The sequence below is a fragment of the Actinoallomurus purpureus genome (assembly GCF_024055795.1).
GTDB lineage: Bacteria > Actinomycetota > Actinomycetes > Streptosporangiales > Streptosporangiaceae > Actinoallomurus > Actinoallomurus purpureus.
Genome location: NZ_JAMXMY010000008.1, coordinates 227,677 through 284,815 on the forward strand (window position 1 = coordinate 227,677; position 57,139 = coordinate 284,815).

The 57,139-nt window shown below is 67.9% G+C and carries 57 protein-coding genes (2 of these 57 running past the window's edge); 18 read left to right on the forward strand and 39 right to left on the reverse strand.

The window, feature by feature from the left end:
• A protein-coding gene (locus tag NE236_RS17310; protein WP_252843025.1) for an O-antigen ligase family protein crosses the window boundary here: on the reverse strand, positions 1–420 show its beginning. Its footprint begins 1,032 nt before the window's first position; only the first 420 of its 1,452 coding nucleotides appear in the window; it begins with the start codon at positions 418–420; the stop codon falls past the left edge of the window.
• Between the two features lie 194 nt (positions 421–614).
• On the opposite strand from NE236_RS17310, the gene NE236_RS17315 reads away from it, so the two are divergent.
• Entirely contained in the window at positions 615–1,688 is a 1,074-nt protein-coding gene (locus NE236_RS17315; RefSeq protein WP_252843026.1) for a hypothetical protein, read from the forward strand.
• Positions 1,689–1,792: 104 nt separating this feature from the next.
• Positions 1,793–3,733, forward strand: a complete 1,941-nt coding sequence (locus tag NE236_RS17320) for a Wzz/FepE/Etk N-terminal domain-containing protein (RefSeq protein ID WP_289850508.1) — start codon at positions 1,793–1,795, stop codon at positions 3,731–3,733.
• 47 nt (positions 3,734–3,780) lie between these two features.
• On the opposite strand, the gene NE236_RS17325 is transcribed toward NE236_RS17320, so the two are convergent.
• A complete protein-coding gene (locus tag NE236_RS17325; RefSeq protein WP_252843028.1) occupies positions 3,781–4,677 on the reverse strand; it encodes a glycosyltransferase family 2 protein in 897 nt (298 codons plus the stop codon).
• A 52-nt stretch (positions 4,678–4,729) separates the two neighbouring features.
• On the opposite strand from NE236_RS17325, the gene NE236_RS17330 reads away from it, so the two are divergent.
• Positions 4,730–5,194, forward strand: coding sequence for a PPOX class F420-dependent oxidoreductase (locus tag NE236_RS17330; RefSeq protein WP_252843029.1), 465 nt, complete (start codon positions 4,730–4,732; stop codon positions 5,192–5,194).
• A 42-nt stretch (positions 5,195–5,236) separates the two neighbouring features.
• Here NE236_RS17330 and cysN read toward each other — a convergent pair whose 3' ends face one another.
• From cysN to glmU, 8 genes are all read right to left on the reverse strand, one after another.
• Positions 5,237–6,505, reverse strand: coding sequence for a sulfate adenylyltransferase subunit CysN (cysN, locus tag NE236_RS17335; protein WP_252843030.1), 1,269 nt, complete (start codon positions 6,503–6,505; stop codon positions 5,237–5,239).
• Positions 6,506–6,596: 91 nt separating this feature from the next.
• Positions 6,597–7,526, reverse strand: coding sequence for a sulfate adenylyltransferase subunit CysD (cysD, locus tag NE236_RS17340; protein ID WP_252843031.1), 930 nt, complete (start codon positions 7,524–7,526; stop codon positions 6,597–6,599).
• A 22-nt stretch (positions 7,527–7,548) separates the two neighbouring features.
• Positions 7,549–8,319 (reverse strand): 3'(2'),5'-bisphosphate nucleotidase CysQ, encoded by a 771-nt coding sequence (locus NE236_RS17345; protein ID WP_252843032.1) that lies wholly within the window; start codon positions 8,317–8,319, stop codon positions 7,549–7,551.
• A gap of 17 nt (positions 8,320–8,336) precedes the next feature.
• Positions 8,337–9,818: a sugar transferase gene (locus tag NE236_RS17350; protein ID WP_252843033.1), complete on the reverse strand. Its 1,482-nt coding sequence runs from the start codon at positions 9,816–9,818 to the stop codon at positions 8,337–8,339.
• Positions 9,819–10,083: 265 nt separating this feature from the next.
• Positions 10,084–10,671 carry an aminoacyl-tRNA hydrolase gene (gene pth / locus NE236_RS17355; RefSeq protein WP_252843034.1) on the reverse strand — a complete coding sequence of 196 codons (588 nt, stop codon included), beginning with the start codon at positions 10,669–10,671 and terminating at the stop codon, positions 10,084–10,086.
• 203 nt (positions 10,672–10,874) lie between these two features.
• Positions 10,875–11,501, reverse strand: coding sequence for a 50S ribosomal protein L25/general stress protein Ctc (locus NE236_RS17360; RefSeq protein WP_252843035.1), 627 nt, complete (start codon positions 11,499–11,501; stop codon positions 10,875–10,877).
• A gap of 182 nt (positions 11,502–11,683) precedes the next feature.
• The gene (locus tag NE236_RS17365) at positions 11,684–12,664 is read right to left on the reverse strand and encodes a ribose-phosphate diphosphokinase (RefSeq protein ID WP_308209111.1); all 981 of its coding nucleotides are present in this window, start codon (positions 12,662–12,664) and stop codon (positions 11,684–11,686) included.
• A gap of 13 nt (positions 12,665–12,677) precedes the next feature.
• A complete protein-coding gene (glmU, locus tag NE236_RS17370) occupies positions 12,678–14,126 on the reverse strand; it encodes a bifunctional UDP-N-acetylglucosamine diphosphorylase/glucosamine-1-phosphate N-acetyltransferase GlmU (RefSeq protein ID WP_252843036.1) in 1,449 nt (482 codons plus the stop codon).
• 644 nt (positions 14,127–14,770) lie between these two features.
• Here glmU and NE236_RS17375 point away from each other — a divergent pair.
• The 3 genes from NE236_RS17375 (at position 14,771) to NE236_RS17385 (ending at position 17,005) form a co-directional block, all read left to right on the forward strand.
• Positions 14,771–15,712, forward strand: coding sequence for an acyl-CoA desaturase (locus NE236_RS17375; RefSeq protein ID WP_252843037.1), 942 nt, complete (start codon positions 14,771–14,773; stop codon positions 15,710–15,712).
• 105 nt (positions 15,713–15,817) lie between these two features.
• Complete coding sequence (locus NE236_RS17380) at positions 15,818–16,561, forward strand: TetR/AcrR family transcriptional regulator (RefSeq protein ID WP_252843128.1); 744 nt, start codon at positions 15,818–15,820, stop codon at positions 16,559–16,561.
• A gap of 135 nt (positions 16,562–16,696) precedes the next feature.
• The gene (locus NE236_RS17385) at positions 16,697–17,005 is read left to right on the forward strand and encodes a hypothetical protein (RefSeq protein ID WP_252843038.1); all 309 of its coding nucleotides are present in this window, start codon (positions 16,697–16,699) and stop codon (positions 17,003–17,005) included.
• A 61-nt stretch (positions 17,006–17,066) separates the two neighbouring features.
• On the opposite strand, the gene NE236_RS17390 is transcribed toward NE236_RS17385, so the two are convergent.
• Positions 17,067–17,441 carry a VOC family protein gene (locus tag NE236_RS17390; RefSeq protein ID WP_252843039.1) on the reverse strand — a complete coding sequence of 125 codons (375 nt, stop codon included), beginning with the start codon at positions 17,439–17,441 and terminating at the stop codon, positions 17,067–17,069.
• Positions 17,442–17,561: 120 nt separating this feature from the next.
• Here NE236_RS17390 and NE236_RS17395 point away from each other — a divergent pair, with 120 nt between their 5' ends.
• Positions 17,562–18,062 (forward strand): MarR family winged helix-turn-helix transcriptional regulator, encoded by a 501-nt coding sequence (locus NE236_RS17395; RefSeq protein WP_252843040.1) that lies wholly within the window; start codon positions 17,562–17,564, stop codon positions 18,060–18,062.
• Between the two features lie 190 nt (positions 18,063–18,252).
• Positions 18,253–19,419 carry an RNA-guided endonuclease InsQ/TnpB family protein gene (locus NE236_RS17400; RefSeq protein ID WP_252843041.1) on the forward strand — a complete coding sequence of 389 codons (1,167 nt, stop codon included), beginning with the start codon at positions 18,253–18,255 and terminating at the stop codon, positions 19,417–19,419.
• Between the two features lie 93 nt (positions 19,420–19,512).
• Here the strand turns inward: NE236_RS17400 and NE236_RS17405 are convergent, their stop codons facing one another.
• The 3 genes from NE236_RS17405 to NE236_RS17415 form a co-directional block, all read right to left on the reverse strand.
• On the reverse strand, positions 19,513–20,058 hold the full coding sequence (locus tag NE236_RS17405) for a DUF488 domain-containing protein (RefSeq protein ID WP_252843042.1): 546 nt from the start codon (positions 20,056–20,058) through the stop codon (positions 19,513–19,515).
• Entirely contained in the window at positions 20,058–21,173 is a 1,116-nt protein-coding gene (locus tag NE236_RS17410; RefSeq protein ID WP_252843043.1) for an amidase, read from the reverse strand. Before NE236_RS17410 ends, NE236_RS17405 begins: the two co-directional genes overlap by 1 nt.
• 147 nt (positions 21,174–21,320) lie before the next feature.
• Positions 21,321–23,054 (reverse strand): ABC-F family ATP-binding cassette domain-containing protein, encoded by a 1,734-nt coding sequence (locus tag NE236_RS17415; RefSeq protein ID WP_252843044.1) that lies wholly within the window; start codon positions 23,052–23,054, stop codon positions 21,321–21,323.
• Between the two features lie 95 nt (positions 23,055–23,149).
• Here NE236_RS17415 and NE236_RS17420 point away from each other — a divergent pair, with 95 nt between their 5' ends.
• Both NE236_RS17420 and NE236_RS17425 read left to right on the forward strand, forming a co-directional pair.
• A complete protein-coding gene (locus tag NE236_RS17420; RefSeq protein ID WP_252843045.1) occupies positions 23,150–23,410 on the forward strand; it encodes a hypothetical protein in 261 nt (86 codons plus the stop codon).
• Positions 23,407–23,805, forward strand: coding sequence for a type II toxin-antitoxin system VapC family toxin (locus NE236_RS17425; protein WP_252843046.1), 399 nt, complete (start codon positions 23,407–23,409; stop codon positions 23,803–23,805). Before NE236_RS17420 ends, NE236_RS17425 begins: the two co-directional genes overlap by 4 nt.
• A 71-nt stretch (positions 23,806–23,876) precedes the next feature.
• Here the strand turns inward: NE236_RS17425 and NE236_RS17430 are convergent, their stop codons facing one another.
• From NE236_RS17430 to NE236_RS17440, 3 genes are all read right to left on the reverse strand, one after another.
• Positions 23,877–24,815, reverse strand: coding sequence for a WD40 repeat domain-containing protein (locus NE236_RS17430; RefSeq protein WP_252843047.1), 939 nt, complete (start codon positions 24,813–24,815; stop codon positions 23,877–23,879).
• Between the two features lie 417 nt (positions 24,816–25,232).
• Entirely contained in the window at positions 25,233–25,679 is a 447-nt protein-coding gene (locus NE236_RS17435; protein ID WP_252843048.1) for an ATP-binding protein, read from the reverse strand.
• Between the two features lie 59 nt (positions 25,680–25,738).
• Positions 25,739–26,044: a hypothetical protein gene (locus NE236_RS17440; protein WP_252843049.1), complete on the reverse strand. Its 306-nt coding sequence runs from the start codon at positions 26,042–26,044 to the stop codon at positions 25,739–25,741.
• 301 nt (positions 26,045–26,345) lie between these two features.
• Here NE236_RS17440 and NE236_RS17445 point away from each other — a divergent pair, with 301 nt between their 5' ends.
• Both NE236_RS17445 and NE236_RS45070 read left to right on the forward strand, forming a co-directional pair.
• Positions 26,346–27,200, forward strand: coding sequence for a helix-turn-helix domain-containing protein (locus NE236_RS17445; RefSeq protein ID WP_252843050.1), 855 nt, complete (start codon positions 26,346–26,348; stop codon positions 27,198–27,200).
• Between the two features lie 5 nt (positions 27,201–27,205).
• Positions 27,206–27,343, forward strand: a complete 138-nt coding sequence (locus tag NE236_RS45070; RefSeq protein ID WP_372494368.1) for a DUF397 domain-containing protein — start codon at positions 27,206–27,208, stop codon at positions 27,341–27,343.
• A gap of 1,989 nt (positions 27,344–29,332) precedes the next feature.
• Here the strand turns inward: NE236_RS45070 and NE236_RS17450 are convergent.
• From NE236_RS17450 to NE236_RS17500, 13 genes are all read right to left on the reverse strand, one after another.
• Entirely contained in the window at positions 29,333–30,202 is an 870-nt protein-coding gene (locus NE236_RS17450; protein ID WP_252843051.1) for a hypothetical protein, read from the reverse strand.
• A gap of 32 nt (positions 30,203–30,234) precedes the next feature.
• Positions 30,235–30,561, reverse strand: coding sequence for a DUF6317 family protein (locus NE236_RS17455; protein WP_252843052.1), 327 nt, complete (start codon positions 30,559–30,561; stop codon positions 30,235–30,237).
• Positions 30,562–30,727: 166 nt separating this feature from the next.
• Positions 30,728–30,874 carry a DUF6317 family protein gene (locus tag NE236_RS45535; RefSeq protein ID WP_504915080.1) on the reverse strand — a complete coding sequence of 49 codons (147 nt, stop codon included), beginning with the start codon at positions 30,872–30,874 and terminating at the stop codon, positions 30,728–30,730.
• Entirely contained in the window at positions 30,871–31,230 is a 360-nt protein-coding gene (locus NE236_RS17460; RefSeq protein ID WP_252843053.1) for a hypothetical protein, read from the reverse strand. Before NE236_RS17460 ends, NE236_RS45535 begins: the two co-directional genes overlap by 4 nt.
• Before the next feature lie 79 nt (positions 31,231–31,309).
• Positions 31,310–32,497: a S8 family serine peptidase gene (locus NE236_RS45075; protein ID WP_372494374.1), complete on the reverse strand. Its 1,188-nt coding sequence runs from the start codon at positions 32,495–32,497 to the stop codon at positions 31,310–31,312.
• Between the two features lie 50 nt (positions 32,498–32,547).
• Entirely contained in the window at positions 32,548–33,888 is a 1,341-nt protein-coding gene (locus NE236_RS17465) for a bZIP transcription factor (protein ID WP_252843054.1), read from the reverse strand.
• A gap of 1 nt (position 33,889) precedes the next feature.
• Positions 33,890–34,360 (reverse strand): hypothetical protein, encoded by a 471-nt coding sequence (locus NE236_RS17470; RefSeq protein ID WP_252843055.1) that lies wholly within the window; start codon positions 34,358–34,360, stop codon positions 33,890–33,892.
• Positions 34,361–34,606: 246 nt separating this feature from the next.
• Positions 34,607–35,494: a 4-(cytidine 5'-diphospho)-2-C-methyl-D-erythritol kinase gene (locus NE236_RS17475; protein ID WP_252843129.1), complete on the reverse strand. Its 888-nt coding sequence runs from the start codon at positions 35,492–35,494 to the stop codon at positions 34,607–34,609.
• An 11-nt stretch (positions 35,495–35,505) separates the two neighbouring features.
• Positions 35,506–36,369, reverse strand: a complete 864-nt coding sequence (gene rsmA / locus NE236_RS17480) for a 16S rRNA (adenine(1518)-N(6)/adenine(1519)-N(6))-dimethyltransferase RsmA (RefSeq protein WP_372494370.1) — start codon at positions 36,367–36,369, stop codon at positions 35,506–35,508.
• Between the two features lie 243 nt (positions 36,370–36,612).
• A complete protein-coding gene (locus tag NE236_RS17485) occupies positions 36,613–36,918 on the reverse strand; it encodes a plasmid mobilization protein (protein WP_252843057.1) in 306 nt (101 codons plus the stop codon).
• 44 nt (positions 36,919–36,962) lie between these two features.
• Positions 36,963–37,784: a TatD family hydrolase gene (locus tag NE236_RS17490; protein ID WP_252843058.1), complete on the reverse strand. Its 822-nt coding sequence runs from the start codon at positions 37,782–37,784 to the stop codon at positions 36,963–36,965.
• A 61-nt stretch (positions 37,785–37,845) separates the two neighbouring features.
• On the reverse strand, positions 37,846–39,636 hold the full coding sequence (metG, locus tag NE236_RS17495) for a methionine--tRNA ligase (RefSeq protein WP_252843059.1): 1,791 nt from the start codon (positions 39,634–39,636) through the stop codon (positions 37,846–37,848).
• Positions 39,637–39,765: 129 nt separating this feature from the next.
• Positions 39,766–40,107, reverse strand: coding sequence for a hypothetical protein (locus NE236_RS17500; RefSeq protein ID WP_252843060.1), 342 nt, complete (start codon positions 40,105–40,107; stop codon positions 39,766–39,768).
• Positions 40,108–40,268: 161 nt separating this feature from the next.
• Between NE236_RS17500 and NE236_RS17505 the strand changes: the two genes are divergently transcribed.
• The gene (locus tag NE236_RS17505) at positions 40,269–41,843 is read left to right on the forward strand and encodes an ArnT family glycosyltransferase (protein WP_252843061.1); all 1,575 of its coding nucleotides are present in this window, start codon (positions 40,269–40,271) and stop codon (positions 41,841–41,843) included.
• Here NE236_RS17505 and NE236_RS17510 read toward each other — a convergent pair.
• From NE236_RS17510 to NE236_RS17520, 3 genes are read right to left on the reverse strand one after another with little or no spacing between them, the layout of a single operon-like run.
• On the reverse strand, positions 41,766–43,250 hold the full coding sequence (locus tag NE236_RS17510; protein ID WP_252843062.1) for a hypothetical protein: 1,485 nt from the start codon (positions 43,248–43,250) through the stop codon (positions 41,766–41,768). The genes NE236_RS17505 and NE236_RS17510 overlap by 78 nt on opposite strands.
• Positions 43,247–44,500 carry a glycosyltransferase family 87 protein gene (locus NE236_RS17515; protein ID WP_252843063.1) on the reverse strand — a complete coding sequence of 418 codons (1,254 nt, stop codon included), beginning with the start codon at positions 44,498–44,500 and terminating at the stop codon, positions 43,247–43,249. Before NE236_RS17515 ends, NE236_RS17510 begins: the two co-directional genes overlap by 4 nt.
• Positions 44,501–44,538: 38 nt before the next feature.
• Complete coding sequence (locus tag NE236_RS17520; RefSeq protein WP_252843064.1) at positions 44,539–45,819, reverse strand: glycosyltransferase family 2 protein; 1,281 nt, start codon at positions 45,817–45,819, stop codon at positions 44,539–44,541.
• 344 nt (positions 45,820–46,163) lie between these two features.
• On the opposite strand from NE236_RS17520, the gene NE236_RS17525 reads away from it, so the two are divergent.
• A complete protein-coding gene (locus NE236_RS17525; protein WP_252843065.1) occupies positions 46,164–47,570 on the forward strand; it encodes a hypothetical protein in 1,407 nt (468 codons plus the stop codon).
• A 38-nt stretch (positions 47,571–47,608) separates the two neighbouring features.
• A complete protein-coding gene (locus NE236_RS17530) occupies positions 47,609–49,036 on the forward strand; it encodes a hypothetical protein (RefSeq protein WP_252843066.1) in 1,428 nt (475 codons plus the stop codon).
• A gap of 58 nt (positions 49,037–49,094) precedes the next feature.
• Here the strand turns inward: NE236_RS17530 and NE236_RS17535 are convergent, their stop codons facing one another.
• Both NE236_RS17535 and rsmI read right to left on the reverse strand, forming a co-directional pair.
• The gene (locus tag NE236_RS17535) at positions 49,095–49,394 is read right to left on the reverse strand and encodes a hypothetical protein (protein WP_252843067.1); all 300 of its coding nucleotides are present in this window, start codon (positions 49,392–49,394) and stop codon (positions 49,095–49,097) included.
• A gap of 117 nt (positions 49,395–49,511) precedes the next feature.
• Positions 49,512–50,378, reverse strand: a complete 867-nt coding sequence (gene rsmI, locus NE236_RS17540) for a 16S rRNA (cytidine(1402)-2'-O)-methyltransferase (protein ID WP_252843068.1) — start codon at positions 50,376–50,378, stop codon at positions 49,512–49,514.
• Positions 50,379–50,590: 212 nt separating this feature from the next.
• On the opposite strand from rsmI, the gene NE236_RS17545 reads away from it, so the two are divergent.
• Complete coding sequence (locus tag NE236_RS17545) at positions 50,591–52,153, forward strand: dolichyl-phosphate-mannose--protein mannosyltransferase (protein WP_252843069.1); 1,563 nt, start codon at positions 50,591–50,593, stop codon at positions 52,151–52,153.
• Positions 52,144–53,124 (forward strand): magnesium transporter CorA family protein, encoded by a 981-nt coding sequence (locus NE236_RS17550; protein WP_252843070.1) that lies wholly within the window; start codon positions 52,144–52,146, stop codon positions 53,122–53,124. Before NE236_RS17545 ends, NE236_RS17550 begins: the two co-directional genes overlap by 10 nt.
• A 7-nt stretch (positions 53,125–53,131) precedes the next feature.
• Here NE236_RS17550 and NE236_RS17555 read toward each other — a convergent pair whose 3' ends face one another.
• The gene (locus NE236_RS17555; protein ID WP_252843071.1) at positions 53,132–53,713 is read right to left on the reverse strand and encodes a Uma2 family endonuclease; all 582 of its coding nucleotides are present in this window, start codon (positions 53,711–53,713) and stop codon (positions 53,132–53,134) included.
• A gap of 18 nt (positions 53,714–53,731) precedes the next feature.
• Positions 53,732–54,673, reverse strand: a complete 942-nt coding sequence (locus tag NE236_RS17560; protein WP_252843072.1) for a threonine/serine dehydratase — start codon at positions 54,671–54,673, stop codon at positions 53,732–53,734.
• A gap of 199 nt (positions 54,674–54,872) precedes the next feature.
• Here NE236_RS17560 and NE236_RS17565 point away from each other — a divergent pair, with 199 nt between their 5' ends.
• Positions 54,873–55,292, forward strand: a complete 420-nt coding sequence (locus NE236_RS17565; protein ID WP_252843073.1) for a luciferase domain-containing protein — start codon at positions 54,873–54,875, stop codon at positions 55,290–55,292.
• Here the strand turns inward: NE236_RS17565 and NE236_RS17570 are convergent.
• Positions 55,283–56,377, reverse strand: a complete 1,095-nt coding sequence (locus NE236_RS17570) for a glycosyltransferase (RefSeq protein ID WP_252843074.1) — start codon at positions 56,375–56,377, stop codon at positions 55,283–55,285. The two genes, NE236_RS17565 and NE236_RS17570, sit on opposite strands and share 10 nt — an antisense overlap.
• Positions 56,374–57,139, reverse strand: the 3' portion of a protein-coding gene (locus NE236_RS17575) for a bifunctional glycosyltransferase/CDP-glycerol:glycerophosphate glycerophosphotransferase (protein WP_252843075.1). Its footprint extends 2,045 nt past the window's final position; only the last 766 of its 2,811 coding nucleotides appear in the window; its start codon lies off the right edge, out of view; its stop codon occupies positions 56,374–56,376. The genes NE236_RS17570 and NE236_RS17575 overlap by 4 nt, the downstream gene beginning before the upstream one ends.

Here is a 57,139-nt window from a genome sequence, read left to right on the forward strand (position 1 = left end):
CATCAGCCCGATGACCCGGGAGAGCGGCAGCGCGCGGCGCGAGGAGTTGTAGACGTAGACGAAGAAGATGGTGGCCGCGGCGTAGTTCATGAACCGGAAGACGAATCCGATCATGCGGCCGGCGGTGTCCAGCTGGGTGGCCGAGAACGTCATCCAGAGGAGGAAGAGCAGCCACAGCCCGAACCCCGGCGGGACACGGAGGCCGCGCCGCAGCAGCAGGAGGCCGAGCATCGGCAGCGCCGCCAGGCTGGCGGCGAACCCGCCGAGCCCCAGCACCCACAGCACCGGGTAGCCCGCGAAGAAGAAGGTGAGCGGCCAGCCGGGCAGCACCTGTCCCCACGCCGGCTCGTCGATGGGCGGAGGCGCGTCGGAGCCGCGCCGGGACGCCGGCCGCGCGCTCATGAGGCTGAAGGCGGCCACGAGACGATCAGACCCGCCGGCCGGGAGGCGCGATCGGCGGAACCTGATTGATCACCGGAACCGCCCCTTCGTACCCGTTCGCCACCGACAGCTCCCTAGACTGCTTCTCCCGCCGCCACGCCGGCAGGAGTTTACCGGGGACGGCCCCGGGCCTTACCTTCTCAGAGACTCAGTGGGGAGATCCGGGGATCAGCATGCCCATCCGCCTGTATCGCGCGCCGTCGGCGGTGCTGGCCGCGCTCTGCGCCTTCTGGCCGACCGCCGCCACCGCCCGCGTGGGCGGGGATCCGGGGCCGATCGACGCGCAGGTCGTCGACGTCGTCACCGACCCGCGCATCACCCAGGCGAGCGGGCTGGCGGCCGGTGAGAACGGCCGGATCCTCTACAGCCATGAGGACTCGGGCCGCTCCACGGACGTGTACGCGCTCGGCGCCAAGGGAAAAGTTCAGTTCACGGTGCGGCTGCCCGCCGGTTCCAACCAGGACTGGGAGGACATGGCCGCGGTCCGGCTCCGGGGCGGCAGGAGAGCGATCTATCTGGGGGACATCGGGGACGCCCTGGTCGCCCGGAAGACGTCGCACAAGTCCGGGCGACGCGAGTTTCGGGTGCTGAAGTTCGCCGAGCCGGCCACCGACTCGACCGGCGAGGTCACCCCGACCGGCCTGGAGACCTACCGTCTGCGGTACGCCGACGGCGCCGTCGGACGCAACGCCGAAACGCTGCTGGTCCAGCCCGGCACCGGCCGCGTCTTCGTGGTGAACAAGACCGAGAACGCCCAGCAGCGCGCCTCGCTGTGGGAGGCGCCGTCGAGCCTGAACCCGCAGGGCGTGAACCTCCTGCGCAACGCTTTCCCGGACCTGCCGGTCACCCGGGCGTCCGGTGGGGCGTTCTCGCCCACCGGCGACCGCGTCGTGATCCGCGACGACGACACCGCGTACGTCTGGTGGATCAACGACAACGACGTGGCCAAGTCCCTCGCCGAGAAACCGGAGGAGGTGCTCCTCCCCCAGCAGAAACAGGGCGAAGGGGTGACCTTCACGCCGGACGGCCACGCCCTGCTGGTCAACTCCGAGGGCTCCGGGCAGCCCATCTGGCGCGTGCCGCTGCCCAGCTCGGTCAATGCCGTTCGCACACCCCTCCCCGCTCGGCAGAGCACGGGCGGCACCGGAAACGGCCAGGACACCACCCTCATCGCGCTGGCCGTCGGCGGGGTCGCCGTGCTCCTCGCGGCCGGGCTCATCGGTTACCACGTACGCCGGCGCTCATAGTCGCTCACGGCCTGTGGTTCCGTGCGAGCACACGGATCGGCCAAGCCCGGCAAGGTATGTTATGGCGGTCTCATAGACCTTCGGCGAAGGGGCCACGCAGTCAGATGGACGCCACGGCCACGGGGGGCTCACGAGAGCTCGCGGATTATCTGGCAATGCTCAAACGCCGCTGGTGGGTGGTCGTCGCCGCGGCGGCGCTCGGCGTCGCGCTGGCGGCGTTGCTCGTCGTGGTCATGCCCAAGACGTACTCCGCGTTCACGGTCGTGAACGTCACGGCCACGAAGCTGGACAGCAGCACCCAGTCCGGCAAGCAGCAGGACATCAACCTGCAGACCGAGGCGCAGCGCGTCCGCTCGTACGACGTGGCCGAGCGGGTGGCCAGGGACCTGCACACCAAGGACACCCCCACCGCGCTGAGCGCGTCGGTGTCGGTGAACGTCCCGAACGACTCGACCGTCATCTACATCACCGTGGACGCGTCGAACGCCGAGGCCTCCCGCAGCCGTGCGCACGCCTTCGCCCAGGCCTACCTCGACGACCGCCGCGACAGCGCCACCAGCGTCCTGATGACCCAGATGGCGGCCCTGGAACGGCAGATCAACTCGCTGTCGAAGCAACTGCGGACGATGACCGACAAGGTGCAGAAGAACCTGGTCGTCGCCCAGATGCAGGCCCTGAACAACAAGACCTCCGACCTGCGGGTGCTCGCGGCCAACGTCAGCCCCGGTGAGATCATCACCGACGCGCGGCTGCCCACGTCGCCGTCCGACCCCAGCCTGATGAGGTACCTGCCGAGCGGGCTCGTCGGCGGCCTGCTGCTCGGCGTGGTCCTGGCCATCCTCCTGGACCGCACGGACAAGCGGGTGCGCACCGCCCAAGACATCGAGCGGGTCCTCGACCTGCCGGTCCTCGTGGACATTCCGGCCAAGCGCGGGCGAGAGGGGCTGGGCCTGCTACCGGCCCGCAGCCGCACCGGTCAGAGCTTCCACGAGCTGTCCCACGTCCTCACCGCCACGCTGGGCCACGGCAACCACGTCCTCCTGGTCACCGGTGCCGCACCGGGCCGCGGCGGCAGTCTCGTCGCCGCCAACCTCGCCGCGGCGCTCGCCCGTACCGGCTCCGACGTGCTCCTGGTCTGCGCGGACCTGGGTTCCTCGATGGCCGGTGAGCTCCTCGGCCTCCCGGAGGGGCCGGGGCTGTCGGAGGTGCTGCTCGGCTGGGCCGAGCCGCGCGAGGTGATCCGCAAGAACCACGGAGCGCCGACGCTGAGCGCCATCACGGTCGGTGCGAACAGCGAGCTGGCCGCCGAACTGCTGCAGCGCGAGCAGATGACCCGGCTGATCGGCTCGCTGCGTGAGAAGTACCGGTTCACGGTCATCGAGGCCCCGTCCACCGAGCTGGGCGCGGACGCCCAGGCGCTCGCGGACCTGGCCGACGCGGCGCTCATGGTGGTCGAGATCCCCCTCGCGCGCTACGCCCAGGTCCGTGACGGTATCCGCCGCATCGACCGGATGGGCGCCGCCGTGATGGGCGCGGTCGTGCTGCCCATCCAGGACGACAAGGTGCCGGCGGCGCCGCCCCGGCCCTCGCTTCCGGCGCGGACGGCGCCCCCGCTGCGCGAGCGCCCGGCCGGTCCCCCGGAGACACCGAACAAGTACAAGGCCATCGAGGACGCTCCGACCGTCCTCGACATGGTTGCCGTGTCCGACGAGGACGGCCCTCCCCGGAAGGGCCGGCGCCACCGTCCCGAACCGATCCCGCCCGCGTCCGGCGAGGACTCCGTCCGGACCTCCGAATCCCTCCTGCCGGACGCCCCGGCCCTGTCCCAACGGCAAGGCCGGGCCCCTGGACAGGGTCACCCCGGACAGAGCCGGTCCGCCGGTCAGCCCCGGTCCGCCGAAGCGGCACGGCCCGCGGAGACGGCCCAGCACACCGAGACCGCCCGCCGTACCGACGCCGCCCTGCCTGCCGACGCGGCGCGGAAGGCACCGGCCGACAACAGCGCGGACGAGACCGCCGCACACCCCAACGTCACCTGGACCTGAGCACCGCTCGACGCGACGGTGCCAAGGGTCGTCGGCGGCGCCGAGGGTCAGATGCCCCGGCCGCGGGCGTGCAGCGTCAGCAGGACCCGCTTGCCCGAGACCACGCCGGAGGCCACCGCGAGCGCGAACGGCACCCGCCGCTCCTTCCAGTTGGCCCGCATCGCCCGTCCCGCCCAGCGAACGGCCTCCCGGCGCTCGCCGACGGTGGCGTAGCCGAAGGCGATCTGGCCGTACACGCGCCCGGCGGCGGCCGGGGACCGGCCGATCTCCGGATACCGCTCGAGGAACCACCGCAGCGCCTCGACCTTCGTCTCCCAGGCCTGCGCGTAGTAGGAGGTCTGGCCGAACAGCACCCGGACGTACGGGTGGTCGACGTTGACGATCGGATGCCGCCGGGCGGCGCGCAGCGCAAGGTCCCAGTCCTCGCCCTGACCGCCGGGGATGGTCTCGTCGACCATGCCGATGTCGATCAGCGCCTCGCGCCGCGCCACGTACGTCGAGGAGTGGACGCTCACGACGCGGTCGCCGACGAGGTCGTCGAAGCGGACCCGGTCGGTGCCGGCCAGCCGGGGAACCTCCCGGCCGTTGAAGTCGATGAGGATGCCGCAGCTGGCGAGGACCGCGTCGGGTTCGGCCCGCAGCGCGGCGACCTGGGCCGCCAGCTTGCCGGGCAGCCAGATGTCGTCGTCGTCGCAGGAGGCCACGAGGTCGGTGTCGAGCGCGAGGATGCCGGTGTTGCGGCTGCCGGGGAGCCCGGGCGTGCGGGTGCCGGCCAGCACCTCGACCCGGTCGCCCGCCAGGCTCCGGTCGGGCTCGGCCCGGTCGTACACCACGACGACGCGGAGCCGTCCGTCGTACTCCTGGGCCAGCACCGACTCGAGCGCTCTGCGCAGCAGCTTCGGGCGGTTGTGAGTGGGGATGACCACTCCGACGGAGGGCAGCACCCGGCACAGTTTAGGCTGCTGCCGGAAACGATGGTCGGGAAAGGTGGTTGGTGTGGCTCCGAGAATCGCGACCGCCGATCGGGTGGCCCGTGACGAGTTGCTGGAGTTCCTGCGGCCCCGGCACCACGGGTTGCTCGCCACCGTACGGTCGAGCGGCCGCCCCCAGCTGTCGCCCGTGACGTGCGGCGTGGACGCCGAGGGCCGGATCGTGATCTCCACGTATCCCGAGCGGGCCAAGGCCCGTAACCTGCGCAGGGAAGAACGGGTGTCGATCTGCGTGCTGTCCGACGACTGGGACGGCCCGTACGTCCAGGTCGACGGGCGCGCCGAGGTGCTCGACATGCCCGAGGCGCTGGAGGGGCTGGTGGACTACTACCGCTGCATCGCCGGTGAGCATCCCGACTGGGACGAGTACCGCGAGGCGATGCGGCGGCAGGACAAGTCGCTCATCCGCGTCCACATCGAGGAGTGGGGGCCGATCGCGACCGGCGGATTCCCGCCGGGGCACCAGGCCTGAGCGTACGGACCCGGCTCCCCGAGGAGCCGGGTCCGCATGCTTCTAGCGGTTCTCCATGATCATGCCGGCGGCGACGGTGGAGTTCGTGGCCTCGTCGATGAGGATGAACCCGCCGGTGGCACGGTTGCGCGCGTAGTCGTCGGCGAACAGCGGCTGGGTGACGCGCAGGCTGACGCGCCCGATCTCGTTGAGCTCCAGGCGCTCGGCGTCCTCGTGCCGGTGCAGCGTGTTGACGTCGAGCCGGTAGTGCAGCTCCTTGATCATCGCCTTGGCCGTGCGCGTGGTGTGCTTGATGACCAGCTTGCCGCGCGGCACGAGCGGGCGCTCGTCGGACATCCAGCAGACCATCGCGTCGACGTCCTGGGTGACCTGTGGCCGGTTGTGCGGCCGGCAGATCATGTCGCCGCGCGAGATGTCGATGTCGTCCTCCAGCAGGAGCGTCACCGACATCGGCGGGAACGCCTCGTCCGCCGGGCCTTCGGCGGTGTCGATGCGCTTGATCCGCGTCGTCAGCCCGGACGGCAGGTGCATGACCTCGTCGCCCGGCTTCAGCACGCCGCCCGCGACCTGTCCGGCGTAGCCCCGGTAGTCGTGCAGCTCCGGGTCGGTGGACTTGTGCGGCCGGATGACGTACTGCACCGGGAACCGCACGTCGATGAGGTTCCGGTCGGAGGCGATGTGGACGTTCTCCAGATGGTGCAGCAGCGACGGGCCGTCGTACCACGCCATGTTGGCCGACCGCTCGACGACGTTGTCGCCGTGCAGGGCCGAGAGCGGGATGAAGGTGAGGTCGCCGACGGACAGCTTGGCGGCGAACGAGGTGAACTCGTCCTTGATCCGTTCGAACGTGGCCTCGTCATAGTCGACGAGGTCCATCTTGTTGACCGCCAGCACGAGGTGCGGCACCCGCAGCAGCGTCGTGAGGAACGCGTGCCGGCGCGACTGCTCCAGGATGCCCTTGCGCGCGTCGATCAGGACGATCGCCAGGTCCGCGGTGGAGGCTCCGGTCACCATGTTCCGGGTGTACTGGATGTGCCCGGGAGTGTCGGCGATGATGAACTTCCGCCGGGGCGTGGCGAAGTAGCGGTAGGCCACGTCGATCGTGATGCCCTGCTCGCGCTCGGCGCGCAGGCCGTCGGTCAGCAGGGCGAGGTTGGTGTAGTCCTCGCCCCGGTCGCGGCTGGTGCGCTCGACGGCCTCGAGCTGGTCCTCGAAGATCGACTTGGAGTCGAACAACAGGCGTCCGATGAGGGTGGACTTGCCGTCGTCGACCGAACCGGCGGTGGCGAGCCGCAGGATGTCCATGCTCATGAGTCGCTCACCACTCCTCGTTCCCTCCGCGTCCGGCCTGCTGCGCGGCGCCGGGCACTCCGCTCACTGCGGCGGGTTCCCTCCGGGCTCATCAGAAGTACCCCTCCCGCTTGCGATCCTCCATGGCGGCCTCACTGGTGCGGTCGTCGGCGCGGGTCTGGCCGCGCTCGGTGACCCGCGTGGCCGCGATCTCGGTGATGACATCGCCCAGCGTGACCGCCGTCGACTCGACGGCGCCCGTGCAGCTCATGTCGCCGACCGTGCGGTAGCGGACCATCGCCTCGAAGGCCGGCTCGTCGTCACCCCGGTTGGAGTACGGGCTGTCGGCGAGCAGCATGCCGTCGCGTTCGAAGACCGTGCGGGTGTGCGCGAAGTAGATGGTGGGGATCTCCAGGCCTTCGGTCTGGAGGTAGTCCCAGATGTCGAGCTCGGTCCAGTTCGACAGCGGGAAGACCCGGATGTGCTCACCCTGCCGGAGCCGGGTGTTGTAGAGGTTCCACAGCTCCGGCCGCTGGTTCTTGGGGTCCCACTGGCCGAAGTCGTCGCGGAAGGAGAAGACGCGCTCCTTCGCGCGGGCCTTCTCCTCGTCGCGACGGGCCCCGCCGAACGCCGCATCGAAGCGGTGCTCCTCGATGGCGTCCAGCAACGTGGTGGTCTGCAGGCGGTTCCGGCTGGCCCGCCGGCCGGTCTCCTCGACCACACGTCCGTTGTCGATGGACTCCTGGACGGAGGCGACCACCAGGCGGACGCCGAGCTCGGCGACGCGCCGGTCGCGGAACTCGATGACCTCCGCGAAGTTGTGCCCCGTGTCGACGTGCATGACGGGGAAGGGGATCGGCGCCGGCCAGAAGGCCTTCTCGGCGAGGCGCAGCATGACGATGCTGTCCTTGCCGCCGGAGAAGAGCAGGACGGGCCGTTCGAACTCGGCCGCGACCTCCCGGATGATGTGGATCGATTCGGATTCCAGGACGTCCAGCTGGGACGTCCGGTAATCACGGGTGTCAGCGGTAGTGCGCTGCATGTGAAGCCGCTCCCGGGTTCGCTTACGAGACCGCCCGGATACCGGCGAGCAGCGTCGGCGCCAGATCCGGGTGGCAGACCAGGATATCCGGGAGAAGGGTGTCCTCATTGTTGTAGGTCAGCGGTGTCCCGTCGATACGGGACGCGTGGGCGCCCGCGGCGAGGGCGACGGCCACCGGCGCGGCGGAGTCCCATTCGTACTGGCCGCCCGCGTGGACGTACGCGTCGACGTCGCCCAGGATCACCGCGGCGACCTTCGCACCGGCCGATCCGATCGGGACGAGCCGGACGTTCGCGTCGAGGTCGTCGACGAGCCGATCGAGGAACGCCGGTGGGCGGCTGCGGCTCGCGGTGACGCGGATGTGCGACGGATCATGTAGCGGGCGCAGCGACGGCGGCTCCGCGGTGGAGAGGGTCCGCCCCTGGGCGGGCAGGGCGACGGCGCCGGCGCTGAGCCGCCTGGTGCCGTCCGCGGTCCGCTCCCAGAGGGCGACGTGGACGGCCCAGTCGGCCCGCCCCTCCTCGCCGTACTCGCGGGTGCCGTCGAGCGGGTCGACGATCCACAGGCGGTCCGCGTCGAGGCGGGCGAGGTCGTCCTTGCCCTCCTCGCTGAGAACCGCGTCGCCGGGACGCTGCCGGGCGAGCGCCTCGGTCAGGTACAGGTGCGCCTCGCGGTCACCGGTGTCCCGCAGTGTGCGGATGTCGGCGAAGCCGGATTCGGCGCGCAGGCGGAGGAGGAGCGCTCCCGCCTCGGTGGCCAGATCCCGGGCGAGTGCGTGGTCGTCGTGGGTCACGTACTTCTCTCTACACGTCAGTAGGCGCCGGAGCCGTGGAGCACGGCGGCCCAGGTCTTCCACAGGATCTGCAAGTCGAGGGTCAAGGACCAGTTCTCGACGTAACGCAGATCGAGGCGTACGGATTCCTCCCAGGTCAGATCGGCCCGGCCGCTCACCTGCCACAGGCCGGTCATGCCCGGCCGTACGACGAGGCGGCGGCGCACGTCGTCACCGTACTGCGCGACCTCTTCGGGGAGCGGCGGGCGAGGGCCGACCAGCGACATGTCGCCCCACACCACGTTGAACAGCTGAGGCAGCTCGTCGAGGGAGTACCGGCGCAGCCAGGCACCGATCCGGGTGACCCGCGGATCATTCTTGATCTTGAAAAGGACGCCGTCGTGGTCGTTGAACCTCAGCAGCTCGGCCTTGCGCCGCTCGGCGTCGACGACCATCGTGCGGAACTTCAGCACCGTGAACTCGCGGCCGTCGCGGCCGACCCGGACCTGACGGAACAGCGCCGGGCCATGGCTCTCCAGCCGGATGGCGATCGCGATGGCGGCCAGCAGCGGCCACAGGACGATCAGTGCCGCGACGCCGACGGTGCGGTCGAACGCACTCTTGATGAGCCTGCGGACGCCGGTCAGCTCCGGGTGTTCGACGTGCAGGAGCGGCAGCCCGGCGACGGGACGGATGGAGGTGCGCGGGCCGGCGACCTCCATGAGCGCGGGGGCGACGACGAGGTCGACGTCGTCCTTCTCCAGTTGCCAGGCCAGGCGGCGCAGGGCCACGCCGTCCAGCTCGGGACAGGCGAGGACGGCGACGGTGTCGGCGTGCACCGCCTCGACGGTGCCGGCGATCCCGGCGAAGTCACCGGCGACTCGTACGCCCTCGATCTCGCGGACCGCGTCGTCTCCGGAGGCGAGCATCGGCGGGACGCAGGCGGCGACGATCTCCATGCCGTGGTGGGTCTCGCGGCGCAGCTGCCGCACCAGGTCGGCCACTGCCGCCCGGTGACCGGCCGCCACGACGCGGCGCATGCACGCGCCGGCCTTCCGCCGGTGGTGCAGCCTCTTGCGCAGCTGGTAGCGCCCGGCCAGCCCGAGCGTCGTCGTGAGGGGCAGCGCCGCGACGACGTATCCGCGGGCGACGTCCACCTTGGTGGCGTACGCGGCGATCGCCACGGTGGCGGTCAGCGAGAACCCGGCCTGGATGACGCGGCGGAACTCCTCCGAGCCGACGCCGAAGAGCCGCTGCTCGTACGCGCGCGCCATGCCGAGCACGCCGGTCCACACGAACGGGAGGCAGAGGCTGAGGCCGATGTAGGGAGTGCTCCACGGGTCCCCGAACGAGGGGTAACGGAACCGCGCGACGAAGGCGACCAGACCCGCGAGCAGCGCGACGAGGAAATCGACGCAGAAGGCCTGACGGGCATAACCGGAGGCCCATGCCTCGGCCTGCGAACGGCTGCTGCTGTGGGCGGCCTGGGCTTCGGGCCACGCCTTTCCGACGACCGCCATCTCACCCCTCGCCGAGGTAACACAGGACTCTGCTGGAGCAGGACGCCCAATGACCACCCAAGGTTCACACGTTTCGGCGTTTAACGCCCTTCGCGTCACAACGGTGACGCTGCGTGCCGAAATATGATCTTTCAGGCGACAACCGCCGGGGAGAACGCCGCCTTGCCCGGATGCGAACACCTGGCACGATAGAGACCCAGAGCGAACAGAGGGGCGGAAAACACGTAATCACCCGCCACTGTCGGCCGTGAGGTAACGAAGTCTTCTAAGCGGTGTGAAATACGTTCTGCGCGCGCTCGAGGCCGTCGGTGATGAGCGTCTCCGTGGCGTCGGCGGCACGCTCGGCGTTCAGGTCGAGCTCCTTGCGCTCGGCCGCGGAGAAGTCGCGCAGCACGAACATGGCGGCGTCCATGCGGCCGGGCGGCCGGCCGATGCCGAACCTGACCCGCGGGTAGTCGCGCCCGCCGAGCGCCTTGGTGATGGAACGCAGTCCGTTGTGCCCGTTGTCGCCCCCGCCGCGCTTCAGGCGGAGCGTGCCGTACGGGATGTCGAGTTCGTCGTGGACGACGATCACACGTTCGAGCGGCACCTTGTAGAAGTCGCGCAGGGCCTTCACGGGGCCGCCGGACTCGTTCATGTACGACCGGGGCTTGGCGAGGACCACCCGAACCCCGGCGAGACGGCCCTCGACGACGTCGGCGCGTGCCTTGTGCGCCTTGAACCGGCCGCCCATCCTCGCGGCCAGCACGTCCAGGACCATGAAGCCGGCGTTGTGCCGGTTGCCGGCGTACTCGGGGCCCGGGTTGCCGAGCCCCACGACGAGCCAGGGAGCGTCCCCGCTCACGTCCGCCATCACCGACCACCCTCCGGCACATCAGAGCCCGCGCGGGGACCGCCGGGCCTGTCCGACGCCCATTCCGCACGGGCTCTCCGCGCCCCCGTCCGGGGGCGCTCACACTCTCAGGAACGACGGGGCACCGAGCGGCCGACGCCGCACCAGGACCCCGAGCAGGCGGCCGGACGTCGCAGAGCGAGTCCAGCGCCTGGACGGCGCTGTTACTCCTCGCCGCCCTGCTCCGCAGGCTCGGCCTCGGCGGCGGGCGCCTCGACCTCACCGGTGGTCGCCGCCTCGATCTGCTCGGCCGTCGGGGCCGCCACCACGTGCAGCACCAGCGCGTCCTCGTCGGCGCCGAGGGTGGAGCCCTCCGGCAGCTTGAGGTCCTTGGCGAGGATCTGAGTGCCGACCTGCAGGCCCTCGACGTCGACCTCGACCGCCTCGGGGAGGTGGGTGGCCTCGGCCTCGAGGGCCACCTGCACGAGCTGCTGGTCGAGCATGCCGCCCGGCGCCACCTCGCCCTTGACCTGCACCGGGACCTCAACGGTGACCTTCTCGCCGCTCTTGACGACGAGCAGGTCGACGTGCTCGAGGAAGCCCTTGAGCGGGTCGCGCTGGACGTCCTTCGGCAGCGCGAGCTCGGCGCCGCCCTCGAGACCCTCCACGCGCAGCAGCACGTTGGCGGTCTTCAGGGCGAGCATCAGCTCATGGCCGGGCAGGGTGATGTGCTTCGGGTCGGTGCCGTGACCGTACAGAACGGCGGGCACCTGGCCGGCCCTGCGAGCGCGCCGTGCGGGGCCCTTACCGAATTCGGTGCGGGGCTCGGCGGCAATGCGTACCTCGGACACGGCGAAAACTCCTCGCTGAAATGAAGCTTGTCAGTACAAAGTCGACGCGCGTGACGCCGAAGATCATCGGTGCTCGTCGCGGCCGGGCTCAGAGTGAGCGAGCCCTATGGCGCAGCGTCGGACGCACACGGTCTCCCAAGTTTAGCCGATCGGCGTTCCGGTTCGTGCCGAGGGTCGGAATCTCAGCTGTGACCGCCGAAGAGGCTGGTCACGGAGCCGTCGCTGAACACCTCACTGATGGCGCGGGCCAGCAGCGGAGCGATCGACAGCACGGTCAGCTTGTCGAACCGCTTGTTGTCCGGGATCGGCAAGGTGCTCGTGAGGACGACCTCGGAGATCCGGGAGTTCTTCAGCCGGTCGACGGCGGGCCCGGAGAGCACGCCGTGCGTCGCGGCCACCACGACGCGTTCGGCACCCTCCTCGAACAGCGCCTCGGACGCCTTCACGATCGTGCCACCGGTGTCGATCATGTCGTCGACGACGACACAGGTGCGGCCGGCGACCTCGCCGACGACGTCGAAGACCTTCACCTCGTTCGCGACCTCGGGGTCGCGCCGCTTGTGAATGATCGCCATCGGGCAGCCGCCGAGCTCGTCGCTCCAGCGCTCCGCGACGCGCACGCGTCCGGCGTCCGGGGCGACCACCGTCACCTGCGCGGTGTCGAGCTTGGACCGGATGTGCTCCGTGAGCAGCGGCAGGGCGAACAAGTGGTCCACCGGACCGTTGAAGAAGCCCTGGATCTGCGCGGTGTGCAGGTCGACCACCATGAGCCGGTCCGCCCCGGCGGTCTTGAACAGATCCGCCATCAGGCGGGCGGAGATCGGCTCACGGCCGCGGTGCTTCTTGTCCTGCCGCGCGTATCCGAAGAACGGCGCGACCACGGTGATCCGCTTGGCCGACGCGCGCTTGAGCGCGTCGACCATGATCAGCTGCTCCATGATCCACTGGTTGATCGGCGCGGTGTGGCTCTGCAGCACGAACGCGTCAGAACCGCGCACCGACTCGTTGAACCGCACGAACGTCTCACCGTTCGCGAAGTCGTACGCCGACGTGGGCGTCGGCTCGACGCCGAGAGCGTCGGCCACCTCTTCGGCCAGCTCGGGGTATGCCCGGCCGGAGAAGAGCATCAGCTTCTTCTCGCCCGTCGCCTTGATCCCTGTCACCCGTACAGTCCCCCTACTCGCTGTCCTGGCCGTCCCGCTCGCGGGCGCGCCGGGCCGCCTCCGCCGAGGGGGTGCCTTCGCGCTTGCGCTCGACCCACCCCTCGACGTTGCGCTGCCGGGCGCGGGCGACCGCCATGGCACCGGGCGGCACGTCATCCGTGATCACCGAACCGGCCGCGGTGTACGCGCCATCGCCGATCGTGACGGGAGCGACGATCATGTTGTCGCTCCCGACCTTGACGTGGTCGCCGACGACGCTGCGGCTCTTGGTCACGCCGTCGTAGTTGACGAAGACGCACGCGGCGCCGATGTTGGAGCCCGCACCGATCTCCGCGTCGCCGACGTAGGTCAGGTGCGGAACCTTGCTGCCCGCGCCGACGACGGCGTTCTTCGTCTCCACGTACGTGCCGATCTTGGCCTTGCGGCCCAGCCTCGTGCCCGGCCGCAGGTAGGCGAAGGGACCGACGTTCACCTCCGGCCCGATCTCGGCGGAGACGCACACGGCGTTGACGACGACGGCGTCCTCCCCGACCGAGGTGTCGGTCAGCGTGGAGTTCGGGCCGATCCGCGCGCCCGCCGCCACGTGGGTGGCGCCGCGCAGCTGGGTGTTGGGCTCGATGATCACGTCGGGCTCGAGCGTCACCTGCACGTCGATCCACGTGGACACCGGGTCGACGATCGTGACGCCGGCGCGCATGTGCTCCTCGAGCACGCGGTCGTTCAGCTGCCGCCGCGCCTGGGCGAGCTGGACCCGGTCGTTGACGCCCTGGGTCTCGATCCAGTCGGCCGCCTTGTACGCGCCGGCCCGGTGACCGTCTCCCCGGAGGATCGCGACGACATCGGTGAGGTACTCCTCGCCGCTGGCGTTGTCGGTGGTCACCCGGCCCAGCGCGTCCGTCAGGAGCTTGCCGTCGAAGGCGTACATGCCGACGTTGATCTCATGGATGGCGCGCTGGTCCGGTCCCGCGTCCTTGTGCTCGACGATCGCGGCGACCTCGCCGCCGGGACCGCGCACGATCCGGCCGTACCCGGTCGGGTCGGGGATGTCGGTGCTCAGGACGGTGACGGCGTTGCCCTCGGCGTCATGCGTGCGGACGAGCTCGGCCAGCGTCTCGCCCCGCAGGAGCGGGTGGTCGCCGTTGGTGACGATGACGGTGCCGGTCAGCGCACCGACCGCCTCGAGGACGACCCGCACCGCGTGGCCGGTGCCGTTCTGCTCTTCCTGGGTCACGGCGACCGCGTCCGGGGCGACCTCCGCGAGGTGCTCGACGACCTTGTCCCGGCCGTGCCCGACGACGACCACGACGCGCTCGGGCCGCAGGTCGCGGGCGGCGGCGAGGACGTGCCCCACCAGGCTGCGCCCGCCCAGCTCGTGCAGGACCTTCGGGGTGCTGCGGGATTTCATCCGGGTGCCCTCGCCCGCGGCGAGGACGATGACGGCTGCGGGGCGGCTCATGGTCACGCGACCACCTCACCGGACGGCTCGGTGGTGCGGGTGTGACATGGCATCGCCCGATGGCTCGCTCCGCTCACTGGAGGAGGCTCCTCGGCGTCGCTGACAGGTTCGAGCCGGGCCGCGGACGTCTGGGAGGACCTCCGGCGAGGGTGCCGACCTGCGAAGAGATGGGGTCGCAAGCCCGTAACCCGCCCGACACCCGAAGGATACCGCCCGCATCGCGGCCCCGCGTGCCCCGGTCGGGGCCGCGGGCCGGTGGACCCGAGGTCACCGCGCCCGTTCGGGACGGTGGAACGCCCGGGGAATTGGGCTCCGGCGTCTGGACTCGAACCAGAAATAAAGGGACCAAAACCCTCCGTGATGCCGATTTCACCACGCCGGATAGCGACGGCGGCACCCGCCGCCGATCACCCCTAACGATAGCGGCTGCCCCGTCGGGTGGCGCGCCGGTTTTGATCGCCCCGCGGAGGCGGCGCCGCGCGATCGAGATCTCTACGTCGCGGGCGAGGAGCCGAGTGGCGACCTGCCACCCGGCGGCCCCCATGTGACCGACACCACATGTTCGCGGGAATCCTGCCGGGTATCTTCTAACCTACGCCGCCGTAGGTTACGGTTGCGTAGCCGTAAGTTTCCTGGACAGGAGGACCCCTATGACCGTAGCCCCGTCCGCGCCACCTCGACCGGAGGTCCGGCCCGATCTCGAAGCGGAGCCCAAGGGCAATTTCGAACGTGTCCTGCTGGCCGTCTTCATCGCGGTCCCGCTCCTCGCCGTCGTCGCGGCCGTGCCGTTCGTCTGGGGCTGGGGTCTCGGCTGGTCCGATGTGGCGATCACCGTCCTCATGTACACGATCTCGGGAATGGGGGTGACCGTCGGCTACCACCGGCACTTCACCCACAGTTCCTTCAAGGCCAAGCGTCCGCTGCGCATCGCGCTGGCCCTCGCCGGCAGCCTCTCGATCGAGATGAGCCCGATCGACTGGGTGGCCACGCACCGCCGCCACCACAAATACTCCGACAAGGAGGGCGACCCGCACTCGCCGTGGCGCTTCGGCAGTGACTGGAAGGCGCTCACCAAGGGCCTGATCTGGGCGCACATGGGCTGGCTGTTCGACGCGGGCCGCACCTCGCCGGCGAAGTTCTGCCCCGACCTGGTGGCCGACAAGGACATCCGCCGCATCAGCAGGTTCTTCCTCCCCCTCGTCGCGTTCTCCCTGCTGTTCCCGGCGCTGCTCGGCGGGCTGCTCACCATGTCGTGGTGGGGCGCGCTGACCGCCTTCTTCTGGGGCTCGCTGGTCCGCATCTCGCTGCTGCACCACGTCACCTGGTCCATCAACTCGATCTGCCACGCGATGGGCGACGAGGTCTTCGAGTCGCGGGACAAGTCCCGCAACGTGTGGTGGCTGGCGATCCCGTCCTTCGGCGAGTCCTGGCACAACCTGCACCACGCCGACCCGACCTGCGCCCGGCACGGTGTGCTGAAAGGCCAGATCGACATCAGCGCACGGGCCATCTGGCTGTTCGAGAAGCTGGGCTGGGTGTCCAACGTTCGCTGGCCGAACGCGCAACGCCTGGACGCAAAACGGATATCGTAAGCGAAACTAACAGTCTCACACGGCGCCGCCTGCGGTCGGGAGTCCAGGGCCGCCAGGGAAGAGCAGGTAGTGAGCGTAGCCAACGATTCGGCCGCTATCGCAACAATTGAGGACGTGAACGAACCCCCACGGTCACGCCGGAAGCGCATGACCGGAAAAGAAAGACGCGAGCAGCTGCTCGACATCGGCCGGACACTCTTCGCCGAACGCGGATTCGACGGCACCTCCATCGAGGAGATCGCCAGCGTGGCGGGAGTGTCCAAGCCGGTGGTCTACGAGCACTTCGGTGGCAAGGAAGGGCTGTACGCGGTCGTCGTCGACCGCGAGATGGCGCGGCTGCTCGACCTGGTCACCAGGGCCCTGGGCGGCGGGCATCCGCGCCAGCAGATCGAACGCGCGGCCCTCGCTCTCCTCGAGTACATCGAGGACAGCAGCGAGGGCTTCCGCATCCTGGTCCGCGACTCGCACGCCGCCTCGGCCACGGGAACCTTCGCCAGCCTGCTCAGCGACATCGCGGGCCAGGTCGAGCACATCCTCGGGGACGAGTTCAAGGAGAAGGGCTTCGACCCCAAGTCGGCTCCCCTCTACGCCCAGGCGCTCATCGGGATGGTCGCCATGACCGGCACCTACTGGCTGGACGTGCGCAAGCCCAAGCGCGAGGAGGTCGCCGCCCACCTGGTGAACCTCGCGTGGAACGGCCTGTCCGGGCTGGAGCCGAAGCCGTACCTGACGACGGACCACAAGGCCCGCCAGAAGGACCTGAAGGCGAAGGCGAAGGAAGCGGCCAAGGAGGCCAAGGAGCAGGCCCGCGCGGCCCGCCGCAACGGTGCCGACCCGGCATCACTCTGACCCTCCGTAGCCGTTCTGTCACACCCGGCCCCTACCGTCGTACGCGACAAGCGACGATGACGGGCTCTCACCCGGCGCGGGTCCGAGTCCCCGCCGGGCGATGATCTGCCGTCGGGCGGATCCAGGAGGTGGGCAGTGCGATACCGATCCGGCGACTCCGACCAGGGGCGCATCGGCCGACGGCTTTCGAGCGGAGAGAGGGAGCGCGCCGACGTTCCGCGGCGAGCGCGCCGCACGGCCGACACGCGGGGCGATGCCTGCGCGACGCGGCTCACCGAGAGCCTCGATGACGCCGTCCTGGCGCTCGACGCCCAGCCGGCCGGTTTCGAGGACGCGGCCCGCAAGGCGGAGCACGTCGAGGAGCTGCGGCGGATCCTCGGCATCCTGCTCGACGTACTGGCCGACTGGGAGATGCTCGCCGACCGGGAGGCGCGCGGCCCGTGACACCGGCTCCCCGGCGATGACGCGGCCCTCGCCGCGGCGAGGCCCCGGCAGACGGCAGAGTTCAGACCGTCTCCACCGGCTGAAGGAATTCCAGGCGGTTCCCGGCGGGGTCATCGACGTAGAAGCGCCGGTATCCGGGCAGCAGGTCGTCGGGCAGCACCCGATGCCCGGCCGCCCGGAGCCGGCCGGCGAGCGCGTCCAGGTCCCGAACGAGGATTCCCGGGTGGGCCTTTCTCGCGGGCCGGAAGCCGTCCTCGGCACCGATGTGGATCTCGACACCCGGTGCCCGGAACCACACTCCCCCGCGCGCGGCCAGGGCCGCCGGCTTGGGCACCTCGGCGAGGCCGAGTGCGCCGGCGTAGAAGTCCCGCATCACGGGCTCCGCGCCGGGGGGCGCGGCGAGCTGCACGTGGTGCACTCCGATCAGGAGGCACATGACTCGCTCCCTCCCGCTGCGGGACCGGGGCGGCGACGCCCGGGTCCCCTGTTTCTTGACATCAAGACGGATGGTCCCGGCGTGGATATCTCGATGTCAAGACAGGTAAGGTGATCGATTGTGGAGGACGAGGTAGACCGGCTGGTCGAGGCCTGGCACGCGGAGCGCCCGGACCTCGACGTCGAGCCCCTGCACGTCCTCAGCCGGGTGTCCCGGCTCGCCCGGCACCTCGACCGCGCCCGGCGGGCGGTGTTCGTCGCGCACGGCATGGAGTCCTGGGAGTTCGACGTGCTGACCGCGCTGCGGCGCGCCGGCCCGCCGTACGAACTGAGTCCCGGCCGGCTGCTCCGCGCCACCCTCGTCACCTCCGGCACGATGACCAACCGGATCGACCGGCTCGAGTCGACCGGCCTCGTCCGCCGGAGCCCCGACCCGCAGGACAAGCGCGGCGTCCTGGTCCGGCTGACCGACGCGGGCCGCACCCGGGTCGACGCGGCCTTCGCCGACCTCGTCGACCGCGAACGCGAGCTGCTGGGCTCCCTGAGCCCCGGGGACCGTCGCACGCTGGCGAGCCTCCTGCGCTCCCTGCTGGTCCCCTTCGACACCGACCCGGCCGCCTGACCGACCACGCCGCTCCCTCTTCGCCTCGCCGCACCTGCGGCCGCAGTCCACGGGTCCGCTCCGCAGGCTACGGGTCCGCTCCGCAGGTCACGCCCGGCTCAGAGGACCCGGCTCTTGCCGTTCCGGCAGGCCATCGCCTCACAGCCCACCAGGCGCAACATCACGTAAAGCAATGCAATAATCACTGGCCGTGAAGATTGTGGTGCAGGTCAAGCTCACCCCAGATGCCGTGCAGGCATCGGCGCTTGACCGCACGCTGCCCGCGATCAACGAGGCCGCCACCCGGGTGTCGGCCGTCGCTTTCGAGCACTTCGGTCTGCGGGCGTCCGTTCGTGAGCTGCGGAAGCCGTGTTACGGGGAGCTGAAGGCCCAAGGGTTCGGGGCCCAAGCCGCGCAGCACATCATCAAGCGGGTGGTGGACTCCTACACCGCGCTGCGGGCCAACATCCGGGCCGGGAACCTGGGCGGCCCTGACTCCACGCGGCGTCGTAAGGCCACCTCCAAGCCGATCGTCTTCCGCCCTGATGCCGCGCACACCTATGACGACCGGAACCTGTCGTGGAACTACGACGCCCAGACCGTCTCGATCTGGACCCTGGACGGCAGGATCAAGAACATCCGCTTCGTCTGCTCCCCAGGCGCGCTCAAGCAGCTGATCGAGCACCGCAAGGGCGAATCGGACCTGGTTCACCGGGACGGCAAGTGGTTTCTGGTCGCCACCCTCGATGTTGTCGAGCCGGAGGTGTTCGCACCAAGAGACTGGATCGGGGTGGACCGGGGCATCGTCAACCTGGCCACCACCAGCGACGGAGACAACCACCAAGGCCGCCGCCTGACCCGGTACCGGCGCTGGCAGGCCCGCAAACGCGCCGAAATCCAGGCCAAACGCACCCGCTCGGCAAAACAGCTCCTCAAGAAACGCGCCCGCCGCGAAGCCCGGCACGCCGCTCATGTGAACCACACGATCGCCAAACAAGTCGTTGCTGTCGCCGCACGCACCGAACGCGGTATCGCCATCGAAGAACTCGGCGGCATCCGCGAGCGGGTCACGGTTTCCCGCGACCAGCGAGCACGACTATCGTCCTGGCCCTTCCACCAACTCGGCTCCTTCCTGGAGTACAAGGCGCGCCGTGCCGGTGTGCCGTTCATCGAGGTGGATCCGGCCTACACGTCCCAAAGATGCCCCGTACCGTGGTGCGGGCATACCGAGAGGGCCAACCGGCCTGATCGGGATCGGTTCTGTTGTCGCCGGTGCGGCTTCGCTGGGCCCGCCGACGTCGTCGCCGGGATCAACGTGCGCCAACGCGCACGCTCGGCGTGGGTATTCGTCAACATGCCCAACCCCGCGCCCACATAGGGGCGGGCAGATGTGACCCCGGACACGACAGCCAGCCGCGCACGGGGAGCATGAACAACGCCCTCACGGACCGAGCCAGCAAGCTCGGTCCTTTCAGGACCGCGTAGTTGACATGAGCGGTTCCTGGCCGCCGTCGTAGACGAGGAGCCCGTCGTCACGGACGCGGGCGCCCGGTGCCGGAGTGTGCGGCACGAGCCGTCCCTCGTGCATGAGGTGATCCACCGGCACGCCCCTGACCAGCACGAGGTAGTCGGCGATCAACCGCCGATGGCAGCGCCACCACAGGCTCTCACTGCACATCACGACCTGGCGGCGGTCCTCCCGCAAAAGCTCGTCGACGGCCGCGCCGAACTCCGCGGTGCGCATGTGGGCGGCGTACCCGCGGAACATCTCCTCCCGCCAGAAGACGTCGGGCGAGTCGGCGGGCGGCCGCCGGAAGCCACCGAGACGTTTGTCCCACCGGTACGCGACCCCGCGCTCGGGCAGCCATCGCTCCAGCTCGTGCCGCGCGACATGCGGATTGCGGCGGCTTCCGGGCGCCGTACGCACGTCGACCAGCAACGCGACGCCCGCGCTCCCCAACAGCTCGGCGATCCGGTCCTGCGACGCGGTGCCGTGCCCGAAAGTGAGGACGGCCATCAGCGCAGGGCCGCCTCGATCACCGCGCCGACGGCCAGCAGCCGCTCCTCGCCCCCCATCGGCCCGACGAGTTGCAGCGACGCGGGCGGCTCCGCGCCGCCGACCGGCACGGGCAGCGCCAGCGCCGGGTGGCCGGACAGATTGAACGGCAGGGTCAGCTCGGTGAGGTCGACCGCGCGCTCGGCACCGATCAGGGGCGGCGGCTGCGAGATGGTGGGCAGCGCGAGCACGGCGTGGCGTTCGAGGAACTTGTCGAGAAGATCGCGCGTCGCCGCCCGGGTCGCGTACGCCTCGTCGAGCATCCCGTCGGTGACCCGCTCACCGCGCTCGATGCGCCGCCGGATGCGGGCGCTCATGCGATCCGGGTAGGCCAGCAGGCGGCGATGCGCGCGGTAGCCCTCGCCGAGGATCAGCGTGTTTCCGGCGGACAGGGCCGCTCCCCAGCCGTCGAAGGGCTCGTCGACGAACGCCAGGCCGGCCGCGCCCAGCGCCGCGTCGACCGCGGCGTCAAAGGCCGGATCGACGGCCACGCCGACCGGACGCAGCCGCCCGACGACGCCACCGGCCCCGTACGAATCCGGCGTGAAACCGGGCTCGATCAGCCGCATGCCCAGCGCGACCGCCGCGACGTCACGGCCGAGCGGCCCCACGGTGTCCAGCGACGGTGCGAACGGGAAGACGCCCTCCAGCGGCACCCGGCCGTGGGTCGTCTTCAGGCCGGCGACTCCGCAGCAGGCCGCCGGGATGCGGACCGATCCGCCCGTGTCGGTGCCGAGCGCGACATCGGCCTCGCCCGTCGCCACGGCCACCGCGGAGCCACCCGACGAACCGCCCGGCACCCGCCGCGGATCCAGCGGGTTCACCGGGACGCCCGTCCAGGGGTTGATGCCGTCGGCGGCCCGGCACAGCTCGGTGAGGTTCGTCTTGCCGACGATGCGGGCCCCCTGCGCGCGGGCGGCGGCGACGCACGCGGCGTCCGCCTCGGCCGGTGCGGCCCGGTCCCCGATGACGGGGCAGCCCGCCGTCGTCGGCAGTCCCGCCACGTCGATGGCGTCCTTGACGGCGAGCCGCGGCCCGTCTCCGGGCGCCTCGATCCGGAGCAGCCACGTCGTCACCGCAGGTCCCGCCCGCTCGCCATCGTCACAGGACCATCTTGCCGTCCCCACCGCCGATCTGACAGTCCCGTGCGGGGCCGCCTCAGGCCAGTGCGGCGGCGCCTCCGGGCGGTTCCTCGCCTCCGGCGGGCCGCGTACGGTCCGCGCCTACGCCTCGTCCGCGAGGACGAGCCACTGCTCCTCGATCTCCTCGCGCTCGGCGCGCACCGCCTTCAACTCCGCGTCGAGTTCGAGCAGCTTCTCGTGGTCGGTGGCGTGCGTGGCCATCAGCTCGTGCACGTCCGCCTCACGGTCGCCGAGCTTCTCGATCCGGCGTTCCAGCCGGTCGAGCTCCTTCTTGGCCTGCCAGGAGTTCTTGGCCGGCTTCGGCTCCGCGGCCCGTACGGGCTGTGGTTCCGGCGTCGAACGCCGCCGGCGGTCGAGGTACTCGTCGACTCCTCCGGGCAGCAGCAACAGACGGCCGTCACCCACCAGGGCCAGGACGCGGTCGCTGACCCGCTCCAGGAAGTACCGGTCGTGGCTGACCAGTACCAGTGAACCCGGCCATCCGTCGAGCAGGTCCTCCAGCTCGGTCAGCATCTCGATGTCGAGGTCGTTGGTCGGCTCGTCGAGGAAGAGGACGTTCGGCTCTGCCATCAACAGCCGCAGCAGCTGCAGGCGCCGTCGCTCGCCACCGGACAGGTCGCCCACCGGGGTCCACTGGGCGTCACCACGGAACCCGAACCGCTCCAGCATCTGGCTGGCCGAGAACTCACGCTTCCCGATGCTGATGCGGCGTTTGATCTCCTCGACCGACTCGAGGACGCGACGAGCCGGGTCGAGCTCGCCCAGCTCCTGCGACAGGTGCGCGAGCTGCACGGTCTTGCCTCGGATCACCCGCCCGGCGGACGGCGCGACGGTGCCCTCCAGGAGGCGCAGCAGGGTGGACTTCCCACTGCCGTTGACGCCGACGAGGCCGACCCGGTCACCGGGACCGAGCTGCCACGTCAGGTGCTCGAAGAGCGTACGGTCACCGACCCGGACGGTGACGTCCTCGACGTCGTACACGGTCTTGCCGAGTCGCGAGGTCGCGAACCGGACCAGCTCCACGGCGTCACGGGCCGGCGGCTCGTCGGCGATCAGCGCGTTCGCCGCGTCGACGCGGAACTTCGGCTTGGTCGAACGCGCCTGCGGGCCCCGGCGGAGCCAGGCCAGCTCCTTGCGGAGGAGGTTCTGCCGCTTCTCCTCGGTGGAGGCGGCGATGCGGGCCCGCTCGGCCTTGGCCAGGACGTACGCGGAGTAGCCGCCCTCGTACCGGTGCACCTGCCCGTCGGCCACCTCCCACGTGCGCTCGGTCACCGCGTCCAGGAACCACCGGTCGTGCGTGACGACGATGAGCGTCCGGTCCTTCAGGTGCCCCGCCAGCCAGGCGATCGCCTCGATGTCGAGATGGTTGGTGGGCTCGTCCAACACCAGGAGATCGGTCTCGGGAACGAGCAGCCGGGCCAGCGCCACACGACGCCGCTCACCGCCGGACATCCCCTCGATCGGAGTGTCCACGGAGATGCCGGGCAGCAGCCCGGCCAGGATCTCGCGGGCCCGCGCATCCCCGGCCCACTCGTGCTCCGCCCGTTCCCCGAGCACGACCGAGCGCACGGTCGCACCTTCGGGGAACTCATCCCGCTGCGTGAGGAACCCGAGGCGCAGGCCCCGCGTATGCGTGACCCGCCCGCCGTCGGGTGCGACACGGCCGGCGAGCAGGGAGACGAGCGTGCTCTTCCCCCCGCCGTTGCGGCCGACCACACCGATCCGGTCACCGGCGGACACACCGAGGGAGACATCGTCGAGCAGGGGAACCGGCCCGTACGCCTTGCCGAGGCCTTCAACATTGATCAGATTCACAACGCCACCAAGGGTAGTGGCTCCTCCAGCACGGCCCGGCGCACTCGCGCCTCGAAACCGTGCGGCCACGGACCGTATGCATTTAGAATGCATGCATGAGCGTCGCTCTTCAGATCCGTGATGTTCCCGAGGACGTCCGAGATCTCCTCACCGAGATGGCTCGGATGCGGGGGCAGTCACTGCAGGCCTACCTGCTGCAGCTGATCAAGGCAGAGGCCCGCAGGTCACGCAATGCGGCCATGCTCGCCCGCTTCGAGGGCCGCGACGACGGATACGCGGCGTCACCCGGGGAGGCCGCCGCAGACGTCGCAGACATGCGTGTGGCGCGCGAGGCACGTCTGACGGACAAAGCGTGATCGTCATCGACGCGTCTGTCCTGATCGACGCCCTTACCGCGGACGGCCCCGAAGGGCAGGCGGCCCGCAAAGCAGCGAACGTCGACTCCAGCTGGGCGGCACCGGCTCATCTGATCACAGAAGTGAGCTCTGGGATCCGAGGACGGCTGCTCGGTTCCAAGATCAGCCGTCCCCGCGCGGAGGAAGCGATCAGAGTGCTCGCCGAGCTCGAGATCGAACTTGCTGACGTACGAACGCTCCTTCCCCGCATCTGGGAACTACGGGGAAATCTGACCACGTATGACGCGGCCTATGTAGCGCTCGCGGAAACATACGACTGCCCCCTGATCACTCAGGACGCCCGACTCTCCAACGCGCCCGGGGCTCGTTGCGAGATTCAGGTCGTCGGCGCCTGACTCACAAGGCTCAGGGGCCGCTCTACTCGCGAAGGGCGCCCTGCCCCAGCCGCTGATCACTGGCGCCCCGCTCAGCGCCGTTGGTGCAGCCGGTACAGCAAGGTCTGTGGCCCGGCGAGGACGGCCGCCAGGGTGCTGTCGCGGGTGAAGGCGACCTGCCAGCCGTGGATGTAACTGTCACTGCGGTACGGCGGGGCGATCTCCTTGCCGGTCACCAGGTCCACCCACTGGACGTCTTGTCCGGAGGTCGCGACCACCGTTCGACCATCGGGGCTGAGACCGGCCACACCCCATCCGGGGAATGAGCCGGCGCCCGGCACGGCCGACAGGGAGGTGGAGCGCTCGCCCGCGGCGATGTCCCAGATCCCGCCGCCATCATCAATGGCCAGCGGGCGGCCGGCGGGATCGAAACTCAGCCCCACGACCTGGGCCGACTCGCCCTGCCTGCTGTGGGGGATGACGAACGTATGCGACCGGGTCCGATCCGGCACCCGCCACAGCTGCATGGTGAGCTGGTCGTCTTCACCGCCGCCGCAGGCCAGGGTCGTTCCGTCGGGGCTGAAGGCGGCGAAGTCGGTGCGGTCAGCGACGCGCAGCGTGGCGATTCTGCGGCGGTGGGCCATCTCCCAGAGCCAGAGGCGGTTATCTCCACTCGCGACGGCCAAGAGGCGCCCGTCGGGACTGAAGGTGACCCAGCCGCTGCCGGGGAGATCGGTTCGATGGCCGGTGGCCAGGTCCCACAGATGGGTGGGAGGGCGCGTGTCGGCACCGCTGCCGCAGGTCAGCGTTCGGCCGTCGGGGCTGAACGCGAGGCACACGATCATCCAGCTGCCCTGGAACGTCCGCACCTCGTTACGGCTCCCGACGTCCCACAGGCGGACGGTCCCCGAGTCGTACCCGACCGCGAGAGTCCGGCCGTCCGGGCTGAACGCCACGGCTTTCGCCAGGTCCTGGTCCGTCGTGTCACCGAACCCGGCGGTGGGAGGGGACAGCGCCGCAACGAGGCTCACCGCTGCGCCGGCGCGATGTTTCGCGGGGTGACGCCGTCCTCGGAGCAACAATGCCGCGGTCGACCCACCGGCGAGGGAGAGGGCCGCCGCTCCCCCAAGGATCAGCGCACTCCGCCGGCTTGGGGTCCGGGCGGTCGAGGCCGACTCGCCCCCCGACAATCCGGGTGGGGTGACCAATCGCTCATTCCTTCCCAGCGCTCAAGGTGGGCGATCGTGGCGCGCAGGTCCTTTTCTACCGGAACGACACCTGCGGTGCCGACAGCGGCAGTCAGAGGAGCGTGACGCCGAGGAGGGGACCGGCGGCAGGGGCGTACGGTCGCGAATCTGCCCGATTCGTTCGGGGCTGCGGCGATAGCGCCGCAAGACTCAGTCGCTCAGCATCCATCCCGCGAGATCGCCTCCAACCCGACCAGCGTGTTATCCAGCCAGGCCACGAGGTAGCTGCCCATGCCCTGCTGCCGGTTGGTCGAAGAAAACGAATTCGGCGCGTACGGTCTTGCCGGTCGCGGTGGGGTGGATGGTGACGCGGGTGAGTTCTTCAGCGATCCACAGCCCGAAGTGGCCGACCTCGCCGGGGAGGTCCTGGACTGGCAGGTCAGGGGAAGCATCGGCGACGTCGAGGATGACGGTGGGCTCGGGCTCGGTCCGGACCGTGACGGTGAGGGTGACCGGGGCGTCTCCGTGGGCGATGGCGTTGGTGACCAGTTCGCTGGTGACGAGGATGGCGTCCTCGATCAGGTCGGTGTCCCAGCCGATCAGGACGGTGCCGACCAGGGCGCGAGCGGTGACGACGGCGGCGGGGTCCTCGTCCAGACGGCAGGTCCACTGCCGCTGCGGGGCCTGGGCGTCGTTCTCGGCGAACATGACGTGACCTCCATGACGTGAAGGCCATAACGGCCGGGCCGGCCGCTACAGCGGGGGTGTCAACGGCTCGGACAGCCGAGAACCTGGATGATGCGGGCGGCCGCGATGTCAGGGTTCTCGACGTGGGCGATGCGGGTGCCGAAGGACCAGCGGAACCACCACAGCCCCGCCTGGTCGGGGCCTACGGTGATGTCGTCGTTCAACGGCGGAGCGGACGGGTTCACCACCCGCACTAACCCGGCCCCTCCTGGCGAGGCGATGACCCGCGCGTACCACCCGGCCCCTCGCAGCCGCTCCGCGAGCCCTTCCAAGTGGTGGATACCGTCGCCGGAGATCTCTGTATCGATGTGTGTTGATGCGGCCATGGGCGTTCACTCCTCCAAGAAACTGCCTCGCGAATCCGAATCTTTCTCAATAGCAACCGACATCCGACAGGGGCATATGTCCCGTCATTTACTCTCGGCGGATATCTAGGTATGGATGTACGATTTGCTACCTTGATCAGCCATGCAGATCGCGAACTTCTCCGCACCAAGCTTCCCCGTCATAGTGGAGACGGAACCCCCGATTCGCAACCTCCACATCAGATCCTATCCGGTTAGGACAGGAAAGTAATACTGTGTTCCGTCGCTATGATTCTGACCGCCAGCCGAGAGAGGGAGCGTTATGGGCCGGACCACCGATCCCACCGTCTGTCGCAGACGCCTCGCCCGCTTGCTTCGCCAGCTTCGCGAACAGATAGGGATGACAGCCGAGGAGGCCGGCAAGCAACTGGAGTGGTCTAAGGGGAAGATCAGCCGAATCGAGAGCGGCCAGTTCAAGCTGCTTCGTCTTGCCGATGTCCGGAGCGCTCTGGATCTCTACGGTGTCACAGAGAAAACGGACCCCGCGAAGCGGAGGGCCATACTCGAGCTCGCACGCCAGGCCCGCCAGAAAGGTTGGTGGGAACAGTGGTCGGACATCTTGAAGGACTCGTATCCGGGGTTCGAGGCTGAAGCCGTACGGATCGCCACGTGGCACCCGCTCGTGCTCCCCGGGCTCTTTCAGACTACGGACTACGCGGGGGCGCTGATCCGGGCAGCCGGCATCTGTGACGAACGAGAGATCGAACGCCGCGTCGAGCTACGCCTGAGCCGTCAGCGGCTACTCACCGAGCCGAATATGCCGCAGATCGCGAGTGTCATCGGAGAGGAGGCGCTTCTGCGGCCGTGGGGAACGCCTGCGGCCCGCCTCACTCAGATCCAGCGACTCGTCGACGCAGATGCGCTCGACAACGTCGCCGTTCAAATAGTGCCGGTCGATAGCGGGCTGCACGGCGGGCTCGGCGGCTCGTTCGTCATTTTAAACTTCACCGAGGACCCGTCTATCGTCTACCTTGAGACAGGAAATCAGGGGCTTTATCTAGAGAGACAAGAAGATATTCAACACTACACGAGCCTGTTCCGCCGCTTGACAGCAACCGCTCTGTCGGCGGATGATTCCCATGCTTACCTTCAGGACCTGGCGAGACGAATAGGGTGATCTTCATGAGTACTCGAATCCACCGAATCGACAACGCCGAATGGCGCAAGTCAACGCACAGTCAGCCACAGGGAAGCGAGTGCGTTGAAGTATCAGTGCTCGCGCCGGTCGATAGCCAACGGGCCGACGTCATCTCGAAGTAGATGAATGAGGGTACCTACATTCTTCCCTCATCAGGAAATAGACCAACCGATCTGTGCGCCCTGCTTGCCTCGGCCAACAGACACTTGCGGGTGGAGTCGATGTCGATCAAGGCGACCTGATTCGCACCGGGGCAACAGCGGAAGGTACGCGGCCAGCCCGCGCAAGAACCTGCCGTGCACCGCGTGCAGCTGCGGCTGGTGCCTATGGGTGAACGAGCGTAGGAACGTGCCCAACGTCGAGGGAGCTCGGATCTGGTCGAAGCCCACCGACACCGCACCGTCGGTCGGCAGCTTCGACGTTGTCGGCTCCGGTGGACATGCCGCCACCAGCGACATCACCTTCCACCCGGGTTGGCCCCGCCACCATCACCTACACCGGTGATACGCACCGCCTACTCCGTCAGCTCCACCGACTCGGCCAAGCAAACAACCGGCACCAGACCGGAATCGCCGATCAGGCTCGGCTCATCGAAGACGGCAGCCACCGCCGATGCGGCATGAGAGGATCGCGCTTACGGATACCTGGTTGTATTTGTGTTGCTGGACAAATATTACGTCTGCAATCAAGTAGAGAAGTTCACGCCCGTTAATTACTGGACCCATCCCATCAGTCCTCTGTTCCTACCTCAGACCGTTGTCCCTTCCTGAAGAAATAGACAACGAAGATCGTTGCAGTAGCACCCGGAATTGGCGCAAAATGGAGGATTGAATGGATCACAATGCCCAACATGAAGCAGCAGACCATCGTTGCCCATAGGGCTCCAACAACTAGCCGGAACGAAGTTGGCATAGCTCGCCGGGCCAGACTCCAGTTACCGGTACCGAAAAGCGCAATCACAGGACCAACCGAGAGGAAAGCGCCGATAATCGAATATAGAATGCCAAGAAGTGTATATCCGATAAGGAAATCCCGCGATGCAATGCTATGGACACTCATCGCATAACCTCAGTCAAAGATTGCTCCTACGAGTGGGGCGACTGCCGCACCGACGGCGTCGAGACGGCGACCAAGGCGCCGCCCTGCGAAAAGGCCATCTGCCAGCCGCCTGCATAGCCGTCACCGCGCCTCGATGTGGCGAAAACCGTTCCGCTCGACATGTCCGTGAACTGGATGTCACCCCAGGAGACTGCCACGATCGTCCGACCGTCAGGACTGACGCCGGCCGTGCTCGGCTCGGACACGCCCGCGACCCGTAGGCTCGTGACGCGTTCGTCGGTGGCGATGTCCCAAACATCGTCGTGTTCGGTGATGGCCAGCGGACGCCCAGCAGGGTCAAAGTTTAGCGTCACAACCCGGTCACCGCCGCCTCCCCTGCCGAGGGGGGATGGCGTAGGTTCTTGTCCGGGTTCGGGTCGCGACATCCCACAGTTGCATGGTGGAGTAGTTCAGTTCGCCCCCGCCGCAGGCCAGAGTCTTGCCGTCGGAATGCGGCAAAGTCGGTGCGGTCGCCGATGTGCAGCGTTGCGAGTTTGTGACGCTGGGGCATACCCCACAGCCAGAGCCGATTCCCGCCACTGGCGACGGCCAAGAGGCGCCCGTCGGGGCCAGTGTCTTAGCTGTCGCCCGTACCCAAGGCCAAGGCGAAAAGCGACACCTCTGCCGTGCTCATCCGCACCACCGCTAACAGGGACGGTCGCATCGCGAAGAGAATTTCACAGCGCTTATCAGTCAACTGGGCCATCCATCTCATTTTTGCGTAGACCGGCACTCCTATTAATGCGACCCTGAACAAAAATCAACGGGCCAGAAAATAGCCCCAGCACGAATACGAATGGCCACCACAGCACGGAAATAACCAGCACCAACGATACCGCACACAGCAAGAGTCCCATAACGCGGCGATAGCCGGGCGGCGCACTTGACGATCCGACGAGCTTAGGCCATCGCCTCACGTTCGTCAGCATCAGACACCCACCGATCCCAGTGATGAGCGCACCCAAAACGTAGATTGCGTCAAGAACGATTCGCATGACACCAATATCCGTTCACTACCACAGCCATCCCACAACACCGCCGATTACCGTACCTACCCCTTGGCCGATTCCTGCACCAGCGGCCGCACCAGCAGGAACGGTCACCTCAGCGAATGGCCCACCAAGCAGACCTACGGTACCCCCGATCAACAAGCCAGTTCCGGTCCCGATAGTCCCACCTATACCCCCGTCGGCAACCGCGTTTTTTACCGAATGCGATTTCGAGTGTGCATGCAACGCACCGTCTGCTGCACGATAATCAGATTGCAGCCCTCCAATGTCAGAGTTTAGTTTCGCCACCTGATCCGACGTCAGCAGGCCATTTGGGTCCTGAGACATGGGTTTTGAGTATTTTGTCATTCCGGCGATAAGGGCCTTGTAATGTGGAACGAGTTGGGCGGCCGCGGACTTTCGGGCTGCTCTAGCCTGACTTCTTCCCTTATCTACGCTCTTCACGAAGTCCCGGAAAAACTTTGACATCGCCGCGGCGTTGGTATCAGGCCCGGTAATCGGTGTAATTCGACCTGTACTATCAATCTTGATATAGCCTGCCTGCACCCCTTGGGAAGCCTGTCGTTCGAGGATCGACTGAATAGTGGCCAGCCTTACGGCTAGTTGATCCACTACACCGGCCACCGCGACCGCTACTCCCGAGTGCCATCTGGCATCACTCGCGTCCAGCCCGAAACTCGCCTTGAAAGAATTCGCAGCCTGCCCAGCCCACACCTCTCCAGCTAGCCTGTTTACTGTTCCGTCCAGACGGCTTACCACTTGCCCGCTTTTGGATTGATGCTCATACAAGGTGCGCGCGAGATTGGACAAGCCGTTAATGTCGCCACCGATCCAGTTGTAGGAGATACTCGGCAGCTGAGATGGACCGGACACGACGACCCCTATCGATGATGCGCGAGAATGCACTAATTGACAGGTGCTTGAGAATTCACCAGGTCCGTCATTATTCCAAGCTCGGTAGTCGTCTTCGCTTCGACTTCTAGATACTTGTCGTGAACGTTCTGCAACTTCCATGAATGGGAACTCATCGCCTCGGCTAGGACAGTGTGCATCTCCCCTAGCGCCTGAAGAGTGACCGCGAGCATTTTATCGATGACGTTATCGCCTCCCCGAGGGCATGCGGGCCCTGCTTCAGGCATCAGCGCTTTATATGCACGCCCCTGTGCAGCGAACTCTTTAGAAGCTGTGACCAGGTCTGCATAGAAGACCTTGTATCCTTTAGGCTCACTCATGGCGCTCCTTCTGCCACGCTTCGACGTCGACTACCGTCAACTGCGCTACACCGTCTTGGAGAATTGGCTTTATTGTGACATCTATTTTGGGATGACGCCACCTGGATCAACAAATGCACTTACAGCCTGAGCGAGGACTGTATGCATCTCATATAGCGCCTACATGTCACATTAGCATCTTATCGATCACACCGTCGCCGCCCTGTTGGCAAACCGGCCTGTGCGGCATAAGGTTAGCGTAATCTTCACCTTGTCTAGAGAATTCTACAGAAGCCTTCGCTAGGTCTTCGAAGACGACCTCGTATCCACTCATTGATTATCCCTCCGCCATGCATCCAGCCGATTAGCAGTCCATCGCTCCGCGTCTTCTTGCACCACTGGATTGACTATGACGCGAACCTGAGCTGCCGATACTTGAATCAAAAGCTCTAGCACTGGAATCTTTTCATAAGGCTGGAATTCTCCAAGCTGAGCGACCAGCAAGTTCGGATCAGTGAAGACAGGTAGTGCACCAGTATCGTCGGCGAGTTGGCGCAACTCAAACTCAACCTGGCGCGGTCCATCCCCTTGAACACGGACACTCGGCGTAGTGGGCACGTACACCCAAGCAACGCCCTCGGTTAGCTTCTTCCGCGCTTCGTAGGCTGCACGCTCCGAGAGGTCGCCCATCTGTGGGCCAGTCGAGGTTCCGGAGGAGACCGCAGGAGAGTCATGTCCTGAAACGCTCATTCGCATCCTTCATCGGTTGTCACTCACGAGAATCATTACCCGGACCCCATGGCGTGGTGCTCGATACGCTTAGAGCGCGACGTGGACGCCTCCGGGTCGCGACGATCCCGCCTACTAGCAAGACAACGACAATAGCTCCAGCGATTGCAATCGTCGTTACACCGATTCGATCGCCTTTGTGCGACGCACGGCCTGGCCTTGCCGTGGAAGGCCCCTCAGCGGCCGACCGAGATGCCTGCCACTTCTCAAGCGCCTCGTACACAGGGTTTGGTGCGTTGGATGGAACAGGATAGCGATCAGGGTTCATCGCGGCGGTGATCTGAATGGCACCGTATCCCGTTCGGTCGTTCCATTTTGGAGATCCCAACGGGCGGGCCGTTGCGATTAGTCGCTGAACCACGGTCCGTGCCGGCATCTCTGGGTTACGCGATCGGATGAGAGCGATGGCGCCCGATGTCAGCGCCGTGGCCATACTTGTCCCCCAGCTTTTAGCGAAGTATCGCCCGTCCTTCCCGATGGTTCCCCCAACTCCCGGGGCCGCTACAGCGACATACGACTGTCTCTCCGTATCGGCCCACGGCTGCAAAGTCTTGTCGATCGCCCCTACCGCCAGGACTCCTGCGCACGAAGCAGGAAGCTCCGGCCAATTTCCGCCAGCCCCCCAGTTGCCTGCACCTGCAACAACGACGACATCGTGTTGGATCGCATAGGACACGGCATCCTGGAGATCTGGATCACAGTGGTTGGGTAGACTTGTCGAATTCGCTGCCTGAGAGATGCTGATTACTTTGGCGCCGTGGTCTACGCCGTATCTAATGCCGTTCGCGTAAGTTTTGTACTGGCCTACCGGATCGCCCGCCTGTGGCGTGACGTGGACAGGTAGTACTTTGGCCCCTGGTGCGATACCCACAAAATTAGTGGCCCCCCCGCCGCGGGCAGCGATGAGCGCCGCCATGGCAGTCCCGTGCCCATAATTCTCTTCATCGAGGTCTTGGCGGCCATCAGTTTTGCGTCCTGTTGTGTCACTACCCGCGAGAACCGCTCCAGCCAGCTCAGGGAGCTTAGCGTTCACACCGGTATCAAGGACGGCGACGGTGACGCCGACACCAGTCGTCGTCGGCCACACGTCGCTCTCGATGCCCCATGCGGAGAACCACCATTCTTCCTGGCGTGGTTGAGGTAGTGCACTGGCCGTCGCGGTCGGCATCACTGCCGAAACGACAGCGATGAGGCCTGCGGCGAAGCGCCAAACAGTCTTCACGCATCTTCCTCGAAAGGCCAGCGGGGTTGCTGGATACTGATCCCCGTTTCGTTCTGATCGAAGCTCGCCTGTTGCTCCAATCGCTCGAGCTTTTCGCGGAGCCTAGCGATCTCCTTCTGCGGATCTTCGACGCTGTCTTCGAGATCTAGCTCCTTGAGAAGCTCAGCAAGATCATCGCTATCACTTGACAGATCGAGCTGAACATCTTCCGCTGGGGCGTCACCGTCGCTTGAGGAATCGTTTTTGGAGACCCCGTCACCGATGAGCTGGGGTCCTGCCTCGATGCCGTCGTTCCATACATCCTCGTCTTCTACAAGCCATGTCGCGCGTTCGCGTTCGCGCTCACCGCGATCGGCTCCCGCACCGACCGCAGGACCCATCATCCCCGCTCGGCTGGCAGCGCTCGCTTCTGCGGCTTGAGCCTCTTCGGCCGCAGCGCTCGCCGCACCGCCTGTTCCCCAACCGGTTCCAGCCTGGCCCCAGCGGCTACTCCAGGGGTTGATGCCGCCGACACCACCTGGTGGCACTGCGCCGCCCAAGCCCGGCGTTGGCGATCCGCTACCCACTCCCGGAATACCGGGGGTGCTCGGAAGAGGACCTATCCCACCGCCGGATCCTCCGAGCCCTGGGCCGGATGGCGTCGGTGTCCAGCCCGCGAGCTTCGTATTCGAGCCACCAGTCCCCGGCAAATGGCCACCACCGCCTGGGACGTGTCCAGAGGATCCAGTTCCGCCACCACCGAATCCTGGCGCATGTCCACCGCTACCCGACGCTCCGCCCGCAGCAGGGCCTCCTGCGGGGCCCCCACCTGCCGGGCCACCACCTGTGGGGCTGGCCCCGGCGTCCGGAGAATAACCACCGATATCGCCGCTGGCTGGGAGGCTAGTGCTGACCTCCGAGGGCATCGCCATCCATGCCTGGGAGATGCGCTCGTTCGCTCCGGCCATCCAGCTCCGGGCTTCGGCCAGATCCTTGGACGGCGCCGGCCTCTTCTTGTACCAGGCGAGGTTTTTACCGTGGTCTTCGAGCGCCGTTCCGAATTCATTGGCGGTCTGGTCGAGGGCCGCTGAGGAAGCCCAGATCTCCCGCAGCGCCGACTGTGCGGCGCCGGCGTCTTCTCCTCCCCAGGCTTCGTGAAGGATGTCGCGGACAGTGACCATGTCGCCGGCGAAGTTCCCGTGCGCCGAAGCGAACTTCTGGTAGTCCTTTCCGGCCTGGGTGACGTGGCCGGGAGCTGTCTGCTTCAGAAGCTTGTCGATGTCCGCTGGATCGTTGTATCCGCCAGGTGTTCCGGAAGGAGCGCCGGCGCGCATGGGCAACGACTCGGAGTCGGCCACGTCAGTTTCTCCCGTCCGGGTTCAACGAATTGGGCACCGTCGGCGCCTGCTTGGACGGCGCCGAGGACGGGTCGTGGCCGCCCAGGTCGGTCGTGGACTGGACGTTCAAATGCTTGTCCACCGCGGCGATCCGCCGCTCGAGGTCTGCCTCGTTCGCGTCGTAGACGTTCGCCGCACGGTGCAGCTTCTTGATCGTGCTCATCAGGGCGTGCAGGACACGACTGTGCTGGTCGGCGAGGGACTGATGACCGGCCTGGACACTGGGTTGGAACGACAGTGCGGCGTCCCACTGGCCGAACGCTACCGGCTCGGGGCGGTTCAGCTTCTCAGTCGCCGCGAGAAGATCTTCAAGGTGGGCCTCAAGCCGCTTGGCGGCCACCCTGATCTGTGAGGTGTTCACCCTGAGCTTGCCGGGGTCGTCGATGCCCGGCCAACTGTTGTAGGTCTGGCCCGGAACAGAATTCGCGTTCACCGGCGGCAACGCTCTTCGCCTCCTCGCGTGCGAGCACCCCGTACACGCACTGCCACAGCGGGGCTGTCGACGCCTGTCTCATCCGGCATCGCGCCAGCCCCCTGTACGCCCCGTCAGATCCAAAAACGTCCTTGACTTTACGGATTCTGACAGTCTGCGTCCAGGTTGCTTGCCATGTGCTTTACCAACCCGTAACGGTGCCGGCGAGGAACCGCCTCGCGTCCCCGCCTCACCGACATGGCGAAATCAGACCAAGGTGACGCCTGAGACCGGGCCGACAGCCGGACGTACGGCGGCGAATCGGTCCGACTCGTTGAGAGCGGCGGCCAACTCGGCGGAGTGGCCCAGGGAGGCGGCGAGGAAGGCGCACGTCGGCCCCGAGCCGGACACGATGGCGCCCAGGGCGCCCGCGTCGCGGCCGGTTGCGAGGGCCTCGCGGAGGGACGGGCGGAGGCTCAGCGCTGCCGGTTGCAGGTCGTTGTGCAGGGCGCGGCCCAGAGCCTCGGCGTCGCCGGTCTTCAGGGCGGCCATCAGGTCGTCGGAGACCCTCGGCCACACGCTGTCCTGCTCCCCCGCCTCACGCAGGCGGTCGCACTCGGCGTACACCGCGGGCGTGGACAGGCCGCCGTCGGCGTACCCGAACACCCAGTGGAACTCTCCCAGCACCTCGACGGGGGTCAGCCGCTCTCCCCTGCCGAGGCCGACGGCGGTGCCGCCGAGCAGGGCGAACGGGACGTCGCTGCCGAGGCGGGCGGCGAGTTCGAGCAGCGTCTCGCGGTCCAGCCGGGACTCCCACAGCACGTCGCAGGCCAGCAGGGCAGCCGCCGCGTCGGCGCTGCCGCCGGCCATGCCGCCGGCGACGGGGATGTCCTTGCGGATGTGCAGCGCCACGTCGGGGCGCCTGCCGATGTGCTCGGCCAGCAGGGTCGCGGCGCGGGCCGCGAGGTTGTCGGGGCCGGTCGGCACGCCCGCCGGTCCCTCGACGGTGACGCTCAGCGCGTCGGCCGGTACTGCGGTCACCTCGTCGAACAACGAGACGGCGTGGAAGACGTTGACGAGGTCGTGGTAGCCGTCGTCGCGGACGGGTCCGACGCTCAGCTGGAGGTTCACCTTGGCGGGCACGCGCACGGTCACAGGGGTCACGGTCAACCGATCGTAGGCGACGGGGGCCGGTGTTCGGCGATGCGGGTGAAGGCGGCGACGTCGAGGGACTCGCCGCGGGCGCTCGGGTCCACTCCGGCGGCGCGAAGGGCCTCCTCCGCCGCCGGGGCCGAACCGGCCCAGCCGGCCAGGGCCGCGCGGAGGGTCTTGCGACGCTGCGCGAACGCCGCGTCGATCGCGGCGAAGACCTCCTTCCGCGAGGCGGACGTCGACGGCGGCTCGCGGCGCGTGAAGGCGACGAGTCCGGAGTCGACGTTCGGCGCCGGCCAGAAGACGGCGCGGCCGACGTTGCCGGCGCGGCGGGCGTGCGCGTACCAGGCCATCTTCACCGAGGGAACGCCGTACACCTTGCCACCGGGGCTCGCCGTGAGCCGGTCGGCGACCTCGGCCTGAACCATGACCAGCCCGTGCCGGATCGATGGGAACGCCCCCAGGAGGTGCAGGACGACCGGCACCGCGACGTTGTACGGCAGGTTGGCGACCAGCGCGGTCGGCGGCGAACCGGGCAGCTCGGTGACCCGCAGAGCGTTGTCGGGGACCACGTCGAGGCGGTCGGCGAGATCGGGGGCGCGCTCGGCGACGGTCGCGGGTAGTCGTTGCGCCAGCACCGGGTCGACCTCGACGGCCACGACGCGGCTCGCGGCCGGCAGCAGTGCGAGCGTCAGGGAACCGAGGCCCGGCCCGACCTCCAGGACCACATCCTCCGCTCCCACCTCTGCGTCGCGCACGATGCGCCGCACCGTGTTCGCGTCGATCACGAAGTTCTGGCCGAGGGTCTTGGTCGGCCGCAACCCCAGCCCGCCGGCCAGCGTGCGGACGTCCGTCGGTCCGAGAAGTCGTTCAGCCACACGCACAGTCTCCCGTACGTGCAACAGTCTGTGTGCTCCGGCCGTCCTCGGGGACAGGAGAGCACGCGAACGCCATAGGTTCGACGAGTTCGTCGGGGCCCGCGTCGACGCGCTACGCGTACGGGTCGACCCGCGACCCGTATGACGCGGCCAACGTGCTGGAGGACTCACTCGCCCGGGTGAACCGCGCGAGCGGGCTCGCCGCCTGAGGAACCCCGGCGATCACCGCGCGACCGCCGCCGATCACGCGTGCAGCGCCTTCAGCGCGTCGAGCACGAAGCGGCGTGCTTGGGCCATGTCCTTGCGCGCTCGATCGATATCGAGCACCTCTGCGCCAGGCGCCGTCAGGGCGGCACGGCGGATGAATGACGACAGACTCAGTCCGGCCTCGTCAGCTGCCTGCTGGATCCGCTCGATCTCGGTCGAGTTGAAGCGGACCGAGACGACGCTGTCGAGCTTCCAGGAGATCTTGGCGTCTACCTGCTCGCCCCATATGTCCGGGTCGTCTCGATGCTCGTAGTAGAAATCGGCCGCCTCAGCGTCCGACATCCCCCGTTCACTCACTGTCATACCTCCCACGCCGTAATTCGGTCTTACCAGGGGCCGAAGACGCGTTCGCCGTTGGTGGCGATGGCGGTGCAGAGCTCGGCGAGGTCGACGTTCTTGACCTCGGCGAGGCGGCGGACGGTCAGCGGGACGAGGTACGGGGCGTTGGGCTTGCCGCGGTGGGGCACGGGGGTGAGGTACGGGGCGTCGGTCTCGACCAGGAGCAGGTCCAGCGGCGCCACGGCCGCGGCCTCGCGCAGGTCGGTGGCGTTCTTGAACGTCACGTTGCCCGCGAAGCTCATGTGGTAGCCGTGGTCGGCGCAGACCTTGGCCATCTCCCGGTCGCCGGAGAAGCAGTGGAAGACGACCTTCTCCGGCGGACCCTCCTCCGCGAGGATGCGCAGCACGTCGTCGTGGGCGTCCCGGTCGTGGATGACGAGGGCCTTGCCGGCGCGCTTGGCGATGTCGATGTGGGCGCGGAACGACCGCTGCTGGTCCTCGACGGCGGCCCAGTCGCGGTAGTAGTCGAGCCCGGTCTCGCCGACGGCGCGGACGTACGGCAGCGCCGCGAGCTTGGCGATGTCGGCGAGGATGTCGGCGGTGGCGTCACCCGCGTCGTTCGGGTGGATCGCCACCGCCGCATACACGTCGTCGTAGGTCGCGGCCGCGTCGGCGGCGTGTTGGGACGAGGCCAGGTCGTAGCCCACGGTCACGGCCCGCCGGATGCCGACCGAGTGCGCGGCGGCGAGTACCTCCGTGATCGGCACCTCGAGGATGTCCAGGTGACAGTGGCTGTCGAACACCTCGACCGGCAACGCCTCGGGCAGCGGCGGGAAGGCCGCTCCACGGAACCCGTTGGACGCGTTCATATCCGCCCCCTCGCTCATATGGGCAACCTGCCCGGTGACGCGGCCGGGCATGAGCGCCGGGTCAGGACTGTTCCAGCCGGGCCAGCTCCTCGTCGACGACCGAGGAGTCGAGCTTGGCGAACAGCGGCTTGGGCGGCGCCAGCGGTGTGCCGGCGGCGATCGGCCGCGACTCCCAGCGGGCCTGGGTGTCGTACGACCCGGTCAGGACCGGGTAGTCCGGACCGCCGTCCTCGGAGACCTCGCGGATCTCCGGGGCTCCGCTCCACTCCTCCTGGCCGCCGAGCATCCGGTGGACCTTCTCCGACGACGCCGGCAGGAACGGCGTGAGCAGCGACTTGGCGTCGTCGACGAGCTGCAGTGCGACGTGCAGGATCGTCTTCATCCGCTCGGGATCGTCGTTCTTCAGCTTCCACGGCGACTGCTCGGACAGGTACTTGTTCGCCTCCGCGACCGTGCGCATCGCCTCGTTGGCGGCGTTCTTGAACCGTGAGCGCGACAGCTCCGCGCCGACCGCGTCGAACGCCTTGCGCGACCGCTCCAGGACGTCCCGGTCGAGGTCGGTGAGCTCGCCGGCGGCCGGGATCTCACCGATGTTCTTGGCCGCGAACGAGACCGAGCGGTTCACCAGATTGCCCCACGCGGCGACGAGCTCGTCGTTGTTGCGGCGGACGAACTCCGACCACGTGAAGTCGGTGTCCTGGTTCTCCGGGCCGGCGACCGCGATGTAGTAGCGCAGCGCGTCGACGTCGTATCGCTCCAGGAAGTCGCGCACGTAGATGACGACCTGACGCGAGGAGGAGAACTTCTTGCCCTCCATGGTGAGGAACTCCGAGGAGACCACCTCGGTGGGCAGGTTGAGCTTGCCGAGGGAACCGGGCGTGCCGCCCTTGTCGCCCTCGCCGTTGTAGCCGAGCAGCATCGCCGGCCAGATCTCGGCGTGGAAGACGATGTTGTCCTTGCCCATGAAGTAGTACGTCTCGGCGTCGGGGTTCTGCCACCAGGCACGCCAGGCGTCGGGGTCGCCGCTGCGTCTGGCCCACTCGACCGACGCCGACAGGTAGCCGACGACGGCGTCGAACCAGACGTAGAGCCGCTTGTCGGGCCGGTCGACCCAGCCCGGCAGCGGCACGGGCACGCCCCAGTCGAGGTCCCGGCTGATCGGCCGGGGCCGCATCTCGTCGAGGAGGTTGCGGGTGAACTTGTAGACGTTCGGCCGCCAGAGCCCCTCCTTGCCCTGCAGCCACGATCCGAGGGTCTCGGAGAACGCGGGCAGGTCGAGGAAGAAGTGCTCGGTCTCGACGAACTTCGGCTTCTCGCCGTTGATGCGGCTCCGCGGGTTGATCAGGTCGATCGGGTCGAGCTGGTTGCCGCAGTTGTCGCACTGGTCGCCGCGCGCCCCGTCGTATCCGCAGATCGGGCAGGTGCCCTCGATGTAGCGGTCGGGCAGGGTGCGGCCCGTGGACGGCGAGATCGCGCCCATGGTCTTCTTCTCGAAGACGTAGCCGTTGTCGTGGAGGCCCTTGAAGATCTCCTGGGCGACGGCGTGGTGGTTGCGCGTCGTCGTCCGGGTGAACAGGTCGTACGTCATGCCGAGGCCGTGCAGGTCCTGGGCGATCACGCGGTTGTAGCGGTCGGCCAGCTCGCGGGCCGACACGCCCTCCTTGTCGGCCTGCACCTGGATCGGGGTGCCGTGCTCGTCGGTGCCGCTGACCATCAGGACCTTGTTGCCCGCCATCCGCTGGTAGCGGCTGAACATGTCGGCGGGCAGCGCGAAACCGGAGACGTGCCCGATGTGGCGGGGCCCGTTGGCGTACGGCCAGGCGGGCGCGGTCAGGATGTGACGGCTGGACATGTGCTTAGCCTACGGGGCACCCGTCGATGACTCATTCCGATATCGACTTTCTCCCACGGGCTCCGGGCGTGCGGCACCGGCCCTCGATCGGCGCCGCACGCCCTTTCCCGGCGCGGCCCATCCGGTCCTTCAACCGGCCGACCGTGCGGATGCCCACCTGCGCGGCGAGCAGCTTGTACGCGGCCGCTCCGCCAGCAGTTCCTTGGCGGCGTCGCGCTCGACGACCTGCTCGGCCACGTCCACGCCGGTCAGGTCCTGTTCGGCGACCGACGCCGTGAGCCGGTCGGTGAGCACCTGCCGCCGCCGGCCGGTGTCGTACTGTTTGAATACGCGCGCCGCTCCGAGCAGCCACGGCAGCGGTGACTCGGGCAGGTCGCCGAGCCGCCCCTGGGGCGGACGGCGGATTACACGTCCGCGTCTGCGAAGCTCGCACAGGCGATCACGTGCCGCGACGGCGTTGCGGCACGGCACCAGCTGAACGTTGCCTGAAAATATCGTCCGCCAGATGCTTAGTGACCTGCGGCAATGGCAGGATCAGTACCAATGAACCGCCAGATTTCAGCTACCCTCCGCCTGTCCCGGGCCACACTCTGGCATCGCCCCTCGCACATCAGCAGAGGTTGAAACCCGTCATGACCCATACCCCCGTGCGTCAAGCGATCATCCGGCATCGCCCGCAGGGCCGCGTCGCCGGACGAGCGTGTCGCCAGTTCCTGATGCGATGCCTGCGCAGACGTGTGCTCTGGTTCTCGGCGCTGGTTGCGGCCTGCAGCGTGCTCATGCAGTGGCTGATCATGCCCCCTCCCCTGTACGCCGACCCGTACTACGTGTTCCGCGCGGCCAGGCTGTGGCCGCACATCCCGCTGCACCGGCAACCGTTCGTGGAGGTCCCCCATCAGGTGACGCGCCTGGGGCTGCTGTTCACGTCCCGGGTGTCCCAGGAACTGCTCGGCCCGGGACAGGCGGCCTATGTCCTCACCGCCGCGATCGGTGGATGCCTTTTCTTCGTCGGCTGTTATCTCGCCGTCCGGACGCTCTTCGGCGACGTCGTCGGGCTCGTCGCGACTCTGCTGCTGCTCGTGCACCCGTTCTTCACCCTGGCCAGTCCGTTCAGCTCGGACGTGACCTGGTCGGCGGGGACGGTACTGCCCGACATGCCGGGCGCGGGGTTGTTCTCCATGGGGATGGCCGCACTCATCGTGGCGGGCCGTAGGAAGGGACGGCCTCAGACGTACCTCCTGCTGACCGCAGGAGCGTGTTTCGGATCCGCTTACCTCTTCCGCGAGTTCATCGCCTTCATGTTCGTCGGGATACCGATCTTTCTCCTGCTGCTACGCATCCCGATGCGCCGGATCGTCGTCGTCGCCATGCCGATGCTCGGCCTCCTGGCCATGGCCCTGGTGCACAATGCCCTGGTCTTCGGCGACCCGCTCGCCGAGCTCCGCGCGGCCGCCGACCATGGCGGTGCGCCCGCCGAGCCGGACTCCCGCCTGCTGGCGTTCAACTCGTTCGTGCGTGCCATGCATGACTGGCACCCCCTTGGGATCCTGTTCCTCATCGCACTGGCACTCAACGTCATCGGATGGGCGGTCACCCGAGACCGTCGGCTCGCGCTGACGCTCGTGTGGTTCGTCTCCCTGTGGGTACCGATCGTCCTCCAATCCGGACTGCTCGATCCGAACGACATCTCACTGCGCGGATGGCTGGTCCGTTACTGGTTCGCCGTCTTCCCCGCCCTCATGGCCGGCGGGCTGGGCACTCTCGCCCTCATGGCCCGCGGCATCCGGAACATTCGGATCCGAGCCTCGCTACTCGCCGCCCTTACGGTCATCACCGGGGCGACCTATCTCGTCCCGGCCATCAAGGTGATCCCGGCACAGCCGCGCGACACGGCGTGGAACGAACTGCGCGTCTGGCTGGGCGGGCGCGATGATCTGCCGGTGATCTGGGCGGACAACCGCCTCGGGCAGACGCTCACCTTCTACACCCGCTCGGTGTGGGGCGAACGGCAGTGGCACGGGAAGCTCAGAACGTTTCCCCAAGAGTGGCCTCAGCTGGCCCCGGCCGCCAGTCATGGCCCGTTGCTGTTCACCGAATGGCGCGGGCAGGAGCCGCCGATCGCCGGCGGGCTACGGCCGAGTACTCAGACCGGGTGGAGATTGCTCTGGCGATCCTCCGACGACGTCCTCGAGCTCTGGGCTCGCTGACACCCTCGCAGGCCGTGCGGGCCGCCGGCCGTACGCGAGGGCGGCGGCCAGGCACGCAAGGGGCGGGACCGGCATGACGTACCGGTGGTCGAAGTCGAGCACCACCACCGGAAGCACCAGCAGGGCCGTCGCCACCCCCCACGGCAACAGGACGATCATGCGCCCGCCGGGCGACGGGCCCCGGCGGCACATCCCGAACAGTCCGAGCAGCAGAATGACGCCGAGGAGCGGGCCGGGCAGATGGGCCTTGTACGCCACGAGCGCGCTCGAATATGGACGGACCGCATGGGTATCTCGGACGCTCGGATCGTAGGCGGCGATTGTCTGCTTGGCACCGGAATGGTCCGACAGGGGTACGCGCCTCGCCGTGAAGTAGTAGATCGCCGGCAGTCGCCGCGGGTGGCGCACGGCGGGCCATGCGAACGCCAGGGCCACGTCCTCACCGACATTGCGGAGGTAGTCCACCGGCTGAGCCATGATCGCGTGAATGGCGAACGACCGTGCGAGGTCCTCGTTCGCCTGCCGGCCCGGCGGCCGGTTGATCTCACCGGACCAGTAGTACTCCGCCGCCGCGTCCTGGTGGATCCCGTCCGGGCAGAGCCGGGCCTCGTCGGCCGGGGGTTTGATCACTGAGCAGTCGGCGAAGGTCCTCGACCGCGCCCACAACGCGGCCCCATCGCCGCCCGCGAGTTTGAACCGTCCGTAGGTGGCGTCGTACCAGCAGGCGTACGAGACGATCGGCAGCATCGCGAGCACGGTCGCCGAGACAAGCGCGCGCCAACCAACCCGGCGCAGGGCCAGCCAGACCAGTAGGAGGATGAGCAGCGGAAGCGCGATGGTGCGGACCAGAGCCGCCAGGGCCACCAGCAGACCGGCGCTGACGGCCGCCCGCGTCGAGATCGTCGGCGACCAGAGGAGCACGCTGACCGCGCCCACGATGAGCAGGATGAACATCGTGTCGGAGAGCACCGCCTGCTCCAGATGGAGCAGCTCGACGTCGAAGAGCGCGGGAATCGTGGCGAGCACGGCCACCCACACGGGCCTCGACCGGCGACGGAGAACCGCATAGGTCAACAGACCGATGGCCAGGCCCATGAGGTGCTGGATCGCGATGATCAGCACGATGCTGTGGAACGGGCGCAGCAGAAGGAGGAAGAAGCCGTACCCTCCCGGGTGAAGGTCGTGGGCGGGCTTCGGGTGCAGCGCGAAGCGAAGGTACTCGTAGGAGTCGTACCAGTAGATCTCGGCCGGCCGGAGGCCGAGCATCGTCAGCGCCCGCAACGCGGTGGCGGCCGCCAGCACCGCGGCGAAGAGCCAGTGCGCCTTCAACAACGCGCGTCCTCGCGTCAGGAGCGCGGCGGGACGAGTCCTCGGGACCGGCTCGCCCTTGGGAGACGGGCCGGTCATGGAACCGCTCCCGCAAGGGCGGGCTCGCTGTCGCCCTCTGCCGGCGAGACCTGCCTGCGCCCCCAGGGCAACGCGAGTGCGATCACCGGAATGACCAGAAGGCTCGCCATGTAGTACCAGGGGGCGAGCTGCCGCCAGTTGCGGACCAGGGTCATCACGTAGTAGCCGAACGCCGCGTACACGCTGAGCGCCATGCCCATCAACCCGGTCCATCGGGTCGGGCGGGCGGTCGCGAACGGCATGGCCCACGACAGGTACTGCACGCCGTGCGAGGCCGTGACCAACTGGAACGTCGACGCGCTGACCATGGCGATATCCACCGGATGAGCACGTCGCCACCACCAGACGGCGGCGGCGATGGCGACCAGCGTGAGCAGGGACCCGACGCTGCCTATGGCAGCGGAGAACGGGTCGTGCAGCAGTTTCGCCGTCGGCACCGGATGCAGCCACATCACCACCGAACTCCAGCCAAAGGTGCCCACGATCGGGTGGTAGCCGAGCATGACGCTCATGACCTTCGGTAGCTGCCGGACGGGTGTTCCGACGGTCAGCGGCATCGTCACGAACAGCACGATGAGCGCTCCGGACATCGCCGCGAGGAGGCGGCATCTGCGTCGCCAGTCGGGCAGCCCGATGAGCAGCGCGGGGATGAACAGCGCCGGCCACGTCTTGACAGAGATCGCCAGCGCGATGAGGACACCTGCGAGGAGGACGCGCCGGCCGGTGAGATCTGGCCCGTCCCGCCGAATGAGGACAAAGGACCCGACGGCGAACAGCAGGCAGAGGGGCTCCATCTGCCCGTGAATCGCCGCGACCATGATGATCAGCGGGTTGGTGGCGTACTGAAACCGGGCCGCGGGCGCATGCTTCCGCCCGGCGAGCAGGCCGACCAACACGACGACCCCGAGATCGAAGAGAATCGGTCCGACTCTGCTGATCATCATCCACGGCACGCCGAAGTGACGCTCGATGAACACATTGCCGGCAAGGAAGATGGCGTAGGTCGGCAGATAGTTCCAGCCGGTCTGCGGGGCGTTCAGGATCGGGTCTCGATGATTGAGAACGTTGATCCCGGCACGGTGAAAGTCGATATTGAGGTCGTACGGCTTGAAATCGCCACCGATCGCCATCGTCAGCACGCGCAGGCCGATGGCGGTGAGGAGGGTCACCCTCAGCGAGGGTTTCCAGCCCCGCCGCCAGCCCACGATCATCAGCGTCGCGGCCACCCCGAAGACCGCGAGCCGTGCCACCAGTCGGACAGGATCGATTACATCCGGCATCGAGCGTCTCAGGCCTTCTCGGCCTCGACGACGTCGGGCTCGTCCTCCTCGGACTCGTCCGCCTTGGACTCGTCCGCCTTGGATCGGGTGAGCACCGCCTGCTGCACGGTGAGGGAGTCGTCCCCCGCGGTCTCGGTCGCCGGATGCGAGGCCCGGCGGATGCCCAGGATCGACAGGAAGGACGAGCCGAGCACGAGTTGGAAGCTCATCATGAGCGCGGTCGCCGATGGCACGACCATCCGCAGCGACTGTGTCGGGTCGAGCTGGCCCCAACTCCGGCCTTGCCAGTGGACGAGCGACGCCGTCATGCCCGCCAGTCCGGCAAGGGCTAGCAGCCCGCCGATGACCAGACCTCGTTCGAAGCTCCAAGAACCGAGCAGCCAGCGTGCCCGCCGATCGGAGGGCAAGAACCCTTCAGCGACTCCGTAGGCCTTGGTGAGCAGCGCGAACAGCACCGCTTGGAAACCGATGACCACCACCGCCGAGGCGCCGACAAGGGTGTCCACGTCGAAGCGCACATCGCCGAGCCGGACCGGGCCGAACGAGAGGGCGATCCCCGCGACCAGCCCGAGTGTCATGAGGAGCAGGCCGGGGATCAGGAAGAGCCAGCGGGGGCTGTAGAGGAGAAGGAAGCGCAGATGCCGCCAGCCGTCCCGCCAGCTGCGCAGGTGCGGCGGGCGACTCCGGCCGTCCTTCGAGAGCGTCGTGGGCACCTCCACGATCCCTTGCCCCTGGAGTGTGGCCTTGACCACCATCTCGCTCGCGAACTCCATACCGCTGGACTGCAGCCCGAGTGCCAGCGCGCTGTCACGCCGGAAGCCCCGGAGACCGCAGTGGAAGTCTCCGATCTTGCTGCGGAAGAAGAGGCGGCCGATGAAGCTCAACACCGGATTGCCGAGGTACCTGTGCAGTTTGGGCATGGCCCCCGGGGCGATACCGCCCTCGAACCGGTTGCCCATCACCAGGTCGGCGCCCTCGCGCAACCTCTCGACGAAGGGCATGAGCGCCGTGAAGTCGTAGGAGTCGTCGGCGTCCCCCATGATGACGTATTCGCCGCGGGCCGCCCGGATGCCGCCGATGAGCGCGTTGCCGTATCCCTTGCTCTCGATGTCGACGACGCGCGCGCCCGCTGCCTCGGCGAGTGCCTGACTCCCGTCTGTGCTTCCGTTGTCTGCGACGATGACCTCACCGTCGATATCGTTGTCCTCCAGGCACGAGACCGCCTTGCGGACACAGGTCTCGACGGTCTCGGCCTCGTTGAGGCACGGCATCACTACCGAGAGCTCCACGTCATCTCCTCCGGACGAATGGGAGTGATCACCCCGTATGAAGAGCTAGGCTCATAATGTTCCGGGCATGGCCACGGTTGCCTTACCGCGCACGGGCCGCTCCGAGCCAGGTGCTCGGGCGACATGCTACTTGTGACCGACCGTTGCCCCGAAGTGATCCACTGGTTTAGCAGACTGATGGTGTCGCTTTGGGTCGTCCAGGATACGCACAGACCAGGGAGGTCAGAGCTGTCTTGAGGAAACTCCAGGGCCTACGCCGGGTCCTCCCATCGTTCGCCTCAGCACCTGACCTGCCGATTCCGGGCACTGGCCTGCGTCCTTCGCAGCACCGTCTGTTCACCACCGTGTTGACCATCGGCCTCCTGCTTCGCATCGTGACCATGGTCGGCTACCGCTGGGCGATGTGGTTCAACGACGGGTTCGAGTACGTCGACACCGCGCTCCACATGTCACCGCACCCCGTCCGGCCCGACGGCTACGCGTTCATGCTCTGGCTCCTCAGCCCCTTTCACAGCTTCGCCCTGATCACGGCGCTTCAGCATCTCATGGGTCTCGGCATCGGCATGATGATCTATACGCTGCTGCGGGGCAGATTCGGCCTTCCCGCGTGGGGAGCGACCCTCGCGGCGGCACCTGTGCTCCTCGACGGGTATCAGATCCAGCTCGAACACATGGTCATGTCCGATGTGCCGTTCCTGTTCCTGACGATGGTCGTCGTCACGATCATCCTTTCGAAGCAGGAGATGACCGCTTCTCGCGGCGCCGTGGTCGGGCTGCTCGTCGGCTCCGCGGTGCTCGTGCGATCGATCGGCCTCAGCGTCCTGATCGTGACCCTTGCCTACCTCCTCATCCGCCGGGTCGGCTGGCGGGCCCTCGGAGCAACGACCGCCGGCGCCGCGGTTCTTCTGGTGGGGTACGCCTTCTGGTTCCATTCTGTTCACGGCAGATACGCGCTGAGCAACAGCGACGGACCCTTCCTTTATGCGCGCGTCATGAAGTTCGCCGATTGCAACAAGATCCATCCGCCGGTCGACGAAATCCCGCTGTGCACCGCCGTGCCACGAGACCGCCGGCTTTCCTCACAGTCCTACGTATGGGACTATCGGGCCTCTCCGCTTCACCGGCCCGTCGGCCAGACCTTCTCCAATTCCAAGAACGACCTGACCGGACGCTTCGCCCGGCGCGCCATCGCAGCCCAGCCCGGCGACTATCTCCAAGTCGTCGGCTATGACGTCTTTCGGGTCTTCAAGTGGAAACGCACCGTCTTTCCCGACAAGATGACGTATGACAGATACGAGTTCCAACGGAAAGAACCCCGGCCCGTTCCGAGCATCATGACGGTGCTGCTGGAATACGGTCACAGCCCGGCGACCAGGGTGGTGGAGCCGTTCGGCGGTGTGATGCGGTTCTACCAAAGGCACTTCTACGTGCGAGGCACGATGTTCGGCGTCATCCTGCTCGGCGGCCTGCTGGGCATGATGACTCGGTGGCGGAGACTCGGCGGCCGCGCACTGCTGCCGTGGGGCATCGCCGCCGCGATGATCGTGACTCCGGCGTGCACCGCGGAGTTCGACTACCGCTACGTGCTCCCGGCCGTGCCCATGGCATGCGTCGCCGCCGCGATCGCGCTTCGCGGGATGGGACGTTGGCGCGTCGTCCAACGCTTCAAGAAGGACGACCATGGCGAAGCGCCCAAGGAACGATCGAGCCGTGACCCAGACGTCGAGACGCCGGAGCTGACCCTGAATTGAGCGGCGGCATCAGGACACTGCCACATGCCGCGTGGGCCATGGTGCGCAAGCACCGTGTCTTCGCCCTCGTGGTGATGGCGGGTGCGCTGCTCCGCATCGTCGCGATGATCGGCTACCGGCCGGTCATGTGGTTCAGCGACTCATTCGACTATGTACACGTGGCGCTGTCGCCCTTTCCGCATCCCATCCGCCCCAGCGGCTACTCGCTCCTGCTGTGGGTCCTGGGCTTTTTCCACAGCTTCGTACTCGTCGCGGCCGTCCAGCATCTGATGGGCATGGCCAGCGCGGTGATGATTTACGCGCTGCTCCGCAAGAGGTTCCGGCTGCCGGGTTGGGGCGCCACACTGGCCGCCGCCCCGGTGCTGTTCGACGGCTACCAGATCCAACTCGAGCACATGATCCTCTCCGACACCATGTTCGAGGTACTGCTCGTGTCCGTGGTCACGCTACTGCTGTGGCACGGTACGCAGCTGACCTGGAAGGTCGGCGGGATCGTCGGGCTCCTGCTCGGCCTCGCGTCGCTGACCCGTTCGGTCGGCCTGCCGGTGCTGCTCGCCGTCATGGTGTATTTCCTGATCCGCCGCATCAACTGGCGGGCCTTCGTCGCCACGATCGCTCTTTGCGCACTGCCGATAGCGGCCTACGCGGGTTGGTTCTGGTCCTGGTACGGCAAGCCGGGGCTGACCGAGAGCAATGGGATCTTTCTCTACGCACGGGTGATGGAGTTCGCGGACTGTAAGAAGATCAATCCGCCCGTCGAGGAGTATCCGCTCTGCATCCAGCGTCAGCATCGGCTCCCGTTCTCCCAGTCCTACATCTGGGATCGCCGCTCCGCCCTGCACCGCATCGACGTGGACAGGTTCACCGCACGACAGAACGCGCTGGCCAACGATCTCGCGAAGAGAGCGATCCTGGCTCAGCCGGGCGACTACCTCAGGGTCACCGCTGCCGACTTTCTGCGGACGTTCCAGTGGGATCGCACGGTTTATCCGGATCGAGCGACCTACATGGCGTACGAGTTCGGCACGCACCCCAGCGCTCTTGGAACGTGGCGAGTGAGCAAGGATCGTACGGCCGCCGAGGACGCCAAGGCGTACGAGCGAGGTGACCCGACGACCAGGGTGGTCACCCCATACGCGACGGCCATCCGGGACTACCAGAGATTCGTCTATCTTCGCGGCACGATGCTCGGCGGCATCCTCATCATCGGCCTGGTCGGCCTGGTCCCCCTTTGGCGGCGGTGGGGCGGAGCCGCCTTCCTGCCCTGGATCACCGCGACGGGGCTGCTGCTGGTTCCACCGGCCACCGCCGAATTCGACTACCGGTATGTCCTGCCGACGGTTCCGCTTGCCTGCATCGCCGCAGCGATCGCCTTCTCCGCCGAACCCCGCCGGCGGCTGGCCCGGGCCTTGCCGACCGGCGGGAGTACGGCGGAATCATCGCCCAAGGACGCGGTTCCGGCATAGGACCTGCCCACGGCCGTCCCCGGCGTCTTCTGCGGGCGGCCCGCGGAACGCCGGTCGATCAGTAGGCGTGGAGCCGGCGGAGCTTGAAGAGCATCTCCAGCTCCCCGTGGCGCTGCGGCGGGACGGCCTGGCTCCGCGGCCGGCCCGGGGGAAGGATCTTGACGTCGTACGACCCGCAGGACGGGCAGAACGGCTCCGCCCACGGGGAGGTGCACCGATGACCCTTGCGGCGGTAGTAGACGACCTCGCCGCCGTGCCCGTCGGCACAGTAGCCGACCTCGAATTCCTCGCTCCATTCGTGCTCGCAGGTCAGGCACTCATACGTCCACATCTCGCGTGAGATCATGGATTCGTGCATCTGCGTCACCCCCGGGGGAATCGGCGTACGCGCTTGGAATACGCACCCGAGTCATTTTTCCCCACCAAGCAGCACTTAGCGCCTGTAAGCATCCGCAAAGATAAGTTCAAATGATGGTCAATGATCCGCTTTGTAGGCAACGACAGCGTCATAAAGTTCTCTTTTCGGAACCCCGTGCTCTCGCGCCACGTCGGCGATCGCCTGCTTGCGGGGCACGCCCTCTCCCACCCGGCGCTCCACCTCCGCCGCGAGCTCGCCGACATCCGCCTGCCCCGCCACCTCCGGCGCACCCGCGACGACCAGCGTGATCTCTCCGCGTACGCCCCCGGCGGCCCACTCGGCCAGTTCGCCGAGCCCCCCGCGGCGCACCTCCTCATACGTCTTGGTCAGCTCACGGCAGACGGCGGCCCGGCGCTCGGCGCCCAGCGCCGCCGCCATCGCCTCCAGCGTCGCGGCGAGCCGGTGCGGCGCCTCGAAGAACACCATCGTGCGCCGCTCGTCCGCGAGGCCGCGCAGGCGCGCGCCACGCTCCCCGCCCTTACGGGGCAGGAACCCCTCGAAGCAGAAGCGGTCACTGGGGAGCCCGGAGATGACGAGCGCCGTCGTCACCGCGGACGGCCCGGGCAGAACGGTGACCGGCACCTCCGCCTCGACCGCCACCGTCACCAGGCGGTAGCCGGGATCGGAGACCCCCGGCAGCCCCGCGTCGGTGACGACCAGCACGTCACGCCCCGCGCGCAGCTCGTCGAGGAGCTCGGCGGCCCTCGCCCGTTCGTTCGCGTCGTAGTACGAGACCACGCGGGCGGACGGGGAGACACCCAGATCGGCGGCCAGCCGGCGCAGCCGCCGGGTGTCCTCCGCGGCGATGATGTCAGCCTCGGCGAGGGCGGTGCGCAGCCGCGCCGACGCGTCCTCCACTCGCCCGATCGGTGCGGCGGCCAGCGTCAGCGTCCCCATGTTCTCCACGCCTCCATCTTCGACCATGCTCAATCGCGCTCGCTCCGCGAGCGCGGTTCGCGGGCGCCCAGTGGGCCGTCTTCCCTCGGTCCGGACGACGCGCCCCCGCCCACGCTCCGGTCACCCTGGTCCCGGAGTTCCTCGGTCCGGACGACGCGCGCGATCCGGCTCGGCTCGCTTCTGACAGTGAAGTGCACGATTACCTCGGCTTCCGCCCGTACGATGTCGGGGTGGTGGCGATGACAGGAATCGAACCCGAGACCCGGCTCGAGCAGGGAAGAAGAAGACCACCTTCGCTGCGGCAGTGGCTCAGCCCGGAGGTGCCGGGCGGCAGGCTGCTGGGCTGGTTGGGCCCCCTCATCGTGACCCTGTTCGCGGGCGTGCTGAGATTCTGGAATCTCGGCAGGCCGAGAGCCGTGATCTTCGATGAGACGTACTACGCCAAAGACGCGTATGCGCTGCTGAAGTTCGGCTACGAGCACAACACGGTCAAGGACGCCGACAAGCTCCTGCTCCAGCACCCGCCGAACCTCGACATCTGGGCGAACGGCGGGAGTTTCATCGCGCACCCTCCCGCCGGCAAGTGGATGATCGCCGTCGGCGAGTGGCTGTTCGGCATGACACCGTTCGGATGGCGCTTCTCGGCGGCCCTGTTCGGCACCTTGTCGGTGCTCATCCTGGCGCGCGTGGCCCGGCGGATGACGCGCTCCAACCTGCTCGGCACCGCCGCCGGGCTGCTGCTCGCGGTGGACGGAATGCACCTCGTCACCAGCCGTACGGCGATCCTCGACATCTTCGTGATGTTCTGGATCCTGGCCGCGTTCGCCTGCCTCGTCATCGACCGGGACGTCTCGCGGGCCACACTCGCCCGCAAGATCGCCGAACGCGGTGACGACGACGGCCTCGGCCCGTTCGTCATGCACTGGTGGCTGATCCCGGCGGGCCTCTGCCTGGGTACGGCGACCGCGACGAAGTGGACCGGGCTGTACTACATCGCGGCGTTCGGCGTCCTGACCCTCGTGTGGTCGATGGGCTCCCGGCGGGCCGCCGGAGTGCGCAGTCCGTACGCCGGAGTGTTCGCCTTCGAGGCCATTCCCGCGTTCCTCTCCGTCGTCGTGCTCAGCGCGATCACCTATGTCGCCTGGTGGAGCGGATGGATCTTCAACGCGGGCGGCTGGGGCCGCGGCCGCGTCGCCTCCGGCCCGGTTAACGCGTTCTTCCAGGCGATGCCCCGTCTCTGGGACTACCACCAGCAGATGTGGCACTTCCACACCACGCTCACGGTCAAGCACGACTACCAGTCCTGGCCGTGGAACTGGCTGGTCCTCAAACGGCCGGTGGCCTTCTACTACACCCAGCCGTCCGGCTGCGGGGCGTCCACCTGCTCGCGGGAGGTGCTGGACATCGGCACCCCGGCCATCTGGTGGGTCTCCATCGTCACGCTGCTCGTACTGGCCGCCTGGTGGCTGGTGTACCGCGACTGGCGGGCGGGCGCCACGCTCCTGGGATTCCTGGCCGGCTGGGTGCCCTGGTTCTACTACGGTCTGAACCACCGCACGATGTTCCTGTTCTACGCCACTCCGATGCTGCCGTTCATGGTGCTGTCCATCGTGCTGACCATCGGGTTGATCATCGGCCCGGCCACCGCGCCCCCGGGCCGCCGGGTGTTCGGCGCGGCGGTCGCCGGCGCGTACGTCCTCACCGTCCTGGCCAACTTCTACTACCTGTATCCCGTGCTGGCGGGGCAGATCCTGCCCTATTCCTCCTGGCACGCCCGAATGTGGTTCATGTCATGGATCTGAAGCCCCGGACCAGGGTCTGGCGTGACGGCCGGCTCGAGGCGGAGGACTTCCCCGCCGACCGCATCAGCGACTACCTCGCCGAACCCGGCACCGTCGTATGGCTCGACCTGTGCGCCCCCGACGCCGAGGGCCTCCATCTCATCAGCGAGGAGCTGGGCCTGTCCCCCCTGGCCGTCGAGGACGCGACCAGCCACCACGAACGGCCCAAGCTCGACCGGTACGACGGACACCTCTTCCTGAACGCCTACTCGGTACGCCTCATCTCCGACGGCGAGGATCTGGACAAGCACGAGATCTCGGCGTTCATCACCGATCGGGCGCTCGTCACCGTACGCACGGACGAGGGCTTCGAGCTCGACGGGCTCCTCGAACGCTGGGACGGAACCCCGGACCTCGCCCAGTACGGCGTCGCGTACCTCCTGCACGGGCTGCTCGACCTGATCGTCGACGGGCACTTCGAGGCGGTGCAGGCGCTCGACGACCAGATCGACGGCCTCGAGGAGGGCCTGTTCGCGGGGCGCATGGCCGACGGCGAGACCCAGAAGCGGAGTTACCGGCTGCGCAAGAGCCTCGCCCTGCTGCGCCGGGTCGTGCTGCCCATGCGGGAGGTCGTCAACACCCTGCTCCGGCGCGACCTGAAGGTCGTTCCGGCCCCCATGGCGCCGTACTTCCAGGACGTCTACGACCATGTGCTGCGCGCCACCGAGTGGACCGAGAGCCTGCGCGACGTCGTGACGAGCCTGCAGGAGACCCGCATCGCCATGCAGGGCAATTACCTCAACCTGGTGATGAAGAAGCTCACCGGCTGGGCGGCCGTCATCGCCGTACCCACCGCCATCACCGGCTTCTACGGCGAGAACGTCCCGTATCCGGGGTTCGGCCAGCATTGGGGCTTCCTGACGAGCATCGTCGTGCTCGTCATCACCGGCGTGGCCCTCTATATCGTCTTCCGCCGACGCGACTGGATCTGAGACCCCGTCAGAGCCGATCGATCTCCGTGAGATCGACATCGAGGTCGAACGGCACCGTCAACTTGAGCCGGTCATGGTGGACACCGGTCAGCGCGTACGCCTTCGTCGCGGGGTCGAGTTCGTACACGTAGACCGTCAGCCGCCATCCGGTGTGCTCCACGCGCCAGAAATGCGGAATGCCTGCTTCGGCGTAAAGCTGGGGCTTCCGCTCCTGATCCCGCTCGGCAGAGTCCCGAGACACCACCTCGGCGACGAGTACGACGTGTTCCGGTCGATAAGTGGTCTGATCCAGACCGGTCTCACCCGCCGTACGGACCACCAGAACGTCGGGCTTAGGCCGCTGCCGACGGCCGATGGTGATCGTCATATCGTGACGCACTCGCAGGTCGGATGGGGCGAGTCGGCGCAGTCCCATCGCCAGAAGGGAGACCGCCAGCATATGGACGTTGGTCTGAGGTCCATCCAGGACGAGACTGCCATCGATCAGTTCTGTATGGGGATGCAGATCGGGAATCGAATCGAGATCATCCGCCGTGAAATCTCCCTCAGGAGGCAGGCGATACAGATCCCTACTCAGCGATTCCACCATGCTGACGCTACAAGGGATTCACTGTGTGGTGGTCAGAGTTTCACGTTCTGTCAGATCGGCCGGGTCGGTGTTGGCGCCGCAGCAGATGAGGGCGACGCGCTCGCCCGGAACGGGGCGGTAGGCGCCGGTCAGGAGGGCGGCGTACGCGGCGGCGGTGCCGTGCTCCAGGACGAGGTGGTATCTCCGCCACAGCTCCCGCCGGGCCGCCACCACGTCCTCGTCGCTCACCAGGAGAGACGTCACGCCGGTGCGGCGGGCGACGGCGAAGGCGATGTCGCCGATCCGGCGGGCGCCGAGGGAGTCGGCCGCCACGCCGGAGACCTCCACGTCGACCGGCTCGCCGGCCGCGAGCGCGGCGTTCAGGGACGGGCAGCCGTGCGGTTCGACGGCGACGACACGGGACCGGCCCTCCAGGGCGGCGGCGATCCCCGCCATGAGCCCGCCCCCGCCCACCGCGACCAGGACGGTGTCGACGCCGCCGGTCTGCTCCTCCAACTCGAGGGCGAGGGTGCCCTGGCCCGCGCAGATCTCCGGCTGGTCGTAGGCGTGGCAGAACAGTGCGCCGGTGTCCGCGACGCGTTTGGTGGCGGCGTCGTACGCCTCGGCGTACTCGCGGCCGACCTGGACGACGGCGGCGCCCAGCGCCCTGAGCCCGGCCACCTTCACGGCGGGTGCGGTCTCCGGGACGTAGACCTCGGCGGGCACGTTCAGCTCGCGGGCGGCATGGGCGACGGCCAGCCCGGCATTGCCGCCCGAGGCCGCCACCACGCCGATGTCCGGCAGCCCGCCCTGTTCGGCGGCCGCGAGGATCCGGTTGAAGGCCCCGCGCGCCTTGAACGATCCGGTGTGCTGGAGCTGCTCCAGTTTCAGCCACCGGTCGCCGTCGTCGAACACCGGCGTCGTACGGACCCGGGCTCCGATACGGGCCCTGGCCGCTTCCACGTCGCTACGAGAAATCACCCGTCCACCGTACGACCTTCACCAACCGGCCGCCTCGACGGCCGAAACGGCCGGTGTGCGTCCCGGCGGTGGCGGGAAAGGGAAGAGAACGGTAAATCCCTTGATAACGATTGAGGCGCGAGCCCTTATGGGAAAGGCGGAGGCACGGGATCCTGAGGCCGTGACAGGCCCTCCGAAGAGCCGGAGCACAGCCGAACGAGTGGCTGCACAACTGACGGCTTGGCCCGGGCTGGCCACCGGTCGTCCATCGTGCGGCGTCGGGCGCGGATTCGCGTTCCGCGGCACCCAGATCCTTCATCTGCACACCGGTGACGAAGCCGACCTGCGGCTCACCCGGCCGTTCATCGACCGGCTGGACCAGGTCCTCGCCGAGTCCGGTCAGATCGCCATCCGGCCCGGCGACGACTGGGTGACCGTGCACCTGGACACCGACACCGCGGGGTCGCTGCTCATCAGCCTGATGAGCCTGGCCATCCAGGGCGTGGAGGAGCGGGCGACACCCGCACGGCCGTGCACCTGGGAGCGAGCCCGGCGGGACGAGCGGACGTTAGCGGCCGGGTCGGCGGGACGCTCCCTGCCCCGGCCGCTGCGACGACTGCGTCCGCTGCGTCAGCGGTAGACCAGGTCGAACATCCGCTCCCACCGGTCGACGACCACGTCGGCGGAGAACCGCTGGACCGACCGCCGCCCCGCCTCCCCCAACTTGGCGCGGAGCCCCGGGTCACCCATGAGGCGTTCGAGCGCCTCGGCGAACTCGATGACGTTTCCGGGGGTGACGAGGATGCCGTCGATCTCATGGGTGATGAGTTCACGGATGCCGGGTGCGCTGTCGAACGCGACGACGGGCAGGCCGTACGCCATGGCCTCCAGGATGCCCATGGGGAAGCCCTCACTGCGCGACGGCAGCGCGTAGATCGACGCGTTGGTCAGGGCGCCCTGGACGTCGTTGGTCATGCCGGCCAGGTCGACGGTGATGTCGAGCTCATCGGCCTGACGGCGCAGCGTCTCGTCCATCGGCCCGGCGCCGAAGACCCGCAGCTTCCAGGATGGATTGTTCTTCGCCACCCGCGCCCACGACTCCAGCAGCATGTCGTGGCCCTTCTCGTACGAGAGACGGCCGAGCGCCACGACGACGGGTTCGGTCAGGTCCGGGAAGGCCGTGGGCGTGACGTGTACGGGGTTCGGCATGACGTCGATGTTGGACATGCCCTTCCGGGCCCACGCGTCGGCGTCCTCGGTGGTGAGCACGAGCAGCCGGTCGGCCTGGGAGAAGTAGCTCTGTACCCGCCCGAAGCGCGACGACTCCTGCGACGCGGCGTACGACTCATGGCTCATCCCGATGACGGGCATGCCGGCGGTGTCCGCGAGGGCCACCCACTCCATCGCCCAGACCTGGGCGGCGATGACGATCCCGCCGGGGCGGGCCGTACGGAAGAGGGCGCTGAGCTTCTCGGCGCCCTTGCGCTGCACCGAGCGGCGGCGGAGCTCGCGCAGCCGTCCCTTCGCCCGTGCCGGAGGGTGGGTGTCGTGCAGCACGGTGACGGGGAAGTCGTCGCCGTAGTCGTACTTCTCCTTGGCGTGCGTCACCCCGACAAGGTGCACGCGGTGGCCACGCTCGGAGAACAGGTGGGCGATGTGATGGACCCAGCGTGTCAGGCCGCCGAGCTCGTCGACGCTGTTGCTGACGATGAAGACGTCTCTCACGAGAAGAACCTCTCAACGATCTGCTTCGCCGCGGTGCCCTGGTCGTATTCGCCGAAGTTCTCCGCGAAGCGCTTGCGCTGCTTGGCGTAGCGCGTGCCGACGCCGTCGAGGTCGGCGAGCGCCGCGAACAGCTCCTCCTCGTCGCCGACCACCGGGCCCGGCGCCTCCTCGGCGAGGTCGAAGTACGAACCGCGGGAGCGGACGTAGTCCTCGAGGTCGGGGGCGAAGAAGAGCAACGGGCGGTCGAGCAGCGCGTAGTCGAACATCACCGAGGAATAGTCGGTGATGAGCGCGTCGGTGATCTGCAGCAGCGAGGTGACGTCGTGTACGTCGGCGACGCTGCGGACGGTGCCGCGCAGGCTCGGCGGCAGTACGGCCGTACTGAGGTAGTGCGGGCGGACCAGGAGCACGTGGGTCTCGCCGAGTTCCTTCGCGAAGCGCTCGACGTCGAACGGGAGCTCGAAGCGCTTCTCGGGCTTGCCGTTCGGGCCGTTGCGGAACGTCGGCGCGTACAGCACCACCTTGCGGTCGTCGGTGAGCTTCAGCTCCTTGCGCAACGCGGCGCCCGATCCGCCGTTCACGAGGGCGTCGTTACGCGGATAGCCGCTGCGCACCAGCTCCGCGCGTACGCCGAGGCCCTTCGCCAGGGTCTGGGCGTCGTGCTCGGAGCGGATCACGAAGTAGTCGAACCGGTCGACCATCTGCTGGTGCCGGGCCCGGTGCGCCTGGGTGCCGCGCTTGGTCTCCGGGGAGTCCGCACCC

Excerpts from the sequence above, each read along its gene's own strand:
- NE236_RS17315 (WP_252843026.1), top strand. The coding sequence starts at position 615 with ATGCCCATCCGCCTGTATCGCGCGCCGTCGGCGGTGCTGGCCGCGCTC.
- NE236_RS17320 (WP_289850508.1), top strand. The coding sequence starts at position 1,793 with ATGGACGCCACGGCCACGGGGGGCTCACGAGAGCTCGCGGATTATCTG.
- cysN (WP_252843030.1), bottom strand. The coding sequence starts at position 6,505 with ATGAGCATGGACATCCTGCGGCTCGCCACCGCCGGTTCGGTCGACGAC.
- cysD (WP_252843031.1), bottom strand. The coding sequence starts at position 7,526 with ATGCAGCGCACTACCGCTGACACCCGTGATTACCGGACGTCCCAGCTG.
- NE236_RS17350 (WP_252843033.1), bottom strand. The coding sequence starts at position 9,818 with ATGGCGGTCGTCGGAAAGGCGTGGCCCGAAGCCCAGGCCGCCCACAGC.
- pth (WP_252843034.1), bottom strand. The coding sequence starts at position 10,671 with ATGGCGGACGTGAGCGGGGACGCTCCCTGGCTCGTCGTGGGGCTCGGC.
- NE236_RS17375 (WP_252843037.1), top strand. The coding sequence starts at position 14,771 with ATGACCGTAGCCCCGTCCGCGCCACCTCGACCGGAGGTCCGGCCCGAT.
- NE236_RS17390 (WP_252843039.1), bottom strand. The coding sequence starts at position 17,441 with ATGTGCCTCCTGATCGGAGTGCACCACGTGCAGCTCGCCGCGCCCCCC.
- NE236_RS17405 (WP_252843042.1), bottom strand. The coding sequence starts at position 20,058 with ATGGCCGTCCTCACTTTCGGGCACGGCACCGCGTCGCAGGACCGGATC.
- NE236_RS17420 (WP_252843045.1), top strand. The coding sequence starts at position 23,150 with ATGAGCGTCGCTCTTCAGATCCGTGATGTTCCCGAGGACGTCCGAGAT.
- NE236_RS17435 (WP_252843048.1), bottom strand. The coding sequence starts at position 25,679 with ATGTTCGCCGAGAACGACGCCCAGGCCCCGCAGCGGCAGTGGACCTGC.
- NE236_RS17440 (WP_252843049.1), bottom strand. The coding sequence starts at position 26,044 with ATGGCCGCATCAACACACATCGATACAGAGATCTCCGGCGACGGTATC.
- NE236_RS17445 (WP_252843050.1), top strand. The coding sequence starts at position 26,346 with ATGGGCCGGACCACCGATCCCACCGTCTGTCGCAGACGCCTCGCCCGC.
- NE236_RS45070 (WP_372494368.1), top strand. The coding sequence starts at position 27,206 with ATGAGTACTCGAATCCACCGAATCGACAACGCCGAATGGCGCAAGTCA.
- NE236_RS17455 (WP_252843052.1), bottom strand. The coding sequence starts at position 30,561 with ATGAGTGAGCCTAAAGGATACAAGGTCTTCTATGCAGACCTGGTCACA.
- NE236_RS45535 (WP_504915080.1), bottom strand. The coding sequence starts at position 30,874 with ATGAGTGGATACGAGGTCGTCTTCGAAGACCTAGCGAAGGCTTCTGTA.
- NE236_RS17460 (WP_252843053.1), bottom strand. The coding sequence starts at position 31,230 with ATGGGCGACCTCTCGGAGCGTGCAGCCTACGAAGCGCGGAAGAAGCTA.
- NE236_RS45075 (WP_372494374.1), bottom strand. The coding sequence starts at position 32,497 with ATGCCGACCGCGACGGCCAGTGCACTACCTCAACCACGCCAGGAAGAA.
- NE236_RS17485 (WP_252843057.1), bottom strand. The coding sequence starts at position 36,918 with ATGTCGGACGCTGAGGCGGCCGATTTCTACTACGAGCATCGAGACGAC.
- NE236_RS17490 (WP_252843058.1), bottom strand. The coding sequence starts at position 37,784 with ATGAACGCGTCCAACGGGTTCCGTGGAGCGGCCTTCCCGCCGCTGCCC.
- metG (WP_252843059.1), bottom strand. The coding sequence starts at position 39,636 with ATGTCCAGCCGTCACATCCTGACCGCGCCCGCCTGGCCGTACGCCAAC.
- NE236_RS17505 (WP_252843061.1), top strand. The coding sequence starts at position 40,269 with ATGACCCATACCCCCGTGCGTCAAGCGATCATCCGGCATCGCCCGCAG.
- NE236_RS17510 (WP_252843062.1), bottom strand. The coding sequence starts at position 43,250 with ATGACCGGCCCGTCTCCCAAGGGCGAGCCGGTCCCGAGGACTCGTCCC.
- NE236_RS17530 (WP_252843066.1), top strand. The coding sequence starts at position 47,609 with ATGGTGCGCAAGCACCGTGTCTTCGCCCTCGTGGTGATGGCGGGTGCG.
- NE236_RS17535 (WP_252843067.1), bottom strand. The coding sequence starts at position 49,394 with ATGCACGAATCCATGATCTCACGCGAGATGTGGACGTATGAGTGCCTG.
- rsmI (WP_252843068.1), bottom strand. The coding sequence starts at position 50,378 with ATGGTCGAAGATGGAGGCGTGGAGAACATGGGGACGCTGACGCTGGCC.
- NE236_RS17545 (WP_252843069.1), top strand. The coding sequence starts at position 50,591 with ATGACAGGAATCGAACCCGAGACCCGGCTCGAGCAGGGAAGAAGAAGA.
- NE236_RS17550 (WP_252843070.1), top strand. The coding sequence starts at position 52,144 with ATGGATCTGAAGCCCCGGACCAGGGTCTGGCGTGACGGCCGGCTCGAG.
- NE236_RS17555 (WP_252843071.1), bottom strand. The coding sequence starts at position 53,713 with ATGGTGGAATCGCTGAGTAGGGATCTGTATCGCCTGCCTCCTGAGGGA.